Origin of the sequence: Streptomyces sp. NPDC048637 (assembly GCF_040650675.1) — a bacterium.
Taxonomy (GTDB): domain Bacteria; phylum Actinomycetota; class Actinomycetes; order Streptomycetales; family Streptomycetaceae; genus Streptomyces.
The window spans coordinates 57,128-114,798 of sequence record NZ_JBEZHQ010000013.1 but is presented as its reverse complement, the minus strand read 5'-3'; the positions used below and the strand labels follow the sequence as shown (position 1 = coordinate 114,798).

The 57,671-nt window shown below is 70.8% G+C and carries 45 protein-coding genes and 2 pseudogenes (2 of these 47 running past the window's edge); 15 read left to right on the top strand and 32 right to left on the bottom strand.

The genetic code is table 11. From position 1 onward, the window contains the following. Together AB0C46_RS18855 and AB0C46_RS18850 are read right to left on the bottom strand one after the other, a co-directional pair. A protein-coding gene (locus tag AB0C46_RS18855; protein WP_362828930.1) for a CobW family GTP-binding protein crosses the window boundary here: on the bottom strand, positions 1 to 72 show its beginning. The gene continues 1,053 nt to the left of window position 1, outside the view; only the first 72 of its 1,125 coding nucleotides appear in the window; it begins with the start codon at positions 70 to 72; the stop codon falls past the left edge of the window. 119 nt (positions 73 to 191) lie between these two features. Then, positions 192 to 1,361 (bottom strand): citrate synthase/methylcitrate synthase, encoded by a 1,170-nt coding sequence (locus AB0C46_RS18850; protein WP_362828929.1) that lies wholly within the window; start codon positions 1,359 to 1,361, stop codon positions 192 to 194. Between the two features lie 113 nt (positions 1,362 to 1,474). On the opposite strand from AB0C46_RS18850, the gene AB0C46_RS18845 reads away from it, so the two are divergent. The 5 genes and pseudogenes from AB0C46_RS18845 to AB0C46_RS18825 all read left to right on the top strand — a co-directional run bounded on the left by AB0C46_RS18845 (position 1,475) and on the right by AB0C46_RS18825 (position 7,857). Further along, positions 1,475 to 2,722, top strand: coding sequence for a citrate synthase (locus AB0C46_RS18845; protein WP_362828928.1), 1,248 nt, complete (start codon positions 1,475 to 1,477; stop codon positions 2,720 to 2,722). Positions 2,723 to 2,895: 173 nt separating this feature from the next. Further along, the gene (locus AB0C46_RS18840) at positions 2,896 to 3,894 is read left to right on the top strand and encodes a sucrase ferredoxin (protein WP_362828926.1); all 999 of its coding nucleotides are present in this window, start codon (positions 2,896 to 2,898) and stop codon (positions 3,892 to 3,894) included. Between the two features lie 1,138 nt (positions 3,895 to 5,032). Beyond that, positions 5,033 to 6,688, top strand: coding sequence for a sensor histidine kinase (locus AB0C46_RS18835; RefSeq protein WP_362828984.1), 1,656 nt, complete (start codon positions 5,033 to 5,035; stop codon positions 6,686 to 6,688). Continuing rightward, the gene (locus AB0C46_RS18830; protein ID WP_362828924.1) at positions 6,685 to 7,359 is read left to right on the top strand and encodes a response regulator; all 675 of its coding nucleotides are present in this window, start codon (positions 6,685 to 6,687) and stop codon (positions 7,357 to 7,359) included. Before AB0C46_RS18835 ends, AB0C46_RS18830 begins: the two co-directional genes overlap by 4 nt. Before the next feature lie 98 nt (positions 7,360 to 7,457). Then, positions 7,458 to 7,857: pseudogene (locus AB0C46_RS18825) on the top strand (hypothetical protein). A 377-nt stretch (positions 7,858 to 8,234) separates the two neighbouring features. Here AB0C46_RS18825 and AB0C46_RS18820 read toward each other — a convergent pair. The 6 genes and pseudogenes from AB0C46_RS18820 to AB0C46_RS18795 form a co-directional block, all read right to left on the bottom strand. Further along, the gene (locus AB0C46_RS18820; protein ID WP_362828923.1) at positions 8,235 to 9,839 is read right to left on the bottom strand and encodes a cation acetate symporter; all 1,605 of its coding nucleotides are present in this window, start codon (positions 9,837 to 9,839) and stop codon (positions 8,235 to 8,237) included. Beyond that, positions 9,836 to 10,333: a DUF485 domain-containing protein gene (locus AB0C46_RS18815; RefSeq protein ID WP_362828922.1), complete on the bottom strand. Its 498-nt coding sequence runs from the start codon at positions 10,331 to 10,333 to the stop codon at positions 9,836 to 9,838. Before AB0C46_RS18815 ends, AB0C46_RS18820 begins: the two co-directional genes overlap by 4 nt. Before the next feature lie 95 nt (positions 10,334 to 10,428). Further along, positions 10,429 to 11,115 (bottom strand): response regulator transcription factor, encoded by a 687-nt coding sequence (locus AB0C46_RS18810; RefSeq protein WP_362828921.1) that lies wholly within the window; start codon positions 11,113 to 11,115, stop codon positions 10,429 to 10,431. Continuing rightward, positions 11,112 to 12,299: pseudogene (locus AB0C46_RS18805) on the bottom strand (histidine kinase). The gene AB0C46_RS18810 and the pseudogene AB0C46_RS18805 overlap by 4 nt, the downstream one beginning before the upstream one ends. Before the next feature lie 30 nt (positions 12,300 to 12,329). Continuing rightward, positions 12,330 to 12,818: a DUF1453 domain-containing protein gene (locus tag AB0C46_RS18800; protein WP_362828920.1), complete on the bottom strand. Its 489-nt coding sequence runs from the start codon at positions 12,816 to 12,818 to the stop codon at positions 12,330 to 12,332. Between the two features lie 156 nt (positions 12,819 to 12,974). Beyond that, entirely contained in the window at positions 12,975 to 15,095 is a 2,121-nt protein-coding gene (locus AB0C46_RS18795; protein ID WP_362828918.1) for a DNA topoisomerase IV subunit B, read from the bottom strand. Positions 15,096 to 15,537: 442 nt separating this feature from the next. Between AB0C46_RS18795 and AB0C46_RS18790 the strand changes: the two genes are divergently transcribed. Continuing rightward, complete coding sequence (locus AB0C46_RS18790) at positions 15,538 to 15,768, top strand: hypothetical protein (RefSeq protein ID WP_006602664.1); 231 nt, start codon at positions 15,538 to 15,540, stop codon at positions 15,766 to 15,768. Between the two features lie 122 nt (positions 15,769 to 15,890). Here AB0C46_RS18790 and AB0C46_RS18785 read toward each other — a convergent pair whose 3' ends face one another. The 8 genes from AB0C46_RS18785 to AB0C46_RS18750 all read right to left on the bottom strand — a co-directional run bounded on the left by AB0C46_RS18785 (position 15,891) and on the right by AB0C46_RS18750 (position 25,317). Continuing rightward, positions 15,891 to 16,700, bottom strand: coding sequence for a serine protease (locus AB0C46_RS18785; protein WP_362828917.1), 810 nt, complete (start codon positions 16,698 to 16,700; stop codon positions 15,891 to 15,893). Positions 16,701 to 16,836: 136 nt separating this feature from the next. Further along, entirely contained in the window at positions 16,837 to 18,396 is a 1,560-nt protein-coding gene (locus AB0C46_RS18780; RefSeq protein WP_362828915.1) for an RNA polymerase sigma factor, read from the bottom strand. Between the two features lie 397 nt (positions 18,397 to 18,793). Further along, positions 18,794 to 19,795 carry a FadR/GntR family transcriptional regulator gene (locus AB0C46_RS18775; protein ID WP_362828914.1) on the bottom strand — a complete coding sequence of 334 codons (1,002 nt, stop codon included), beginning with the start codon at positions 19,793 to 19,795 and terminating at the stop codon, positions 18,794 to 18,796. A gap of 838 nt (positions 19,796 to 20,633) precedes the next feature. Beyond that, on the bottom strand, positions 20,634 to 21,398 hold the full coding sequence (locus tag AB0C46_RS18770) for an NUDIX domain-containing protein (RefSeq protein ID WP_362828913.1): 765 nt from the start codon (positions 21,396 to 21,398) through the stop codon (positions 20,634 to 20,636). 48 nt (positions 21,399 to 21,446) lie between these two features. After that, positions 21,447 to 21,740 (bottom strand): hypothetical protein, encoded by a 294-nt coding sequence (locus AB0C46_RS18765; RefSeq protein ID WP_362828912.1) that lies wholly within the window; start codon positions 21,738 to 21,740, stop codon positions 21,447 to 21,449. Positions 21,741 to 21,852: 112 nt separating this feature from the next. Further along, complete coding sequence (locus AB0C46_RS18760; protein ID WP_362828911.1) at positions 21,853 to 22,623, bottom strand: hypothetical protein; 771 nt, start codon at positions 22,621 to 22,623, stop codon at positions 21,853 to 21,855. 82 nt (positions 22,624 to 22,705) lie between these two features. Continuing rightward, complete coding sequence (locus AB0C46_RS18755) at positions 22,706 to 23,308, bottom strand: glycogen debranching N-terminal domain-containing protein (protein ID WP_362828909.1); 603 nt, start codon at positions 23,306 to 23,308, stop codon at positions 22,706 to 22,708. A 365-nt stretch (positions 23,309 to 23,673) separates the two neighbouring features. After that, a complete protein-coding gene (locus AB0C46_RS18750) occupies positions 23,674 to 25,317 on the bottom strand; it encodes a DUF4192 domain-containing protein (protein ID WP_362828908.1) in 1,644 nt (547 codons plus the stop codon). Between the two features lie 125 nt (positions 25,318 to 25,442). Here AB0C46_RS18750 and AB0C46_RS18745 point away from each other — a divergent pair, with 125 nt between their 5' ends. Both AB0C46_RS18745 and AB0C46_RS18740 read left to right on the top strand, forming a co-directional pair. After that, a complete protein-coding gene (locus AB0C46_RS18745) occupies positions 25,443 to 27,608 on the top strand; it encodes a RecQ family ATP-dependent DNA helicase (protein WP_362828906.1) in 2,166 nt (721 codons plus the stop codon). 217 nt (positions 27,609 to 27,825) lie between these two features. Continuing rightward, a complete protein-coding gene (locus tag AB0C46_RS18740; RefSeq protein WP_362828905.1) occupies positions 27,826 to 28,533 on the top strand; it encodes a hypothetical protein in 708 nt (235 codons plus the stop codon). Between the two features lie 160 nt (positions 28,534 to 28,693). Here AB0C46_RS18740 and AB0C46_RS18735 read toward each other — a convergent pair whose 3' ends face one another. From AB0C46_RS18735 to AB0C46_RS18715, 5 genes are all read right to left on the bottom strand, one after another. Then, positions 28,694 to 29,344, bottom strand: coding sequence for a hypothetical protein (locus tag AB0C46_RS18735; RefSeq protein ID WP_362828904.1), 651 nt, complete (start codon positions 29,342 to 29,344; stop codon positions 28,694 to 28,696). A gap of 66 nt (positions 29,345 to 29,410) precedes the next feature. Next, positions 29,411 to 30,112, bottom strand: a complete 702-nt coding sequence (locus AB0C46_RS18730) for a ribonuclease HII (protein WP_362828902.1) — start codon at positions 30,110 to 30,112, stop codon at positions 29,411 to 29,413. 309 nt (positions 30,113 to 30,421) lie between these two features. Next, positions 30,422 to 31,333: an ADP-ribosylglycohydrolase family protein gene (locus tag AB0C46_RS18725; RefSeq protein ID WP_362828901.1), complete on the bottom strand. Its 912-nt coding sequence runs from the start codon at positions 31,331 to 31,333 to the stop codon at positions 30,422 to 30,424. Between the two features lie 11 nt (positions 31,334 to 31,344). Continuing rightward, positions 31,345 to 32,004: a histidine phosphatase family protein gene (locus tag AB0C46_RS18720; protein ID WP_362828900.1), complete on the bottom strand. Its 660-nt coding sequence runs from the start codon at positions 32,002 to 32,004 to the stop codon at positions 31,345 to 31,347. A gap of 328 nt (positions 32,005 to 32,332) precedes the next feature. Continuing rightward, positions 32,333 to 33,952, bottom strand: coding sequence for an ABC-F family ATP-binding cassette domain-containing protein (locus AB0C46_RS18715; protein ID WP_362828899.1), 1,620 nt, complete (start codon positions 33,950 to 33,952; stop codon positions 32,333 to 32,335). A gap of 83 nt (positions 33,953 to 34,035) precedes the next feature. On the opposite strand from AB0C46_RS18715, the gene AB0C46_RS18710 reads away from it, so the two are divergent. Continuing rightward, positions 34,036 to 34,779: a TetR/AcrR family transcriptional regulator C-terminal ligand-binding domain-containing protein gene (locus AB0C46_RS18710; protein ID WP_362828898.1), complete on the top strand. Its 744-nt coding sequence runs from the start codon at positions 34,036 to 34,038 to the stop codon at positions 34,777 to 34,779. Between the two features lie 12 nt (positions 34,780 to 34,791). Here the strand turns inward: AB0C46_RS18710 and AB0C46_RS18705 are convergent, their stop codons facing one another. After that, on the bottom strand, positions 34,792 to 35,397 hold the full coding sequence (locus AB0C46_RS18705; RefSeq protein ID WP_362828897.1) for a YdbC family protein: 606 nt from the start codon (positions 35,395 to 35,397) through the stop codon (positions 34,792 to 34,794). 69 nt (positions 35,398 to 35,466) lie between these two features. After that, the gene (locus tag AB0C46_RS18700) at positions 35,467 to 36,879 is read right to left on the bottom strand and encodes an amidase (protein WP_362828896.1); all 1,413 of its coding nucleotides are present in this window, start codon (positions 36,877 to 36,879) and stop codon (positions 35,467 to 35,469) included. A gap of 138 nt (positions 36,880 to 37,017) precedes the next feature. Between AB0C46_RS18700 and AB0C46_RS18695 the strand changes: the two genes are divergently transcribed. Continuing rightward, positions 37,018 to 37,605, top strand: coding sequence for a TetR/AcrR family transcriptional regulator (locus AB0C46_RS18695; protein WP_362828895.1), 588 nt, complete (start codon positions 37,018 to 37,020; stop codon positions 37,603 to 37,605). A gap of 205 nt (positions 37,606 to 37,810) precedes the next feature. Further along, positions 37,811 to 38,332: a TerD family protein gene (locus AB0C46_RS18690; protein ID WP_362828894.1), complete on the top strand. Its 522-nt coding sequence runs from the start codon at positions 37,811 to 37,813 to the stop codon at positions 38,330 to 38,332. 92 nt (positions 38,333 to 38,424) lie between these two features. On the opposite strand, the gene AB0C46_RS18685 is transcribed toward AB0C46_RS18690, so the two are convergent. Beyond that, positions 38,425 to 38,994, bottom strand: coding sequence for a CGNR zinc finger domain-containing protein (locus AB0C46_RS18685; RefSeq protein WP_362828892.1), 570 nt, complete (start codon positions 38,992 to 38,994; stop codon positions 38,425 to 38,427). Between the two features lie 104 nt (positions 38,995 to 39,098). Here AB0C46_RS18685 and AB0C46_RS18680 point away from each other — a divergent pair, with 104 nt between their 5' ends. Then, positions 39,099 to 40,358, top strand: a complete 1,260-nt coding sequence (locus AB0C46_RS18680) for an MFS transporter (RefSeq protein ID WP_362828890.1) — start codon at positions 39,099 to 39,101, stop codon at positions 40,356 to 40,358. Between the two features lie 383 nt (positions 40,359 to 40,741). On the opposite strand, the gene AB0C46_RS18675 is transcribed toward AB0C46_RS18680, so the two are convergent. Both AB0C46_RS18675 and nrdR read right to left on the bottom strand, forming a co-directional pair. Beyond that, on the bottom strand, positions 40,742 to 43,618 hold the full coding sequence (locus tag AB0C46_RS18675) for a vitamin B12-dependent ribonucleotide reductase (RefSeq protein WP_362828889.1): 2,877 nt from the start codon (positions 43,616 to 43,618) through the stop codon (positions 40,742 to 40,744). A gap of 125 nt (positions 43,619 to 43,743) precedes the next feature. Then, positions 43,744 to 44,274, bottom strand: a complete 531-nt coding sequence (nrdR, locus tag AB0C46_RS18670; RefSeq protein WP_042159844.1) for a transcriptional regulator NrdR — start codon at positions 44,272 to 44,274, stop codon at positions 43,744 to 43,746. 549 nt (positions 44,275 to 44,823) lie between these two features. Between nrdR and lexA the strand changes: the two genes are divergently transcribed. Continuing rightward, complete coding sequence (gene lexA, locus AB0C46_RS18665) at positions 44,824 to 45,621, top strand: transcriptional repressor LexA (RefSeq protein ID WP_159743033.1); 798 nt, start codon at positions 44,824 to 44,826, stop codon at positions 45,619 to 45,621. Between the two features lie 90 nt (positions 45,622 to 45,711). On the opposite strand, the gene AB0C46_RS18660 is transcribed toward lexA, so the two are convergent. The 5 genes from AB0C46_RS18660 to AB0C46_RS18640 all read right to left on the bottom strand — a co-directional run bounded on the left by AB0C46_RS18660 (position 45,712) and on the right by AB0C46_RS18640 (position 53,809). Beyond that, the gene (locus AB0C46_RS18660; RefSeq protein WP_362828887.1) at positions 45,712 to 47,688 is read right to left on the bottom strand and encodes an ATP-dependent DNA helicase; all 1,977 of its coding nucleotides are present in this window, start codon (positions 47,686 to 47,688) and stop codon (positions 45,712 to 45,714) included. A gap of 41 nt (positions 47,689 to 47,729) precedes the next feature. Next, positions 47,730 to 49,496: an IucA/IucC family siderophore biosynthesis protein gene (locus tag AB0C46_RS18655; protein WP_362828886.1), complete on the bottom strand. Its 1,767-nt coding sequence runs from the start codon at positions 49,494 to 49,496 to the stop codon at positions 47,730 to 47,732. A 105-nt stretch (positions 49,497 to 49,601) separates the two neighbouring features. Then, positions 49,602 to 50,291, bottom strand: coding sequence for a GNAT family N-acetyltransferase (locus AB0C46_RS18650; protein WP_362828884.1), 690 nt, complete (start codon positions 50,289 to 50,291; stop codon positions 49,602 to 49,604). A 108-nt stretch (positions 50,292 to 50,399) separates the two neighbouring features. After that, positions 50,400 to 52,424: an IucA/IucC family protein gene (locus tag AB0C46_RS18645; RefSeq protein ID WP_362828883.1), complete on the bottom strand. Its 2,025-nt coding sequence runs from the start codon at positions 52,422 to 52,424 to the stop codon at positions 50,400 to 50,402. Further along, entirely contained in the window at positions 52,421 to 53,809 is a 1,389-nt protein-coding gene (locus tag AB0C46_RS18640; protein ID WP_362828881.1) for a diaminobutyrate--2-oxoglutarate transaminase family protein, read from the bottom strand. Before AB0C46_RS18640 ends, AB0C46_RS18645 begins: the two co-directional genes overlap by 4 nt. Before the next feature lie 282 nt (positions 53,810 to 54,091). Between AB0C46_RS18640 and AB0C46_RS18635 the strand changes: the two genes are divergently transcribed. Then, the gene (locus AB0C46_RS18635) at positions 54,092 to 55,279 is read left to right on the top strand and encodes a hypothetical protein (protein ID WP_362828880.1); all 1,188 of its coding nucleotides are present in this window, start codon (positions 54,092 to 54,094) and stop codon (positions 55,277 to 55,279) included. Positions 55,280 to 55,549: 270 nt separating this feature from the next. Then, positions 55,550 to 57,160, top strand: coding sequence for an IS1182 family transposase (locus AB0C46_RS18630; RefSeq protein WP_362828983.1), 1,611 nt, complete (start codon positions 55,550 to 55,552; stop codon positions 57,158 to 57,160). 79 nt (positions 57,161 to 57,239) lie between these two features. Here AB0C46_RS18630 and hflX read toward each other — a convergent pair whose 3' ends face one another. Further along, positions 57,240 to 57,671: the 3' portion of a GTPase HflX gene (gene hflX / locus AB0C46_RS18625; protein WP_362828879.1), read on the bottom strand. It continues 1,056 nt past the right edge of the window; only the last 432 of its 1,488 coding nucleotides appear in the window; its start codon lies off the right edge, out of view; its stop codon occupies positions 57,240 to 57,242.

Genomic DNA, 57,671 nt, shown 5'->3' with positions numbered 1-57,671 from the left:
GTTGAGGAGGGTGGTCTTGCCCGACCCGAGGAAGCCCGCGAGCACGACGACCGGGATCTGTTGCGTGGCCAAGGGGGGCGCCTCCATGGTGCGGGTGGCGGGCCGCGCGGACCGGCGGCGGACGAGCTGTCGATCGTAACGGACCGCCGGCGGCACGGGCCCGGCCCGCACCTCCCCTGCCGCCTTCCCCGCTAACGGGGTGCGACGACGGGGAGCGGCTGCGGCGGAGGCGGTCCGACATACCGGGCCGCAGGGCGAATGATCTTCGAATCCTCGGCCTGCTCCAGGATGTTGGCGCTCCAGCCGACCACCCTGGCGGCGCAGAAGGTGGGCGTGAACATCTCGCGCGGCAGTCCGCACAGCTCCATGACGACCCCCGCGTAGAGCTCCACATTGATGTGCAGCTCACGGCCGGGCTTGAGCTCGGCCAGCAGCTCTTCGACCCTCGCCTCCACTTGGACGGCGAATTCCACCAGCGGGCCACCGAACCGCTCGGCAATACCTCGCAGCATCCGGGAGCGCGGGTCCTCGGTGCGGTAGACGGAGTGACCGAACCCCATGATCCGGTCGCCGCGCAGCACACGGTCGCGGATCCAGGCGTCGATGCGGTCGGGGGTCCCGATGGCGTCGAGCATGTCCAGTGCGCGGCTGGGCGCACCGCCGTGCAGCGGCCCGGAGAGCGCGCCGACGGCGCCGACGAGGCAGGCCGCGAGGTCGGCGCCGGTGGAGGTGATGACGCGTGCGGTGAAGGTCGAGGCGTTGAAACCGTGGTCGATGGTGGAGATCAAATACGCCTCGATGGCCCGGACCTGGTCCGGCTCAGGCTCATCGCCGGTGAGCATGTAGAGGTAGTTGGCCGCGTGGCCGAGATCCGTGCGCGGCTCGATGGGCTGCAGGCCCTGGCCGAGCCGGTGCAACGCGGTGATCAGGGTCGGTACGGCGGCACAGGCAGCGAGCGCGTCGGCACGGCGGCGGCCGGCGTCAATGTCGTACAGCGGCCGGAAGCCCAGCGTTGCACCGAGCAGCGACAGCGCGGTGCGCAGCCCGGCGAGCGAACCGGAGAGCGAACCGGCACGGGCGAGGGCGGGCAACGCGTCACGTACGGCCGCGGGCAGTGTGCGCAGCGCGGCGGTCTCAGCCCTGAACGCCGCCAGCTGCGCGGCGTCCGGCAGCTCCCCGTGGAACATCAGGTACCAGACGTCCTCGAAGGTGCGGGCGGTGGCCAGCTCGACGGCGGAGTACTGGCGGTAGTGGTAGAAGCCCTCGGCACCCCGGACGTCGCCGAGTTGGGTCTCGGTGACGATGACGCCCGCAAGCCCCCGTGGAGCGACGATCGGTGCATTCACCTCGGCGGTCGGCATGGCTGATCTCCTTGCTCTTCCTCACCTCGAATATTGATCTGACTGTCTATGCTTGACTCAACAGTTGTCAACATTGATTGAATCAATATGGATGAGCTGGATACGGTGGCCCCATGGCGGATCGAGAAGCGGTGCAAGGTATGGGCGGCCAGCGGCTGAGCACCCGGGAGGCGGCCGACCGGCTCGGCGTGAAACCGGAGACGGTGTATGCCTACGTCAGCCGCGGCCAGCTCACCAGCCGCCGCGAGCCGGGCGGCCGCGGCAGCACCTTCGATGCGAAGGAGGTCGACGCACTCGCCCGCCGCGCCGGGCGCCGCGAACCTTCCACCTCCGGTGGCGAGTTGGCGGTCCGCACGGGCATCACACTGATCGACCGCGACCACTGCTACTTCCGCGGCGTCGACACGTCGGAACTTGCCGCCCACTACAGCTACGAGGAAGTTGCCGAGTGGCTGTGGACCGGCGAAATGCGGCCCGGCATCCACTTCGCAGCGCCGCAGGACGCCCTGTCCGCCGCCGGCCGAGCCGTACAGGCACTGCCAACCCACAGCGGACCGATGGACCGGCTACGGGTCGCCGTGATCGCCGCTGCGGCCACCGACCCGCTGCGCTTCGACCTGTCCGAGGACACCGTCGTCGAGACCGCACGCAGCCTCATTCCGACCCTTGTCGACGCCTTGCCGTCCCACGCCCCGAAGCAGCGCACTGCTGACCCACTCGCGCCACGCCTCTGGTCACGGCTGACCGCCGAACCGGCCGACGCCGCGGTACTCCGCGTCCTGGACGCCGCACTGGTCCTGCTCATCGACCACGACCTCGCCGCCTCGACATTCGCGGTCCGGGTCGCCGCCTCCGCCCGCGCCCATCCCTATGCGATCGTCTCGGCCGGCTTCGGGGCACTGGACGGCGTGCTGCACGGCGCGGCGAGCGGGCTCGCCCACCGAACGCTGCTGGAGGTGCTGGACCGGGGCAACGCAGCCGCCGTTGTCGCCGACCACCTGCGGGCCGGCCGCCGGGTACCGGGCCTCGGCCACCCCCTCTACCCGGGCGAGGACCCACGAGCCCGCACCCTCTTCCAGCTCCTGGAAGACGTACCGCGGGCCCGCCGCGCCCTGGAGGCCGCCCGCCAAGTGATCGCCACAACGGCCCGGCACACGGAACTGCACGCCAACGTCGACCTGGCCTTGGCCGTACTGACCGTCTCGACAGGCATGCCGACCGAGGCAGGCGAGACCGTCTTCGCCATCTCCCGCACGGCCGGCTGGATCGCCCACGCCCTGGAGGAGTACAACGAACGCCCTCTCCGTATGCGCCCCAACGGCCAGTACCACGGCCCCCGCCCGCCACAACCGTTGCCATGACAGTTGCCCGCGAGTACACGGAGAGGACGAGCCAGTCCTGACATCACCGGCATTGGCGTCACCGAACCTCACACGGAGCGGCATCCACTACGCCTCGGGGCAACCGCTTGTCATCGCCCCCTGGATGCACACCCAAAATTCGGCGCCGGACCGATGAGGTTAGGCTCACCTATGTGAGTACCTGCGCCACCGCTTCCCGTGAATCGGCCGAATCTCTCGCCGGAACCGCGGCACCTGCCCGGACCTGGCTGCTCATCGAGCAGACAGGGCCCTGGGGAGCCCACGCGCTGACAGAAAGTCACCTCGACCCTGACGTCGGCCGGGCACTGGAAGCCGCGGCAGAGGGAACGGGTGTACGCGTCGCCCTGATCCGACGGCCGGGACGCCACGCCGACTGCCACGGCACCTCCGGTCGGCGCCTGTTCCTCGCGCATACCGCCCCGGGCCGCTCCTGGATCCGCACGACCACCGTCACCGACCCGCGGACCGCCCTCGGCCTGGACTTCATGGCCCTGGGTGCGGGAGAGCATCACGGCCTCTGGGAGCCGTACATCGGTGAACCGATGGTCCTCGTCTGCACCAACGGCAAGCGGGACCGCTGCTGTGCCCTGCTCGGCCGCCCGCTCGCCGCCGAGCTCGCCGCCGGCGGATCCGAGGTCTGGGAAGTCACCCATATCGGCGGTCACCGCTTCTCCCCCACGCTTTTTGTCCTCCCGTACGGGTACGCCTACGGACGAGCTTCGGCCCCTTTGGTCAAGGAGGCCGTGGAGGCGGCGCGCGACGGACGGATCACGGGCGACCACTGCCGTGGGCGCTCGGCCTGGGACCGGCCGGGCCAGGCCGCCGACCTTGCCATCCGCGGGCTTATCGGAGAGGACCGCGCGGACGCACTCGACGTCGTACGGACCGACACGGTGTGGCCCGAACCAAGGTCGGCCGACAGCCGGACGCCCGGCATCTCGGCGGTTGCGGGCGCCTCCCCTGCCTGGGTCGTCACCATCGCGCACTCCGACGGGCGCACCTGGCGGGTCGCTGTCGAACAGCGGGCCGACGGTGCTGCGGCGCCCGCTAGCTGTGGGGCGCCGCTCGGTCCACCGGCGCGCATGGTGGTTGTCTCCGTCATTGCGGCGAACGGCATGCTTCACGAGACGAGCCTGGCTGCCAGTAGGTGATCTCGCCAGCTTCCCCACGGAGTCGCCGAGTGCTTCAGCAGCACCTGCTCCCACCACACACGGCCGCTGCGGGGCCTCGCGGTTGCCAGACCTATGGCCGTCTGGGAGCCGGTGGCCGTCCCGGGCCCCAGGCGCCCGGCCCCGCCCGCCTCTGCGGTCCGGTGGCGCGGAGCCGTCCCGGGACCAGGTGAGGCGGCAGTCCAAACGCACTGACCAACCACCGCGTCGAGCCCGTAAGGCCCCGCCTCGTCGGCCGATCAGTACCTCTCCCACCCCCTTGCACCGCTGACGCCACGTCCCGCAGCCATCCCCCGCCGAGCTCATTGACCGCTCCCTCCTACGCACCCACCACGCGCCTCACCCTCGCCTTGCGGCCCCTGACGCCGCACGCAAGGCCTGTCGGTTTCACCATGCGAGGCTAAGCGCGCACACTCCGCATCCAAAAGGCCTGTGGATAACTCCTCCCAGCTCTTCTCCGGGCCACTGACGAGCACCTGACCTGTACCTTCGCTGCGACAGGCAGTCGCCGGGCCAATCAGCGGACCGCTAACGATGCGGTCGCATCGGCATCCTCCTGCTCGGGGGATCACCAGGACGAACCGGGAACCGAGGGCCCCGAGCAGGACGAGCCGACCATGGCAGCTGTGCGTCGCACCATCGTCCTCGTGGCGGCTGCTGGCGTTGCGGCACGGACGATCATGATGGCGTGAGGATCTTGGTGAGCGCCTTGGGTTAGACACCAACGACAGCGGGGGGGCACACACTCGACTCCCGGACCCCGGGGCCCCGGGGCGGACAGAACCACATCCGGGTAGCCGCCCGGACACCCACCGAATTCCCCCCATCAAGGATTACCCCCCGGCCACCGCCGCGCTTACTGTTCGTTCGTATGGGCGAAAAGGAAGAGTCGGTTCCACGCCCGAGCGGCGCAGTGCCCTCGGGTTCCGCGCCGTTTACCGCCGACGCACCGGACTCGGACGCCACTGGCAAGCCGGGCAGCGCCTCGCACACGGCCGACAGCCGACCAGCCGTCGAGGCCACAGCCTCGGCCTCGGCCAACCAGGGACCGACCATCCCAAGGTTGCGCCGTACCCGTCCACGGCTGGGCTGGCCGCGGCGAGTGTTCTCCCAGGTACTGATGGTGCAGCTGGCCATCGCCACCGGGGTCACGGCGCTGGCGACCGGGCTGTTCCTCGCCCCGCTCAGTGCGCAGCTCGACGACCAGGCGATGCGCCGCGCTCTCGCCATCGCACAGACCACCGCGGCCGCGCCACGCCTCGACGACGCCCTGGAGTCCTCCCGTCCGACGCGTCATGGACCCGTGCAGAACGAGGCGGAGCGGATTCGCGCCGCCACCGGAGCCGAGTATGTGGTGATCATGGACAAGCGGGGGGTGCGCTGGTCCCACACCGACCCTGACGAGATTGGGCGCCACGTTTCGACGGACCCGAGCGCCGCGCTGTCCGGTCAGGAAGTCATGCAGATCGATGAGGGCACCCTCGGCCGTTCCGCGCGCGGCAAGGTCCCGCTCCGCGACGAGGACGGCACGGTCGTGGGCGCCGTCTCCGTCGGCATCGCGTACGAGAGCGTGCAGGAACGGCTGCTCTCCGCCGTCCCCCAGATACTCGCCTACGCGGGCGGGGCTCTTGCCGTGGGCGCTCTCGCCGCCTATCTCGTTTCCCGCCGCCTCCAGCGCCGCACCCACGATCTGGCCTTCTCCGACATCTCCGCGCTGCTCGCCGAGCGGGAGGCGATGCTGCACGGCATCCGCGAGGGGTTCCTCGCGCTCGACAAGCACGGCCGCATCCGTCTTATGAACGACGAGGCACAACGCCTCCTGGACCTCCGCACCGAGGACACCGGACGCTATCTGGAAGCAGCCCTGCCACCGGGCCGCACCACCGATGTTCTGGCCGGTCGTGTTTCGGGGCCTGACCTCCTGGCCGTCAGTGGCCAGCGGGTCCTGGTGGCGAACCGCATGCCGACCGATGACGGCGGTGCCGTGGTCACCCTGCGCGACCGTACCGAACTGGAGCGGCTGGGTCGCGAACTGGACGGCACCCGCGGCCTTATCGATGCCCTCCGTGCCCAGGACCACGAGCACGCCAACCGGCTACACACCCTGCTCGGCCTGCTCGAACTCGGGCTGCACGAGGAAGCCGTGGAGTTTGTGACACAGGCCGTGGGAGTGCATCGCGCGACCGCCGAGCAGGTCACCGAGCGCGTCAACGATCCGCTGCTGGCTGCCCTCCTGGTGGGCAAGGCCACCGTCGCCACCGAGCGCGGCGTCTCCTTGAGCATCTCCCCCGAGACGCACCTGCCCGACCGCCTCGTCGACCCGCCTAGCCTGGTCACCATCCTCGGGAACCTCGTCGACAACGCCCTGGATGCCACCTCGGGCGAGCGCGACGCCCAACTGGAGGCGGAGATCCGTGCTGACGGCCGGACAGCCGTCGTGCGCGTCAGCGACAACGGACCGGGCGTGCCCGAGGAACGTCGCGCGGAAATCTTCACCGAAGGATGGACGACCAAGGAGCCGCCCGCCCACGGACAGCGCGGCATCGGCCTGGCACTCGTACGCCGACTCGCCGAGCGTTACGGAGGCAACGCCGAGGTCTCCGAGCGCCCCGGTGGAGGTGCAGTATTCACCGTGACGGTCCCCGACGCACTCTCCGATGAGCTTCCCGAGCCCCGTCGAACAGCCACACAGACAGCGATCACGGACACCCGCACCACCAGGCGGCCCGCAGCGGCCACTCGCCGCCCCGAAGGTGCCACGGAGGTCGGCAGATGATCGATGTACTGGTCGTGGATGACGATGTGCACGTCGCGAAGATCAATGCGGCATACGTCGCCAAAATCGATGGATTCCGCGTCAGTTGCCTCGCGCACACCGCCGGAGAAGCCCTTACCGCCCTTGAAACGCACCCCGTCGACCTGATCCTCCTGGACCACTACCTGCCCGACAGAACAGGGCTCCAACTGGTCGGCGATCTTCGGCGTCGCGGTCTGCTCACCGACGTGATCATGGTGACTGCCGCCCGCGATATCGCGACCGTTCAGGCGGCGATGCGCCATGGTGCGCTGCAGTACCTGGTCAAGCCGTTCACCTTCGCGGGCCTGCGCTCCAAGTTGGAGGGTTACGCAGCGCTGCACCGCACGTTTGCGGGCGGCGGGCAGGCGGAGCAGTCGGAAGTGGACCGGATCTTCGGGGCGTTGGGCGCCGCGAACGCCGGATCCGCCGAGTTGCCGAAGGGACACTCCACCGCTACCGCCGACCGCGTGCGCTCGGTGCTGCGCTCCGCGGATGCCCCGCTGTCCGCACAGGACGTTGCCCTGCAGGCGGGGCTGAGCCGGCAGACCGCCCAGCGTTACCTCAAACTCTTGGAACGCACCGGCCGGGTACGTCTCACGCTCAGGTACGGCGAGACCGGCCGCCCCGAGCACCGCTACGAGTGGGTCTAGGTGCTGTCCGACGGGTCATGCGGCTCCCTTATCGGGCCGCTCCCTTGGCGCGGCGAGCAGACGGCCCGCCAACCGGCGGAGATCACCAGGGGTACAAAATGATCTATGTGCCGCTAATGAACATTCCGAAGATGGCAACAATCGCCGACGCTGAACTGGTCAGCCACACCTTGGCATGCGCCTTCGACGATGCCCCCATGATGCGCTGGTTCCTCCCGATGATTCCTCTCGCGAGGCGGGGCTGGTCCGTTACTTCATGACGCTCGTCACCCGGCAGTACGCCCACCACGGCGTGCGCGAGCGCACGATTGCAGGGGCCGCCTTCTGGGGGCCGCCAGACGGGCAGGCAAGGCCGTTCCTGACGCGGAGACCATCCAGGAGCTCCAGAACATCCTCGGCGACCGGGCTCTGCTATTCCGAGATGAGTTGCGACTGCCAGGAGGCGGGCCGGTGTTGTGGGCCATGCGGCGCGAGCCCCGCCCTCCGACTGGCGTCTAAAGAACGTCCGGCGGAGCATCAACAGCGCCACAGCCGAATGCTACGGCGAGGGCGACCGTGGCGTGGAAGACGTACGCTCTCTCGTCGACCTTGGTCGCCACGGCGCGGGCGTCCTCCACTTATGGACGGTTCTCTCACCTTCGTTCCTGCGGGCACAGTGTGTTCGGTCGGAGCAGCCCGGGCGGCCGACAGCCCGCAGGATCCGCTCCCACCGGCCGTCCGCCGCCCCACCGCCGGCGGCGGTCATGAACCGTCTTCCAGCGCGGTCGCCCGGGGGCCTGCCGACGGTCACGGGTGGGGCAAGAGCCATGCCCTGCCCCGCCCCATCTGCGCCTGCGGTCCCAGAGCATGTCCGTCCCTGCCCGATCGGGTACGCCCTAAGCCGCCCCCGCTCCCGTGAGCGCCCGTACCTCCGTCTCCGCATGCCGTGCCTCGTCGGCGGCCTCCGGGGAGAGCACTGTTCCCAGCCAGCCCATCAGGAAGCCCAGTGGGATCGATACGACACCGGGGTTGTCGAGCGGGAAGACGGCGAAGTCCAGTCCGGGGAAGAGTGACTCCGGACTCCCGGAGACCACCGGTGAGAGGACTACCAGGGTGATCGCAGGGATCAGGCCTCCGTATACGGACCACACCGCGCCGCGGGTCGTGAAGCGTCGCCAGAAGAGGGTGTACAGCAGGACCGGCAAATTGGCCGACGCGGCGACGGCGAACGCCAGCCCCACCAGGAAGGCCACGTTCAAGTCCTGGGCTAGAAGGGCGAGGCCGATGGCGACCGCGCCGACAGCCACCGCTGCGATGCGCGCCACGGCCACCTCGGCGCGCTGGGCGTCCTGTGCCGTGCCGCGCGGGCGTCGTAGGGAGGCATACAAATCGTGTGCCACGGAGGCCGACGAAGCGAGCGTGATGCCGGCGACCACGGCCAGGATGGTGGCGAACGCGACCGCGGCCACCACGGCGAAGAGCACCGTCCCTCCGGTCGAACCGGCACCGCCTCCCAGGTCGAGAGCGAGCAGCGGGACGGCGGTGTTGCCGGCCGTGTTGGACGCCCGGACGGCATCGCTGCCCAGTACGGCAGCGGCACCGAATCCCAGCACGATGGTCATCAGGTAGAAGCCACCGATCAGTCCGATGGACCAGACGACGGAACGACGGGCGGCGCGCGCCGTGGGGACGGTGTAGAAGCGGGAGAGGATGTGCGGCAGTCCGGCCGTTCCCAGGACGAGCGCAATGCCGAGGCTGATGAAGTCGAGCCGCGAGGTCCAGTCGCCGCCGTATTTGAGGCCGGGCGCGAGAAAGTCGCGGCCGTGACCGCTGCGTTCGGCAGCGGTGTTCAGAAGTTCGTTGATGTCGCCGTGGAAGCGGACCAGTACCAGGACAGTCAGAGCGACGGCACCACCCATGAGGAGTACGGCTTTGACGACCTGGATCCAGGTCGTGGCCCGCATGCCGCCGTAGGCGACGTAGACCACCATCAGGGCCCCGACCCCGATCACCATCCAGGTACGGGCCTGCTGGCTCGCGCTCCCCACAAGGAGAGCGACCAGGCTGCCGGCACCGACCATTTGCGCCACCAGGTAGAGCACGGACACGGTGACGGAGGCCGCGCCGGCGGCGATGCGGACGGGGCGCTCCCGCATCCGGGCAGCGACGACATCGGCGAGGGTGAACCGGCCGCAGTTGCGGACCAGTTCGGCGACCAGGAACAAGACGATGAGCCAGGCGACGAGGAAGCCGACCGAGTACAGCAGACCGTCGTATCCGAAGAGGGCGATCAGTCCGGAGATACCGAGGAAGGATGCGGCGGACATGTAGTCCCCCGCGATGGCGAATCCGTTCTCCATGGGCGAGAACAGTCTTCCGCCCGCGTAGAACTCCTCGGTGGAACCGCGCCTGCGGCGGCTCACCCAGGTGGTGATCGCCAGGGTGACGGCAATGAACACGCTGAACAGGAGCAGCGCGAGGGTCTGGTGGTCACCGGTCACCGGGTGTTCCCTCCGGTCAGTTCCTGGGTTTCCCAGCGGATGTCGAGCGCCGCGCTGTCCCTGCGCAGCCGGGCATGGCGCGCGTATGCCCAGGTGAGCAGGAAGGTGGTGGCGAACTGGCCGAGTCCGGCGAGCATCGCAACGTTCAGGGCGCCTGCGACGCGGTGGGCCATGAGGTCCGGCGCGGCAGTCGCCGCGATCACATAGGCGAGGTACCAACCCAGAAAGACCACCGTGCCAGGCAGGACGAACCGCCGGTAGCGACGGCGCACCTCCTGGAAGGCCGCACTTCGCTGCACCGCCAGATAGACCTCGTCATGCGGCGCGGACCGCGGTTCCGGTACCGACGGCGGTGGCTGCGTGCCACCCCACCCGTCCGTTGTCTCCCCTGCGTCGTCCAGTTCGCCCCACCCGGAGGCGAGATCGTCGTACCAGGGATCGTCGAGCCGTAGGGCCCCTGGCTCACCGACCGAACGGCCGTCCTGCTTGTCCACCGAACTCTCCTTGATGCACGGGTCTGTTGTCCGTGCGGCCCAAGGGTGGACAGAAAGGAAGATCCGGGACTCTTCATTGCGAATCCTTCACCCCATCAGGTGATGGGCCGCCCAGGCGGCAGTGCGAGGCCGTGGCGGTACGCGTAGTGGATCGCCTGGGTCCGGTCCCGTAGCCCCGCTTTGGCGAAGAGATTGTTGATGTGGGTCTTCACGGTCGCGGTGGAGACATGCAGCGTGCGCGCGATCTCCGGGTTGGACTGGCCCTCGGCGATCAGCCGCAGCACCTCCACCTCACGGGCGGTGAGCCCGTCGGGAGGCTCGTCCGCCGGCTGTGGCAGCGGGCTTGCGGGCTCCGTGAAGCGCTCCAGAAGCCTGCGCTGAATCCTGGGCGACAGACCGGCCTCACCCGAGAGCACATCGTCAATGGCGCGGACGATCTCGTCGCCGTCGGCGTCCTTGGTCAGGTATCCGCGTGCGCCGGCCCGGAGAGCGGGAAAGAGCGAGTCGTCGTCTGCATAGGTGGTGAGCACCACCACCTGCATACCGGGGTGCCCGACACGGATGCGACGGGTGGCCTCGACACCGTCACAGCGTGGCATCCGCAGATCCATCAGGACGACGTCGGGAGCGAGTTCCGCGACCAGACGGACCGCATCCTCGCCGTCCGCGGCCGATCCGACGACCTCGATACCCGGCAACAGCCCCAGCAGCATCACGATTCCTTCGCGCACCACCGTCTGGTCATCGGCGACCACGACCCGTGTCATCGTGCGCTCCGTCATGCGGGCACCCGCAACCTCACCACGAATCCCTTTCCATCCGGGCCGGACTCCAGCGTTCCGCCGAGAAGTTCCGCGCGCTCCCGCATCCCGGGCAGACCGTATCCGGATCCGCTCTTGGCCAGCTCGCCGGTCTTGCCACGGCCACCGAAGTCGCGCACCTCGAGCCCCACGTCGCCCGTCCCGTACTCCAGCCGCACGCTCACCCGGGCTCCCGGAGCATGCTTGCGCACGTTCGTCAGCGCCTCCTGGGCGACCCGGCGGACCGCAAGGCCCGCTTCGGCCGGCACGGTGCGGGCCTCACCCGTCACATCCAGCTGAGCGCCCTCAGCGGCGGCCAGACGGCGCAGAAAGTCCTCGACCGGGATCTCATCTCCCCGCGCAGCACGGAAAGCGCCTCACGGGTGCCTTCCAGCCCGTCTCGGGCCATCCCCCGGCACGCCGACACCCGCTCCAGGAGCTGGTCGCGGTCGGCCTCGAGGTCGGCGCTGCGCCGGATCAGCAGTCGCGCCGCCTCCAGGTGCACCAGCTGGGCGCTGAGGCTGTGGGCCAGCACGTCGTGGATCTCTCGTGCGATCCGTCCGCGTTCGGCGAGCGCCGCCGATTCGGCCCCTGCCTTGCGGGCCGCCCGTTCCTGGGCCAGCAGCCGCTGCGTGTTGCCGCGCGCCTCGGCGTCCAGCCGTACGACGTAGCCCGCCAGCGCCAGGCCCACGGTGGTGGTGGCGGTCGCCATCCAGTTGCCCGTGATCGCCATCACCGTCCACAACCTCCCCGGACAGAACACCTAGGGCGGCGGCGGAGCACGGTAGGGCGACGCTCAACGGCAGCCGCGCCATGGCGGTGATGGCACAGGCACACCACAGGACGGTCGCGGGCGCCCGCGCCCCACCGAGCGCGAAGCCCGAGGCCGCGGCCTCCAGAACGGCGAACAGCCCGATGGACGGCCACAGACGGCGTGCGAGGGTCGTGAGGTAGAAGGCGCGGAACGCCATGGCGGTGATGACCATGCCGGCGCCCGCCGCCACCAGGCCCCAGCCGGTGAAGGCCGGCCCAGCCAGGGTGGTCCACACCAGGGCCGCGACCATCACGAGACGCACCGCCCGGCGGATCCACAGCCGGGCCCCGCCGATGTCCTCACGGGCCAGCGACTCGCGCAGCGGCCAGCTCGTCCAGGAGTTCAGCGGCACGTACGGTCCTTTCGCGGCACGTTCACGGCCTCAGCCCGCGACAGGGACACCGTACGTGTGCTGCACCGCCCGGGCCCGCCAGGTGGTGGCCCCGGCGCGGGTCAGCAGCATTGCGGCTACGGAGAGCATGGTGGCCGCGCTGCCCTGATGGATGCCCATGGCCGCGGCGATACCCATGAGGCCGATGCGCAGCAGCAGGCCGCAGCCCCACACGCCGGCCGCCGCCCAGCCGCCCTTGGTCCACACCGTGCCGTCCGCGTCCGTCCAGATACGGGTCGTCCAGGCCCAGCCGGCGCCGCAGGCCAGCCCGATCAGGAGCTCCAGGCCGAGCAGGACGGCGGACGCCGTGTGGTGTGCGGGATCCAGGAGCCCGGGCTGCCGCACCGCCACGACCGTGAGGACGGCCGGTATCAACCACCACTTCTTGCCCTCCGAAGTGATGCGATGCGCCTTGAACTGCTGGACGAACACCAGCGCAACAGCCGCGGTGATCACAACGATGTTGAGCGAGCCGCTCATGACCTGGCCCTCCGGGGACGGTGAATTCGACCGTCCCGACGCTACGGAGCAATGCTGCCGCCCGGATCGGAGCCAGGGTGGGGCCCGGGTGGAAACGGCGACGGGCGCCTGTTCCACCCAGGGGTGGAGAGGCGCCCGTCGGGAGCTGCTGCCCCCTTACGTGTCGATGCGCGAACGGTCCAGAGTGGACGCGGAGTTGGTGATGAACTCCTTACGGGGGGCGACTTCGTTGCCCATGAGGAGGTCGAAGGCCTTCTCCGCCGCTTCGAGATCACTGATGTTGATGCGCCGCAGGGTGCGGTGGCGCGGGTCCATGGTCGTCTCGGCGAGCTGGTCGGCGTCCATCTCACCCAGCCCCTTGTAGCGCTGGATGCTGTCCTTGTAGCGGACCTTCTTCCGCTGGAGTTCGAGCAGGGTCTGGCGCAGTTCGTTGTCCGAGTACGTGTAGATGTACTTGTCCTGACCCTTTTTGGGGTTGATCAGTTCGACGCGATGCAGCGGCGGGACGGCGGAGAACACCCGGCCCTGTTCGACCATCGGGCGCATGTAGCGCTGGAAGAGGGTCAGCAGCAGGCAGCGGATGTGGGCACCGTCGACGTCCGCGTCTGCCAGGAAGATGACCTTGCCGTAGCGGGCGGTGTCGATGTCGAAGGTACGGCCGGATCCGGCCCCTATGACCTGGATGATGGCGCCGCACTCGGCGTTCTTGAGCATGTCCGAAACCGATGACTTCTGGACATTCAGAATCTTGCCACGGATCGGCAGCAGGGCCTGGAACTCCGAATTCCGCGCCAGCTTGGCGGTGCCCAGCGCCGAGTCTCCCTCGACGATGAACAGCTCACTGCGGTCGACATCGTCGCTGCGGCAGTCCGCGAGCTTGGCCGGCAGCGAGGAGGACTCCAGCGCCGTTTTCCGCCGCTGGGCCTCCTTGTGCTGACGGGCGGCGATGCGCGTCCGGGCCGCGGCGACGATCTTCTCCATGACGGAGCGCGCCTGCTGCTTGTCGTCCCGCTTGGTGGAGGTCAGGAACGACTTGAGTTCCTTGCTCACCACCTGGGCGACGATCCGCGAGGCGGCGGAGGTGCCGAGCACCTCCTTGGTCTGGCCCTCGAACTGCGGCTCCGCGAGCCGTACGGTCACGACGGCGGTGAGGCCCTCCATGGCGTCGTCCTTGACGACGTCGTCCTCGGCGACGCGCAGCAGCTTGCTCGACCGCAGCACCTCGTTGACCGTCTTGGCGACCGATCGCTCGAAGCCGGAGACGTGGGTGCCGCCCTTGGGCGTCGCGATGATGTTGACGAACGACTTGACCGTCACGTCGTAGCCGGTGCCCCAGCGCAGCGCGACATCGACGGCCAGTTCCCGGGTGACCTCGGTCGGTGTCATGTGACCGCGGTCGTCGAGGACCGGCACGGTCTCCTTGAAGCTGCCCTGGCCGCTCAGTCGGAGCACGTCGCAGACGGCCCTGTCCTGCGCGAGGTACTCGCAGAATTCGCTGATGCCGCCGTCGTAGCGGAACGTCTCTTCAGTCTTTCCGGCACCGTCGATGCCACGCTCGTCACGGACCACGAGGGTCAGGCCCGGCACGAGGAAGGCCGTCTGGCGGGCGCGGGCGTGCAGCGTCTCCAGGGAGAGCTTGGCGTCCTTGAGGAAGATCTGCCGGTCGGCCCAGTAGCGCACCCGGGTGCCGGTCTTCGTTTTGGCGATCCGCTTGCCCTTGAGCAGGCCGTTGCCCGGGTCGAAGGGGGCGTCGGGGCCCAATTCTGTGAAGATGCCGGGGACGCCGCGGCGGAAGCTGATCGAGTGCGTCTTGCTGTTGCGGACCACCTCGACATCCAGCCGGGCGGACAGGGCGTTGACGACCGAGGCGCCGACGCCGTGCAGACCGCCGGAGGCCGCGTACGAGCCGCCGCCGAACTTTCCGCCGGCGTGCAGCTTGGTCATCACGACCTCGACGCCGCTGAGACCGGTCTTCGGCTCGACATCGACGGGGATGCCGCGGCCGTTGTCCCTGACCTCCACCGACCCGTCGTCGTGGAGGATCACCTCGATGTGGTCGCAGTAGCCGCCCAGTGCCTCGTCGACGGAGTTGTCGATGATCTCCCAGAGGCAGTGCATCAGTCCCCGGCTGTCCGTCGAGCCGATATACATGCCGGGGCGTTTGCGGACGGCTTCGAGCCCCTCGAGGACGAGCAGATGCCGCGCGGTGTAGTTGGAACCGTCCCGGTCTGCCCCGGTCAGCACTGCGGTGGACGGCACGGACATCTCGGCGGTCACGCGGTTCGCTCCTCGCTGAATTTCTGGCAGTCCGCATTCCGCGGACTCGGTTGTGGCGGTGTCGCCGGTCAGAGGGTACCGAGGCCTGGTAGAGCCGATGTGACGCCACCCGTAAGCATGACCATGGTAGTAGAATTTCGCTCGTACGTTCGATCCCTCGTTGGGGTGACGTCCTAGTGACGTGCACATCACGTTCCCTTCGAGGCATGAACCATTTAGGCTCCGGGCACGTCCTCATCAACAACCGGCAAGCCAGCCGGGAGGACAGACCAACAACCAACGTGAATCAGACCACCACGCAATACGGCTCATTCGCCGCCACCCGGCAGCACCCGGCCCCCTCGAAGAATTTTTTCGAGGAAAAGGCACGAGCGGGAACGTTTTCGGCCTGGTTGGATGTTGACCCTGGTACGACAGCTCGTCGAGCTAGAGAAGAGGCGACGTGACTACTGTTCTGACACCCGCGAGCCCGCTGACGGCCGCTGACCGCTGCGACCGCTGCGGCGCCCAGGCATACCTGCGCGTCGTCCTGATGTCCGGCGGAGAACTGCTCTTCTGCGCCCACCACGGTCGCAAGTTCGAGCCAGAACTCAAGAAGATCGCCGCGGAAATACAGGACGAGACGGAGCGGCTGACCGCTTCTCCGGCGTCCGCGTCCGAAGAGGAACGCTGACACTTCGCATCCACGACGAGCGAGCAGCGGCCCAGCGCCGTATCGCGGGCGGTCCCCCGGCACCACCGGGGAGACCGCCCGCACTCGTACGCTCACACACGCCTGACAGCTCCCCGCGCCGCTCAGTCGGCCCCGTGTGCGGACACGGCCGGGAGGAGCGCTGAGGCGCGCGTATAGACCCCCGGACTGCCCGCCTGGCCGCAGCCGGTCCCCCACGACACCAGGCCCACCAGCCGCCCGCGGACGACCAGCGGCCCTCCGCTGTCCCCCTGACAGGCATCCCGGCCGCCGGCCGGCTCCCCTGCGCACAGCATCGATTGCGCCCTGTACCTGCCGTCGGCACTGCCTGGATAGGCCCGCGCACAGACCGCATCACGCAGCACGTTGACGTGCGCCGCCCGCAGTCGTGACGCATAGCTGCCCCCGCCTGTGGTGTCGCCCCAGCCGTAAACCGTGGCCGCATTGCCCGGCCGGTAGGCGCTGTCATGCCGTCCAGCCATCGGGATGGGCCGGTTCGGAAGCGGCTTGCCGAGCGTGAGAACAGCCATGTCGCCGTCGTTCGTCCAGCTGTTGTACCGCGGGTTGACCCAGATCTTCGCGGGCTTGAGCTCCTGCCCGCCGCCGCCGGCGAGGTTGTCGCGTCCGACGACGATCCTCAGGTCCCGTACCTGTCGCCAGGGGACGCCCAGCACCTCCTTGCTCAGGCAGTGCGCCGCCGTCACCACTGTCGAGTGCCCGACGAGCACGCCGCCGCAGAACTGTCCGGAGCGCTGAGCCCCGAAACGCTCATGGGAGGCCAGCGCCACCGCCCAGGGACTGTGCGCCAGCGGTGCGGGCTTTCCGCCGATCACCGACTCGTCCGCGGCCGCCGCCGTCGGCAGTGCGAGGGTCAGCGCGAGGGCCCCGAGAGCAGCGTGGACGAGCGGACGCATTCGGACTCCTAACTCTGAGACAGTTCGCGCATACCCAGAGTGACCCAATCGGCTGCCCCGCGCACCCGGACGGGCGCGAGCCCGGCCCCTCCGGCTAGGAGGGACCGGGCTCGTGATGCCGTCCGGACGGGTGGGACTAGTCGAGGTAGTCGCGCAGCACCTGGGAGCGCGACGGGTGACGCAGCTTCGACATCGTCTTCGACTCGATCTGGCGGATCCGCTCACGCGTGACGCCGTAGACCTTGCCGATCTCGTCCAGCGTCTTGGGCTGGCCGTCGGTGAGGCCGAAGCGCATGGACACGACGCCGGCCTCTCGCTCGGAGAGGGTGTCCAGCACCGAGTGCAGCTGCTCCTGCAGAAGCGTGAAGCTGACCGCGTCGGCCGGGACGACCGCTTCGGAGTCCTCGATGAGGTCACCGAATTCGCTGTCGCCGTCCTCGCCCAGCGGGGTGTGCAGCGAGATCGGCTCACGACCGTACTTCTGGACCTCGATGACCTTTTCAGGAGTCATGTCGAGCTCCTTGGCCAGCTCCTCCGGGGTGGGCTCACGGCCCAGGTCCTGGAGCATCTGGCGCTGGACGCGCGCGAGCTTGTTGATGACCTCGACCATGTGGACGGGGATACGGATCGTACGGGCCTGGTCGGCCATGGCGCGGGTGATGGCCTGGCGGATCCACCACGTCGCGTAGGTCGAGAACTTGTAGCCCTTGGTGTAGTCGAACTTCTCGACCGCACGGATCAGACCGAGGTTGCCCTCCTGGATCAGGTCCAGGAAGAGCATGCCGCGGCCCGTGTACCGCTTGGCCAGGGAGACGACCAGACGGAGGTTGGCCTCCAGGAGGTGGTTCTTCGCCCGGCGACCGTCCTCGGCGATGATCTCCAGCTCGCGCTTGAGCTTCGGGGCGAGCTTGTCGGAGTTCGCCAGCTTGTCCTCGGCGAACAGGCCCGCCTCGATGCGCTTGGCGAGCTCGACCTCCTGCTCGGCGTTGAGGAGCGGGACCTTGCCGATCTGCTTGAGGTAGTCCTTGACCGGGTCGGCGGTGGCGCCGGCCGCGGCGACCTGCTGGGCAGGGGCGTCGTCCTCATCGTCGTCGGAGAGGACGAAGCCGGCGTTCTCCGCGCCCTCGGCGGCCTCGGGAGCCTCGCCCTTACCGGGCGCGGGGGTCTCCTCGGTCACGTCGTCGTCGAGCAGTTCGTCGACGTCCTTCTTGGACGCGGCCTTCTTTGCAGTGGCCTTCTTGGCCGTGGTCTTCTTCGCGACCGTCTTCTTGGCGGTCGCCTTCTTCGCCGCGGCCTTCTTTGCAGGCGCGGACTCGGACTCACCGGCCGACGGGTCCGCCACGGGGGCGGTGGCCGCGGCTGCGGTGGTCTTCTTGACCGTGGCGGCCTTCGCCGCGACGGTCTTGGTGGCGGTGCGCTTCGCCGGACTCTTCGCTGCGACGCTCTTGCGGGTGCGCTTGGGCGCCTCTGCGGCACTGACCATCAGCGTCACACCCTCCTCGTCGAGGATTTGGTTGAGGCTGCGCAGAACGTTCTTCCACTGGGTTGGCGGAATCTGGTCAGCCTCGAAGGCCCGACGCACGTCATCGCCGGCGATCTGCCCATCTGCCTTTCCCCGCTCGATGAGCGCCATCACAGACTCGGACTCGGCGATCTCCGGCGGGAGCGTACGGGATGTGCTGGCCGACACGAACAACCTCTCGGAACGATGGAAACGGCTTCCGACCCCGTCCAGTGTGGATCGGAGCCGACGACCGCCGGTGGGGATGGACCGACGGCGCAGGGGCAACCGGGGAGTTGAACAGCGTCACGAACGCCGCTCGTATTCCCTCCTCGGCTATCACCTCTTAAGTCATCGCGCTTCCCTGAAGAGCGTTACGCCCAATCTGCGTGGCCCGAGTCACACCCCATAACGACCCATTCCCAGTCATATGACATGCAACCCTCCCAAGGTCTCTCGCCGGATCCGGTCGACGACCCGGATCCGGCGATCTCGTGCGCCATCGCCGCGTACGGCGTGCCCTGCCCGGAGGGGTGTGCAGGGCACGGGGGCCGCGCGGCGCCTACTGTCCGTACGCGGTCGGGTACGGGCCTCAGTGCTCGCGGGGCGCGGGGACGACGTGATCCACGGGCGTCCCGGAGCCCTGGCCGACGACCTCGCCATGGGCGGCGAGGAGCTGCCGCATCGCGGATTCGGCCGCCGTGGCGTCGCCGGACCCGATGGCGTCGACGACCCGCATGTGCTGGCCCACGGACGTCTCGACCGGTCGCTCACAGCCGCCGCTGGAGCCACCCGAGACATGCAGGGCGGATGAGACGATGCCCGAGAGGTGCTCGAGCATGCGGTTGCCGGCGAGCTGCAGCAGCAGCGAGTGGAACTCGGCGTCGGCGCGGGAGAAGGTCATGGTGTCGCCCTGGGCCGCGGAGTGGCCCATGATCTCGACCATGTCCGCCAGCCGCTGCTGGATGTCCTCACGGCCGTGGCCGGCCGCGAGCCGGGCGGCGAGGGGCTCGATCGTCCAGCGCAGCTCACACAGCTCACGGCGCTGGTCGTCGCGCTGTGGCCCGTAGGCCCGCCATTCGATGATGTCGGGGTCGAGGAGGTTCCAGTCGCTGACCGGGCGCACTCGGGTGCCCACGTTCGGGCGGGCGCTGACGAGGCCCTTGGCCTCGAGGACTCGCAGCGACTCGCGGACGACGGTGCGGGAGACCTCGAAGCGCTGGCCGATCTCCTCGGGGACGAGCGGGCGGTCGGCGCCGAGATCGCCGGAGACGATCATCTGGCCGAGCTGCTGGACGAGTTGGCCGTGCAGGCCGCGGCCGCGACTGCCGGCCGCGCGACGGCCGACCCGGCCGATGTCTGCTTCGGAACCGTCCCAGACCTGCGAAACCCGCTCGGCACGGTCCTGGCCGGCTGCGTTGTTGGCGTTCGCGGCGTTGGCCGCGTTGGCGTAGGGGTAGCGGTCAAGCTCGCCCGGGCCTGCGAGGCCGGTGTCGCCGGGGCGAGCCGCGGTCATCATGGTGTGCGCAAGGGTACTCACGCATCTTTTGTCGGCGACACCCTGAACACCCTTGAGGTCTTTGGTGAAAAGCACACGAAAGGGTGATCGCCCCCCATCCCCGAATTGACGCTTTATCGGAAAGAAATGCGCTCTCCCAGGCGGGTTGTGGACAGCAGCCACAACAACAGGACGCCAAAACATATGCATTACTCGATCAGCAGCTGAAGCCGCCCGGCAGCGTGGACACATCACCGCAGACCAGGCCGGTCGGCTACAACATCGTTGCCCCGCCTACGGGTTGGCGCGTGAGCCACATCACGAACAGATGCATCTTGGTCAATTCCGAACGGACTCTTGACGCGGCCCCTGGACGGCAGGACGGCCCCTGCTGAGGCGTTATGGCAGGCGTCGCAGACAATCCCTTTACAGGGGAACGGAATACGCCGATGACCCGCACTCACGCCCGGCCGTAGCCGGTCGGCAACGCGCCCAACTGATGCCGCGAAAAGGCCACTCGACGGCCCGGCGACGACGACCACCCGAGGGGCACGCCGGGTCGAGGACAGGGGAACCGGTAGCGCGGGCAAGCGGACAGACGGGCCGTCGGTCCGACGAGTCAGGGGCGTCGGCCACGGTTCGCGCGGGTCGGTCGCTAGCGAGGTGGCACCCCGGTCGAGCGGCACTGCACGACCGGGGGTGCCGGCGGCAGCCGGATGCAAGCCGCGGGAATCGCGGCGCGGCCCAGCAGTGCGAGGCGTCGCACCCCTCGCAGGGCGTGAGGCCGGTCGGGAGCTGCAGAAGGTACGAGAGGACTCACCCGGCCAAGGTATCGCGATATGTCCTATTTTCTCGAAATTGTTCCATCTTGGTGGTTCGCCGTGTCACCACGGGTGAACTTCGGCCCCACGGTGCCTGGGCTGCGCCCCGGGTCTCAGACCTCCGGACGCAGCATCGGCGGGTTGAGCAGCGTCGCACCACCGGCTCTGAACAGCTGTGCGGGGCGGCCACCCTGACGCGTCGTCGTGCCCCCTGTGGGCACCAGGAACCCGGGGGTACCGGTCACCTTGCGGTGGAAGTTGCGGGGGTCGAGCGCAACGCCCCAGACCGCCTCGTACACCCGGCGCAGCTCGCCGACGGTGAACTCGGGCGGGCAGAACGCCGTGGCGAGCGAGGAGTATTCGATCTTCGAGCGGGCGCGCTCCACGCCGTCGTCGAGGATCCGCGCGTGGTCGAAGGCGAGCGGGGCCGCCAGCTCGCCCTCCCGGGTGAGGGTGTCGTCCTGCTCCAGGAGGGTCTCGACCGGTGCCCAGCGTGCGCTGTGGGCGTCGCCGCCCGCCTTGGGAGCGGGCAGGTCGGGGGCGAGTACCAAGTGCGCGACGCTGACGACCCGCATCCGGGGGTCCCGCTTGGGGTCGCCGTACGTGGCGAGCTGCTCAAGGTGTGCGCCATAGACGGACGACGAGCCCGCCGGGGACTGGGCGTGCAGACCGGTCTCCTCGGCGAGCTCCCGGGCGGCCGCGTCCTCGAGGTCCTCGTCGGCCCGGACGAATCCACCGGGCAGGGCCCAGCGGCCCTGGAACGGCGGCTCACCGCGGCGCACGGCCAGTGCGCACAGGGCGTGGCGGCGCACGGTGAGCACGACCAGGTCGACGGTGACAGCGAAGGGCGGGAAGGCCGACGGGTCGTAGGGAGGCATGGGCGAGATCATAGTCGTCCGCCTGACGATAAACAGGCCCGAAGCACTTCACGAACCCAGCTGCAGACCGCCTGCCGCCGTCTCCACCACCCCCATGCCGAGACTGCTGATCCGCACGGCGAACGGTTGCTCCGCGACGCTCAGGCCGGTGAGCCGCAGTGCGCCGAGCGGGGCCGTACCGGGCGGCCGCACGAACACCGTCTTGGCCGGAACGACGGGGCGCAGGCCGGCAGGCGGGACCAGTATGTGCACCGCGCCGGCCGCCGCCACTGCAGCGGGGCGGCAGGCCGCCGGATGCGGCACGGGGGAGCCGTCGGCGGTGCGCTGCTCTCCCGCGTGCATCTCGGGGAGGCGGTACCCGAAGCTGTCCGCGACATCGAGAACCCCTTGGGTCAGGGCGCCGGCAGTTCGCTTATGGCCGGCCGCGGCCAACCCGGCGGCGGCGATCGCCGTTTCATGGACGCGGACGGCGCCGCTGCGCGGTGCCCGAACGGGTTGCAGCCGCTCTCCTGGGCACCCAGCCCCCGCGCAGGCCCCATCCGGAGTCCATGGCGGGGCGGCCCAGCAGCCGGGCCAGCTGGTCGGTCTGTGCCGCGTCCAGCAGGCCGGGGGCCGGAGCGCCGCCGCCGAGCAGGCCGGTATCGAGGAGTGAGGCGGCGGTGGTGGAGGCGAGGTGGGGAACAGGTCGTCCGCCGGCGGTGAGCAGGGCAGCGGGGCGGCCGCCTGCACCGTCCTCCAGCCAGAAGTCCGTACGGAACCGGGTACACAGATCATCGGCCCAGCCCCGTAGCGCCGCCGCGTCGGAGGATCCGAAGGCGTCGAGGAGATCGGCGCCCAGGAGGGCGGCGCGATGGGCATGAGTCTGGCTCCGGGTCTCGCAGCGGTACGGTCCGCCGGGAGCTGGGTTGGGTACGTAGCCCCCGGAGAAGCCCGGCGGGTCGGTGACGATCCTCAGCCAGCGCAGACAGCGCTCCGCGGCGGGGAGCAGCCGCTCCGCCTCCCATTCGGGCAGACCCCAGCGGCGGGCCTGCGCGAGAACAGCGGGGAACGGGAGGGTGGCCTCGATGCCGGTGCAGCTCAGTGGGGCGTGCGGCCCGGCATTCCTGAGAGGGCCAGGGATTCGGCCGAAATCCGCCCATGGTGCGGCTTGTTGACGTCGGCGAGCGCCTGCAATGTGCCCGTGGCGTGCCGGGTGCCCAGGGGAAACGCCATCCTGGCGGCCCACAGCGCCTCGACCGGCGCAGGGCCGCAACGCCAGGGGAATCGGCCGGCGACGTACAGGGGCGCAGTGGCCGCCCGGTCGCGCATCACCAAGCCGTGGAGATCGTCGAGACTGCCGGCATGAGTGCGTCGGCCCGATGGTCGTCGCACTCCAGCCGAGCTGCCGTGCAGGGACGCGGTGGCCAGTCACCGCGCGTCCGCAGGCCACCGGCCCGGTGCGCGGGCCGGGATGTGGGCGATACCGGGGCGCCGGTGGCCCCCCGGAGCACCGCCCGGTCCGCTCTTGTCGTGTTCCAGCCCGGCAGGCAGTTCGAGGGCGCGGCGGGCACCGGCGGCAGAGCCAGTTCCCAGCGCAGCAGGCCCGCCGATGCCAGCACGTCCACGGGGCCGGGCGTCGCCGACACCACCGCGTGCACACCGGGCCCGGACCAGCGGAGTCCGGAACCGTGGACCGCGGCCCGCAGGCCGGGGCACGGGAGGACGACGGCGACGGACCCGAGCTCTGCGAGATCCGTGCCCAGCCGGATCTCGACCGGAAGCCGGACGGGCCGGGTGGCACCGCCGCGGAACGTGATCTGCTCGGTGCCGTCGGCGGACCGCAGCCGCTCCATGTGGATCTCCGGATCCGGCCCGTGCTCGCCGACCCTGCGGATCGTCCCGATGAACCGGGCACGGTCGGCTCCGGTCAACCGCCCCTGGACGACGAGCGGTTCCTCCCCCGCGACCAGCGGTTCGCAGCGGACAGGACCCGCCGGCCATCGCGATAGAAGCCGTCACTGCCCTGGCCGGTCAGCTGCCCCGATTCCGGGGAGACTGCGAGGGACGGGAGAGCCGCACAGACGGGTGAGGAGTGGACGGGTTGCGGTTGTGGGGCCCGGGGCGGTGCCGTACGCCGCCCTCCGGGCAGCCGGTGGACCGGCTGAGCAGTGGGGACGATGCCTGGCACGCGCGCTGCGCTCCCTGGCGGTGAGGTCGGGGCTCCGTACGGAGTACGCCACTCAGGTGAACGCTCCGGCCGGCGCCCGGTCCACGCCGGGCCGCAGGAGCGGCCCGGTCACCGCCGGCTCCGGTCACCGTCCCGGCCGGCCCGGCGCCTGCTGCGCCCGTCGGTCGTACGGGTACCCGGGCCCGTGGCGCCGCGCGGTCCCCGGGGGCGGCCGGCGGGTCCGGGGCGGGTCGGCCCGGGGCGTTTCGTGGGCCGCGGTGTCTCCTTGGCGGCCGGAGCGGTGGACGACTCGGGTTCGGCGGCCACCGCCTCCCGGTGCTGCTCGCGCAGGCAGCGGCGCAGCGGCTCCGGATCGAGGCCTTCGTTGATGGCGCGGTGCAGCAGCTGGGCGAAGGTGTAGTCGGGGTCGATGGCCAAGGCGCAGCTGAGGGCGACGCGCGCCGAGGGTCCGTCCTCGGTGGACCAGCACACCCAGCCGGCGAGGGTGAGCGGTGCGACCGCGTGTTCGGCATAGCCGCCGGCGCAGCGGCGGGCGAGGGCACGCCAGAGCCGGAGGGTCGGCACTGCGGCGGAGCCGTCCATCCACTCCGCCGCCCGGTCACGGGTGACCCGGTCCTGGAGGCCGAGAATGAGATCCGCGGCCTCGGCATCGGTGATCAGTGCGTCGTCGCAGGCGTCCCTGGCCCGGTTGCTGCCCGAGGGGGTGTCCTGACGGAACCGGTGGATCATGGCGCCGGCCAGTTCCAGGGTGTCCCGGCGGACGGCCGCCGCACCGTCCCGCCGGAGCATGCGCGGCACCAGCGCACCGGCCGCGGTGTCCAGGGCCTTCTCCTGTTCGGCGGCCCGCGGGCCGGTGCGGGGCCTCAGCCTGGCCTCCATCTCCTTGAGGGAGCCCCGGACCTGCATTCCCGCGTATGCGGCCGCCGCAGCCATCACGGACGTGCCGGGCATGACCATGGGTGTGCCCTCGGCGGGGCAGCAGCGGAAGTCGGGGCAGCAGTAGGACCAGAAGCGGCCGTTGGAGAGGCAGAGGGCTTCCAGGACCGGTACGTCGAGCGCGCCGCAGGCGGTACGCAGCCGCTGGGCGAGCGGGCGGAGCCGGTCCTTGACGTCCTTCCCGCTCTCGCCCGCCGCAGGCTCCTGACAGAGGTAGACGATGATCGCCGCGGGCCGGTCGTCACGCTCCTGACCTGCCGAGATCAGACAATCGGCGAGCTGGTCGGCGACGTCCGGCCAGTGCGCGCTGTCGGTCGGGATGCCGAGCCTGACCCGGCCGCCGAAGCGTCCGCGCTCGCTGTGCAGAGCGACCATGACGACGCTGTCGTCCGGATAGAAGCCCAGAAGATACGGCAGGGCGTCGGCGAGCTCGGCCGGACTGCGCAGGGTGACCTGGGCATCGGCGGACGGTGTGGTGGCCGCATCGGCGGGAGCGGAGGAGTGGGAGGCGTCGGACGGGGTCGGGGAGCCGGCGATGTAGGCCGGGTTGGAGAGGACGGAAGGGTCGGTGACATGCGCGGGACCAGCCGGGCCGGCCGTTTCTGCGGTGCTGGTGGGGTCAGTGTCGCTGGTGGTGTCGGTGGGGCTGGTAGGTGCGATGTGACGAGAGGGCCTGGCGGCACTCGGCGGCTTGGCCGGGGCCGACGGCTTGGGCGGGCGGGGAGAGTTCGAGGGGGTCGGGGCGGACGAGTCGGAGGAGGTGGCGGCGGGCTTGCTGTCGCCGGTGCGCTTGCTCGGTTCGCTGTGCGGATTCATGGCTCGAAGATCCCGCAGCCGGCCGCTGCGCCGCGACCCCTGTGGATAACTCGCGGGCGACGAGGTTATCCACAGGTTCGGGCGGGGGTTCGCGCGATGTCAGTGGCATCGGGTTGCATGGGGGCATGAGCAACGAAGATCTGCGTGCCGCAGCCGATGCCGTCCTGACCCGCCTCGTCGGGGATCCTGGCGGCGAGGTCAGGCTGCGTGAGGATCAGTGGCGCGCGATCGAGGCCCTGGTCGCCGACCACCGCCGCGCACTGGTCGTGCAGCGCACGGGCTGGGGCAAGTCCGCGGTCTATTTCGTCGCCACGGCGCTGCTGCGCGAGCGCGGCAGCGGACCGACCGTGATCGTCTCCCCGCTGCTCGCGCTAATGCGTAATCAGGTCGAGGCGGCAGCGCGGGCCGGGATCCGCGCGCGCACGATCAACTCCGCCAACACCGAGGAGTGGGAAACCGTCCAGACCGAGGTGGCGGCCGGTGACGTGGACGTCCTGCTGGTGAGCCCCGAGCGGCTCAACAACCCCGATTTCCGCGATCAGGTGCTGCCCAAGCTCTCTGCGGCGACGGGTCTGCTGGTGGTCGACGAGGCGCACTGCATCTCCGACTGGGGCCATGATTTCCGTCCGGACTACCGACGGCTGCGCACGATGCTCGCCGACCTCCCGCCCGGTGTGCCGGTGCTCGCCACCACCGCGACGGCCAACGCGCGGGTGACCGCCGATGTCGCCGAACAGCTCGGGACGGGAGAGGGCTCCACCGAGGCGCTGGTGCTGCGCGGGCCGCTGGACCGGGAGAGTCTGAGCCTGGGCGTGCTGCCGCTGCCGGATGCCGCGCACCGGCTCGCCTGGCTCGCGGACCATCTGCACGAGCTGCCGGGTTCGGGGATCATCTACACGCTCACCGTCGCCGCCGCCGAGGAAGTCACGGCGTTCCTCCGTCATCGGGGCCACACGGTCTCCTCGTACACCGGCAAGACGGAGAACGCGGACCGTCAGCAGGCCGAGGACGATCTGCTCGCCAACCGTGTCAAGGCGCTGGTGGCGACCTCGGCGCTGGGCATGGGCTTCGACAAGCCCGACCTGGGGTTCGTGGTGCATCTGGGCTCGCCGTCGTCCCCCATCGCGTACTACCAGCAGGTGGGCCGGGCCGGCCGTGGGGTCAAGCACGCCGAGGTGCTGCTGCTGCCCGGGCGGGAGGACGAGGCGATCTGGAAGTACTTCGCTTCGCTGGCGTTCCCGCCCGAGGAGCAGGTGCGGCGGACCCTGGACGTCCTGGCGGCCGCCGGCCGGCCGGTGTCGCTGCCGGCCCTGGAGCCCCAGGTCGAACTGCGCCGCTCGCGCCTGGAGATCATGCTCAAGGTCCTCGATGTGGACGGCGCCGTGCAGCGCGTCAAGGGGGGCTGGACGTCCACCGGCCGGCCGTGGGCGTACGACGCCGAGCGCTATGCGTGGGTGTCACGTCAGCGCGAGGCCGAACAGCAGGCAATGCGCGAGTACGCCACCACGACGGGCTGCCGGATGGAGTTTCTGCGGCGGCAGTTGGACGACGAAGCGGCTGTGGCGTGTGGCCGCTGCGACAACTGTGCCGGGGCGCGGTTCACCACCGAGGTGTCCGCCGCATCGCTCGACGCGGCGCGCGGTGAGCTGGGGCGGCCGGGGGTGGAGGTCGAGCCGCGGCGGATGTGGCCGACGGGGCTGCCGGCCGTCGGTGTCGATCTCAAGGGGCGGATCCCGGCGGGCGAGCTGGCCGCGACCGGCCGCGCGCTGGGACGGCTCTCCGACATCGGGTGGGGCAACCGGCTGCGTCCGATGCTTGCGCCGCAGGCTCCCGACGGCCCGGTCCCGGACGATGTGGCGGCCGCGGTGGTCACGGTTCTCGCCGACTGGGCCAAGGGGCCCGGTGGTTGGGCCTCAGGGGCGGCGGATGCACCGGCCCGCCCGGTGGGCGTTGTCGCGCTTTCCTCCCGCAGCCGTCCGCAGCTGATCCGGTCGCTGGCAGAGCGGATCGCCGCGGTCGGCCGGATGCCGTTCCTGGGCACGGTGACCTCGTCGGACGACGGTGCCGACGGCAGGATTCCGCGCAGCAACAGCGCCCAGCGGCTGCGGGCCCTGCACGGATCGCTGGGCGTGCCGCCGGATCTGGCGCAGGCCCTGGCCGCGGCGGGTGGCCCGGTGCTGTTGGTGGACGACTACGCCGACACCGGCTGGACCCTGGCCGTGGCCGCTCGGCTGCTGCGCCGGGCCGGATCAGAGGGGGTGTTTCCGCTGGTCCTCGCCGTACAGGGCTGAGCGCGGTTCGTATCGCGTCGACGAGCAGGGATATTTGGGATACCTGCGGCGATTCCGGTCATGGGCGGAAATTGCTCGTTGCCGCATGCCTGTACGACCGCGAGAATTGGAGATGCTTCCCCTTACCGGCCGTCCGTGGTCAGGCAGGGCCATGTCGTGGCGCAAACCCGCGCCAGGCCACCGCCCGACGTGCGGACGCGTAGACGAAGGGAGGAACGTGACCTTCGGCTTCGCCTCGCTCCCGCATGTGTCCCCGCCCGCGTCCGCCGATTCCGCCCGACTGGGACGGATGCTGGAGCCCGCCGAATGGGCCTCGGCCGGCATCCCGTTGCTGCGCAACCCCCGTGAGGTCGTCGTCGGCCTGCACGATCGTCATCGTCCGGGGCCGTCAACGGCCATCGTCGCGGTGCTCGATCCGCAGGAGCGGGTGACGGCCAGCGCTTCGTTCACCGAGCTCGCGGCCGCTCCCGACGGCTGGGAGTTCCGCAATGTGCTGCTGGGGCATCTGCGCCGGGTCATCCCGCACGACCTGCGGCTGCGTGCCCCGGTGCGCACCGCCGTACTGCTCTACTGCCGTGAGGGCGAGCCCCGTTGGACGGAGACGGACGGGGCGTGGATGTGGGGGCTGCGCGACGCCTGCACCCTGCACGGGCTTCGCTGCGGGGCGTACATCACGCTGACCCCGGACCGCTGGCAGGTACTGGGAGAGGGGCGGGGCGGGCGCCGCCCCAGGCCTTCTTCGACGGACGAGCCGCTCGGAGAGCCGGGCCCCTCGGGGGCGCGGCGCAGAGAGATGCGACGCACTACGGCGGCCCGTCCGGAAGCACTGCGCACGGCCGTGAACTTTCCCGCGCAGCACCGGTCGGTGCCGCGGCACACCGGCGGCGGCGCCCCGGAAGCCCATCGGCACACGGCAGCACGCTGAGCGGACCGAGCGGGCGGGCGCCCCGGGTTCCCGCGTACGGCGGGAGAGCGGCCGCCCGCTCGGCACCGCCGTACAGTCCGGCGTCCGGGCATCGCCTGCCGGACGCGCAAGCGAGCCCGACGGCCTCCAGGGCCGACGGGCTGTTGCGAACCGGCAGCGGTCAGGCGTTGGCGCCGAGCACGGCGTTGATCCGCTGCGGGTCACCGCAGACGATCAGCAACGCTCCGGCACGGGCCATCGCCGCAGGCAGCGCCTGCGCGGTGACCTCGTCCGAACCGCCGTTGACGGCGACGACCACGACGGGCCGGCCGGTGGCGCGCTCGGCCGCGGCATCCGCGTAGAACACATCGTCCGCGGCGTTGTGCTGGGCCCAGTAGGACGCCTCGCCGAAGGACAGTTCATGCGTGGCCCACGGGTGGGTTTCGCCGGTGGTCAGCACCAGGATTTCGCCCGGCGCACGCCCGGAGTCCAGCAGTAGGTCGACGGCCTCGTCGGCAGCGTCGATGGCGCCGTCGGCGGGGGCCGGGATCAGCTGGAGCTGCGCTCCCGCGGCGTTGCCGGGCTCACCGGCAGGCGGCTGCGGGGAGTTGGTGCGCTGCGCCGGCGGAGCGGCGACAGGCCCACGCGGCGGGGCAGCAGGTCCGGGCTTGCCCGGACGGACACTGGACGCGGGGGCACCACGCGGAGGCGCGGGGCGGGGACCGGGGCCAGGAACGGGGCGGGGGGTCGACGCGGTACGGCCGGCGGCCGGAGTTGCGCGGGGACCCGGGACACTCTCGTGAATCTGAGGCTCCTCGGGGATGAGAGGCATAAAGGGATGTCTATCAAACGTAAGTGCGGAACACGTCATCGGGTACCGAATTCATGTCCGCACCGCTCAGAAGTCGAAGCCGAGTTGGCCACCGGCTTCCAGAGCGGCTGCTTCGGGGGTGATGCGCACCTTCTTCAGATGCCGCCACCGGGGCAGGGCGTCCATGTAGGACCATGACACTCGGTGGTGCGGCGTAGGACCGTACTCCTCCAGGGCGATGCGATGGGTCGGAGAGGGGTAGCCGGCGTTGGCCGCAAAGTCGAAGTCGGCGTGTGCCAGGCCCAGTTCGGCCATCATCGCGTCGCGTCGCACCTTGGCGATCACGGACGCGGCGGCAACCGCGATACAGGACTGGTCGCCCTTGATGACCGTGCGGACCCGCCACGGCGCGCCCAGGTAGTCGTGCTTGCCGTCGAGGATGATCGCGTCCGGCCGGACCGGCAGCGCCTCCAGGGCGCGTACGGCCGCGAGCCGCAGGGCAGCGGTCATGCCCAGCTCGTCGATCTCCTCGGGTGAGGAGTGCCCCAGGGCATACGACGTGACCCATTCACCGAGCACGTCGCACAGTTCGTTGCGGCGCTTGACGGTCAGCAGCTTGGAATCGGTGAGTCCGTCGGGCGGCCGGCGCAGACCGGTGATGGCTGCGCAGACGCTGACCGGACCGGCCCACGCTCCGCGTCCGACCTCGTCGATACCTGCAACGATCTTGGCGCCCGTCGTGGCGCGCAATGATCGCTCGACGGAATGTGTGGGGGGCTCGTACGGCATGGCGCCAGCAAGGTTACGCCTATTCGGCCCAGCCGTCCGCACCGGATCCGAACCTGGCGGCAAACGGTGCCCGCGACCGTGTGAGCGGGATGGGCCGGCGACCCTACCGACGGGTACGCCGAAGCGGGCGCAGGTGCGCCGGGGCCGGTACCGGACTCCGCTGTTCCGTTGCTTCGCGCGCACCCTTACGGAGTCGAAGTCGCCGTTCGGCGCTGCCTGTTGGAGGGCGCCGGAGGGCACGGAAGCGGACGCGGACCATCGGCTCGCGAGCGGTGAGGAGAGCAAAGCGACGAGACCGTACGGCGGTGTTCAGTCGGCCAGGGCCGGGGACCATGACGGGAGAGGCTCGGCTCCGTCCAGCCACGCCTCGGGCGGGGCGCCGGCCCGTCCGGCGGCGGCGACGATGCCACCGACGATGGCGCAGGTGGTGTCGACGTCACCACCCGCCTGAACCGTGGTCCAGAACGCCCGCTCGTAGTTGCCGAGATGCTGGGCGGCGGCCCACAGAGCGAAGGGCACGGTGTCGTGGGCGCTGGTGCGGCGTCCGCAGCCCAGGACGGCGGCGACGGTGCCGGAGTCTGCGTAGTCGAGCATGTCGCGGGCCCGGCGCAGCCCGGCCTGTACGGCGCTGCGCGGGATCAGCTCCAGCACCCCGTCGAGCAGCTGCTCGGGGCCGGTGTCGCGGGTCGGGTCGGCCACCAGGGCAGCCGCGGCGGCGACCGCCATGGCGCCGACGACGGCCTCGCGGTGCTGGTGGGTGGTGTAGGCAGAGATCTCCGCCTGGTGGGTGGCCTGCTCGGGGTCGCCGGCATACCAGGCACCGAGGGGAGCGATGCGCATCGCGGCTCCGTTGCCCCACGAGCCCTGACCGTTGAAGAGCCCGGACGCCAGCTCACGCCAGTCACCGCCCTCGCGGATCAGCCGCAGCATGCGGTTGACGGCCGGCCCGTAGCCACGGTCGAAGTCATGGTGGTCGGCGAAGGAGCGGGCCAGGGCGTCCTGGTCGATCCGCCCGTGGGCGGTGAGGACGGCCAGGACCGAGCAGGCCATCTCGGTGTCGTCGGTCCACTGCCAGGGGGCGGGAGGCAGTTCACGGCGCTTGAGGAAAGGGTAGTTCGCAGGGACGAAGAACTGAGATCCGAGGGCATCACCCACGGACAGTCCGCGCAGGCTCGCCAGAGCCCGCTCACAGCGGTCTGCGTCACGGTGGTCGAGGGTCATCGGTGTGCACTCTAACCGGTGGCCCCATAAGGCACGGGTTCACACCAGCGCTCGAAGGGCCGGTCGAGGGTGTAGCGGCCGTCCGGGCCGAGCAGCAGGGTGCGCCATTCCGCGTTGCCGGGGTTGGACAGCGACTCGAAGTCGGCCACCGTCCAGTGGAACCAGCGCATACAGAACAGCCGCATGGTGAGCCCGTGCGTGACGATCAGGACGTTCGGCGGGTGGTGGGGGTCCTCGAAACTGCGCCACAGGCTCTCCAGGAACGCCCCGACCCGGTCGTAGACGTCCGCTCCGGACTCCCCCTGGGCGAAGCGGTAGAAGAAGTGGCCGTAGGCGTCCCGATAGGCCTTCTGCCGTCGTACGTCCTCGCGGTCCTGCCAGTTGCCCCAGTCCTGCTCGCGCAGCCGCGGTTCCTCCCGCACCCGGACCCTGGCCGGATCGAGGCGGAGTTCGCGGAACGTCTGGTGGGTGCGGCGGTACGGCGAGACGTAGGCGGAGACCCGCTCGTCGCCGAACATCTCGCGCACCGCGCCGCCGGCCTCCGCCGCCTGCCGCAGCCCGGCCCTGGTCAGAGCGAGCGCATGATCGGGCTCGCGCTCGTACACGGTGTCGTCGACATTCCCCTCCGACTCTCCATGGCGGATGAGAACGATGCGTCGGGGCCGAGCCATGCCGCCAGCCTAAATCGGGTGCCTTGCACATGTCGCACGCTGCCGTGTTCCGCAGCGCTGTCGCACCTCCGTCCGTCGCCTTGCCGTCTCCTTTGCCGTCGCCTTTGCCGTCTCCTTTGCCGTCTCCTTTGCCGTCGCCTTTGCCGTCTCCTTTCTTCGCGTCTCTGCGCGATGGTGCGGTCCGGGTGCTGGGAGGCGTGGCCGTGGGTGGCCGTCGCTGTCGGGTGCCGGTCGCCGGCCGGTGCCGGCAGTGGCCTCGGCGTCCGGGGGAGGCGGCCGGGTGGATGCCCTGCCGGGCCGTTGGGGCATACCAGCCGGTGGGCGCCGGTCAGTGTGCGGACAGGGCCGGGCGGCCGTCGCGTATCTCGTAGGAACGGCCGCCGAAGCGTCGCCGCAGCAGACGGTCGTGGGAGGCGACGACCAGGGCGCCGGGCCAGGCCGAGAGCGCGGTTTCGAGCTCTTCGACGAGGCCGAGCGCCAGATGGTTGGTCGGTTCGTCGAGCAGGAGCAGGTCCGCCGGGCGGGCCAGCAGCCGGGCCAGCGCGAGCCGGCGCCGCTGACCGGCGGAGAGCGCCCCGACGGGCACCTGAAGGTCGCGTTCGCGGAACAGGCCGAACGACAGCAGCAGGGCGGCGAGCTCCTCCACGTCCCCGGCCAGCCCGCGACGGAACGCCGAGAGCAGCGGTTCGGTGGGGCGGGAGAGCGGTATTTCCTGGGCGAGGAAACCGATCCGGCCTCGGCGCAGCACCGTGCCGCTGTCCGGTGTGCTGACCCCCGCCAGGACCCGGAGCAGTGTGGTCTTGCCGGCGCCGTTTGCGCCGTGGATCAGCAGGCGTTCACCGGCGGCGACGGTGAGGGAGTCCACCGCGAGCCGCTCCCCCACCCGCACGCCGTCGAGCCGGACGAGGGTGCCCTCGGCCTCGCCGACGTCCGGCGCGGTACGGAACCGGAGCGGATCGGGCGGTCGGGGAACGGGCTTCTCCCGGAGCCTGCGCAGCCGCTCCTGGGCGTTGCGCACTCTGCTGGACACGGATGCCTGGACGCGGCCCTTGTCCCGGTCGTACGCCATCTTGTTGCCGTCCTTCATGGCCCGGCCCTGGGCGACGCTCCGCGCCGCGCCCCCGGCGAAATCGGTGAGTTGCGTGATCTGTTCGCACCACTGGGCATGGTCCTGCTCCCAGCGCCGGCGGGCAGCGTCCTTGGCCGCGAGGAACGTGCCGTAGCCGCCGCCGTAGCGGACCAGACCCCGGCGGTCGGCGTCGACCTCGACGAGCGCGGTGGCGATGCGCTGGAGGAAGAGCCGGTCGTGCGAGACGGTGAGGACCGTGCCCCGGTGGGCGAGCAGGGCGCCTTCCAGCCAGTCGAGGGCGGTGGCGTCGAGGTGGTTGGTGGGCTCGTCGAGGAGCATGACCTCGGGTGCCGCGGCGATCAGGCAGGCGATCCCCAGCCGGGCCTGCTCGCCTCCGGAGAGGCTGCCCAGCCGTCGGTCGTGCCCCAACTCTGCCAGGCCCAGGGCGTGCAGTGCCCGGTCGACGCGGGCGTCGGCTTCATAGCCGCCGCGCAGCTCGAAGAGGGTGAGCAGATCGCCGTACTCCTCCAGACCGGCGGGCGTGGCCCGGTCGAGCCCGCTCTCCAGCGACCGGAGCCGGCGCTCCATCTCTCTGAGGTCCGCCAGAGCGGCGTCGATCGCGTCCTGGACGGTGCGGTCCGGCGGCAGCTCAGGGGTCTGGCCGAGGTAGCCGATGCCGCCGTCCGCCCGGAGCACCACATGGCCTTCGTCGGGCCGCTCGGCGCCTGCGACGATGCGCAGCAGCGTCGACTTCCCGGCGCCGTTCTCCCCCACGATCCCGACGCGCTCGCCGGGGCGTACCGACAGGGAGACGCCGTCGAGCAGCAGGCGGTCGCCGTAGGACTTGGTGATGTCGTGCAAGGAAATTTGAGTGGTCACTCATCCCCCCGGAGTAAACGCAACCCTCGTCGCATTACGATGATGATGACAGAGGGAACCCACTAACGCAACTGGAGTCGCAATTGCCTGATCAGACGGTGCACGGCAGCGGCCGCGAGAGCGGCGGCCCCGCACCCACCCCCGGCACCCGGCGCCCCGGCGGCCGCACCGCCCGCACCCGCGCCGCCGTCCGCGACGCCGTCCTGGCCGGCCTCACCGAGCACGGCTATCCCGGCCTGACCGTCGAATACGTCGCCGCCCACTCCGGCGTGCACAAGACGACGCTCTACCGACGCTGGAAGGACGTCGAGGGCCTGGTGGCGGACGCCCTGGATCTTGCGGGCGAGGACAGCTGGCTGCCGCCCGATACCGGATCCCTGGAGGGCGATCTGCGCGCCCTGGCCCGGGAGGTCGTCGCTTCGTTCACCGACCCGGCAGTGGCGGCGTCGGGCTCTGCGATGATCGCCGCCGCCTTCCAGTCGGAGCGGGCGGCCGAAGCCCTGCGCGACTACTACACCGAGCGGTTCGCGCGCTGCGAGGCCATCGTCGAACGGGCCATCCGGCGGGGGGAGTTGCCGGCAGCCCCGGACGCCGGCACGGATGTCCCGGGGGGCACCGCCTCCGACGCCGCTGCGCACCGCGGCACCGACGCCGGAGCGCTCGTCCGCTCCGTCTCCGCGCCGCTGTTCTTCCGCCTGTTCATCACCCGGGAGCCGGTCGACGACGCCATCGCCGAACAGGCCGTGGCGGCAACGCTGGCCGCCGCTCGCGCCGGGGCGTTCACCGCCGCCGGCAAGGCGGACGCCTCCCCCGGAGCGGCCCCCTGACCACGCCGTCCCTCACACCGTCCAGGACGGTTCGAGCTGCACCACGTCGCCCGCGATCGCCCGGACATCCGCGGCTATCTGGGCGCGCAGCGCCAGCCGCTCCACCCGCTCGGGCCGGTACTTCCCCCGCTCGGCCGCCGACTGCCACATCGACAGCACCAGGAACTCCTCGCCCGGAGCCCGCCCCAGCATCCCTCGCAGCATGCCCGGCGAACCCGCCATCGCCGGGTTCCAGACCTTTTCCTGCATCAGCATGAAGTGCTCCACCCGGTCCTGGCGCACCTGGCAGTGCGCCAGCCGCAGGACATCCACATCGCCGAACGACGGGCGGAAGCCCACCTTCACATCAAACTCGTGCTCGAACAGCCGGACCTGGGCGTCTTTGTACGTGCCGGCCTGAGCGGCCGCCAGCCGGTCGTGCGAGCGCGCCATGAAGGAGTCGTAGAACGCCCGGCTCTCCCAGAAGGCGACCAGGTGCGCGACGCCCGGCCGGCCCCGGCTCCAGCCCCCGCCCTGCCCTCGGAACCCGGGCTCACCCAGCAGCCCCGCCCATTTCCGCTGCCCCCGCTCGAACCCTCGACGGTCCACAACGGTGAGGCGAATCCACTTGACCAGCACCGCGCCATCGTACGGCCCGGGGACGGACCGGGATCACTGCGCGTCACAATCCCACCACCCCGAACTTCCTTACGGGCGCGGATCGATGGGCGTGCGGACACCGAGCCGCCGCTCCACCGCCTCGGCCGCCTCCAGACACAGGTCCTCCCGGTAGGAGCGCCCGATCAGCTGCACTCCGTACGGGAGCCCGTCCACCACCCCGGTCGGTACGGCCACCGCGGGCACCCCGACGAAACTGGTGGCGGTGCACAGCCGCATCGCACGCTGCACCCGCTGGTAGCTCTCCTCGTCCCGCACCTCCTCCCCCGGCGCGAACGGCGGATCGGTGAACACCGGCGCCAGGACCAGCGGGTACTCGTCCAGAAAGGCCGCCCAGTCCCGCTGGATCCCCATCCGCACCCCGGTCAGCCGCAGATATTCCGGCAGCTCCACTGGGGCCGACCTCGCCATCCCCCACTCGACATAGCGATGGCCGCCCTCCCCGAGCAACGGCTTGACGACCGGCCAGGTGGTGGCGAACTCCGTGAGTGTCATCCGGGCGTAGACGTCGAGGGCATCGTCCAGCCGTGGTACGTCCGCCACTTCGTCCACCTCGTACCCCGCGTCCCGCAGCGCGTCCGCCGCACCCTCCACGGCCCGGCGCACCACGGGGTGCACGCCGTGGCCTCCGGGGTCCGTCACCATGGCCACCTTGAGGGGACGCCCCAACTGCGTACCGTAGGGCGGCACCGGCACGGCCCGCGGATCGCGCGGATCGGCCCCGGCCAGCACCTCGTACGCGAGCCGCAGATCACCGACCGTACGGGCCAACGGACCGTCGACCACGAGGAACTGGGCGGCGAGGGACGGGTCGTCCGGGCCGATGCGGTGATCGGCGGCGAACCGCCCGTAGGTCGGCTTCAGACCCGCGACGCCACAGAAGGACGCGGGAATGCGCACCGAACCTCCGGAGTCGTTGCCGAGTCCGAGCGGAGCCATGCCGCTCGCCACGGCCGCTCCGTCGCCGCCGCTGCTGCCGCCCGGCGTCACCGCAGCGCTCCAGGGGTTCACGGTGTCCCCGAACAGCTCGCTACGGGTGTGGATGCCGGCCAGGATGAGCGTCGGCATATTGCTGTGCCCGACGGGGATACCGTCCGCCGCGCGCAGACGCGCCACCGGGGGCGCATCGGAGCGCGCGAAAAAGTCACGGAAGCGCTCCGCGCCGTAGGTCGTGGGCACCCCTTCGATGGCCGTGGTCTCCTTGACGGTGAACGGCACACCGGCCAGCGGCCCCAGTTCCGCACCCGCCGCACGCCTGCGGTCGACCTCCGCCGCCGCACTCCGTGCCCGTTCGGCGAGCACCTGGGTGACGGCGTTGACGGCCGGGTTGACCTCGGCGATCCGCTCCAGATGCGCCTCGACCAGCTCCCCCGCCGACACCTCGCCGGTGCGTACCGCCGCCGCCTGGGCGCGGGCCGTCATCCTCCACAGCGCGTTGCGCATGTCCTCCCCTTTTCGCAGCTCGGCCGGCCCGTTCCCGGGCCGCTCGGCCGTCCTCCGACCGTTCCGATGCATCTGCATCGCTTCGACATCGTAACCTTGTCACCGATACACACGCATCGAATAACCGGAGTGCGGAGCATGCCCAAGCAGGTCGACCACGAGGGCCGGCGCCGGCAGATCGCCGGGGCGGTGTGCCAACTCGCCGACGAGAGCGGCCTGGAGGGCGTCACGCTCCGCGACGTGGCAGCCCGCGCGAAGGTGTCCATGGGCGCCGTCCAGCGCTGCTTCGGCACCAAGGAGGAGATGCTGGTCTTCGCGCTCGGCCACATCGGCGAACGGGTCACCGCGCGAGTGTCGGCCCGGCTCACCGCATCGCCCGCCCAGTCGGCCCGTACGGCACTGGGACACGCCGCGGCCGAGGTGTCGCTGCTCCAGGAGGAACATCGCGCCGAGGCACGGGTCTGGCTGGCCTTTGTGGCCCAGGCCGCCGTCAGCCCACCCCTGGCCGGAATTCTGCGCACCAACTACGCCGGCCTGCAGACGGTGTTCGCGCGACTGATCGCCGAGGCCTCCGACACCGCCGACCCGGACCGCGCGGCCCGCACCCTCCTCGCCCTGGCCGACGGCCTCACCACCCATATCCTGATCGGACACCTCTCCCCCGCCGATGCGCTGGACGTACTGGACGGCCAGCTCAACCGCCTCTGGGACGAGCGGACGAGCTGAGCCGGGAAGCAGGCGCCCCCGCTTCCCGGACGGCACTTTCCAGCCACCCAAGCCGGATACAAACCGCGTGTGACCAGGGGCAGTTCACGCCGCCCACGGGCCGTTGGGCGTGGCACGATGGTCAGCCAACGGGAAGTCCTGGGGAGTTGTCCGCGTGGCCGCGCAGGCCGCGCCACGCCCCGGGAGATGACGGGAGGGAAGTCCGGTGAGCACGCTCAGCAAAGGGATCGAGAAGGTCGAGGTAACGCTCAAGTGGGACCCGAGCCCCGCCGGGACGCCGGACAATGACCTCGACATCGTCGCGGCGACCTATACGGCCGACGCGCCACACGGCGAACCGGCCTATCTGGTGCACTTCGACAGCCGGTCGCCCGACGGGACCATCACCCTCAACCGGGACAGCAGGACCGGCCAGGGGTTCGGCTTCGACGAGATCATGACGCTGGAGCTGGACCGGCTGGCCGAGACCTACACCCGGGTGATCGTGGGGGTGGCCATCCAGCAGGGCGAGGGCCGCAAGGTCTTCGGCGAAATCGCGAACACCGCCGTACGGATCCGCGAGGGGTACACCGATCTGACGGAGCACGACTTCACCGAGGTCCCGGGGGCGACCGCCGCGACGGTCGCCGAATTCACCCGGGACGAGGCGGGACAGTGGCGCTTCCGCCCGGCGCTCCGGGGATTCGACACCGACCCGAACGCGTTCACCTCGGAAATGGGGCGCTGACGGCAACAGCGCGAAGGCGGCAGTACGCCTGAGGGCAGCAGCGAGGGGGAGGCGGCCGTCTGCCGCCTCCCCCTCGCTGCTGCCCTGCAGCGTCAGCCGGCCGCCCGTTTGCGGCGGCGGTGCGCCGCGACCCGCTCCCGTGCCGCGCAGGCCGTCGAGCAGTAACGGCGGGCGCTCCCGGGACCGGTGCCCAGATAGAGCGTGCCGCACCGGGCGGCCGCGCACTGTCCCCACGGGACGCGGCCGTACTCGCTGAGAATCTGGGCCAGCGCCAGGGCACCGGACGCCAGGAACCAGTCCGCCCAGCCGGCGTCATCGCCGCGGTCGACATGGAGATGCCAGGCGCGCCCGCCATGCCGTGAGAGGTGCGGACGGGCGCCGCATTCCGCCAGCAGCGCATTGAGGGCATGGGCGGCCAGATCGGTGTCGGACTCGGTCAGGAGCGCGGCCAGCCGGGCGGCGGCCGCCCGCAGGCGCACGGCGTCGGCCTGCGAAAAGGCCTGCTCGGTGAGGTCGTCCGGGCTCTCGCCGTGGCGCGCGAGCAGCTCGGCCAGCGCTCCCCGCGGAAGCTCGGGGTCCGCACAGACCGCATTCGCGAGATCGATCAGCCGCTCGGCGGACCGAAAACCGCGCCGCGGCAGCGCCTCATCCTTCACGACCATCCCCTCTTCGCACTCCCTGTACCCCATGGGCCCCTCGCCCCATCCAGCGTAACGTCTTATCTTAACAAGCCGTTACAGCTCCGCCCGTCCTCCTGGAGATGCGTATGCCGCGACGCCCAGCCATATCGAGAGCGCGCTCAGGTTTACTGCTCTACCTGGCCACCGCCTTCTTCGCCCGCCTGGCAGAGGAGGGCATGGCCGTGGCGGTGGTGCTGCTGGCGCTGCAGCACTCCGGGAGCGCGGGACAGGGCGCGTTCGTCCTCACCGCCTGGATGGCGCCGCATGTGATCGCCGCACCCCTGGTCGGCGCCCTCGTCTCCCGTATGCGGCGTCCCCGGCTGTGCTACCTCGGTGCCCTGGGCGGATTCGCCGCCGCCATCGCGGTGTTGGCGTTGAGTGTGGGGCGTGCCCCCGCACCGGTGACCCTCGCCGTCGCCCTGGCCGGCGGGAGTTTCGGGCCGGTGGTCTCCGGGGGACTGTCCAGCCTGCTCACCGGGTTGCTGCCGGCGGGCGGACCGCGTGATCGTGCCTACGCGCTGGACGCGGCGGTCTACAACGCGGCGTCGGTGGTGGGTCCCGCCGTGGCCGGCCTCACGGCCGCAGTGGCGTCGCCCGGCGCGGCGATGCTGCTGCTCGCCGGAGCGGCGGCCACCGCGGCGGCGCTGGTCGCCGGACTGCCGTACGGACGCGCGCACCCGGCACCGGCGGGCCGCGCACCGGCCACCACGCTGCGCGCCGAACTGGCCGCGGGCCTGATGGCCGTCTGGCGCATCCGCGCCTTGCGCGCGCTCACCGCGGGCACCTGTCTGGCCTTCGTCGGCGTGGGTGGCCTGACCACCACCACGGTGCTGCTCGCCGGCCACCGGGGTGATCCCGGAGCGGGCGGCATCCTGATGACCGCATTCGCGCTCGGCGCGCTCGCCGGTTCGCTGGCCGTGGCCGGATGGCAGCCGCCACTGTCCGATCCGCGCCTCGCCACCCTCGCCCTGTGCGGCACCGGTCTCGCGCTCGCCGCCGCCGCGCTCACGGTGTCGCCGGCAGCCGCCACGGCACTGTTCGTCCTCGCCGGGCTGTGCGACGGTCCGCTGCTGACCGCGACCCTGCGCATCCGGGCCGCGCACGCCCCGCCGCCGGTCCGTGCGCAGGTTTTCACCCTGGGAGCCGGTCTCAAGATCACTGCGGCGGCCTGCGGAGCCACCCTCATCGGTGTGGCCGCCGCACTGCCGCCGCCCCTGTTGCTGCTCGGGATCGCCGCTGTCCACCTTGCCGCCGCGCTCCTCTACACCCTGGTCCGCCCACGAACGGGCCCCAGCGGCACACCACACCCGCCGGCCCTGCTGCCGGACACCCGGTCCCTCCCGTGAGCAGCACACCCCCGCCCAGATCACCGCGGGCCCGGCCCCCACCCGGTCCCCTGATCCACCGGGCGGTCCACCCGCGAGCGGCCGCGTCATCGAGGCGGACCGGCCCGGTCAGGCCGCGCCCTCCCCGCGCCGGAACGACGGGCGGCGACGCGGCCCTTGGCATCGGGCTCCCACGGTGGCGCAGGTCGACGACCGTGCCGATGCCCAGCTCCAGGAAGCGCCCCGGCCCTCGCCCCGGCGCGACTGCGGTGCCGCGGCGTCCCGTGTCCCCGCAGCTGGGAGAGGCAGAAGAGGGTGCCGACCCGTGGTCGGCACCCTCTCTCACGTGCGGCTCAGCGCCCTCGGCAGATACTCAGAGGTGCGTCGGACGCTTCCGCTCGTTGTCAGCTGCAGCCGCTGGTCGACCCGCAGCCCTCGCACAGGTAGCAGCTGCCGGCCCGCTGCATCTTCGTCCCGCAGGAGAAGCACAGGGGGGCGTCGGCGTTGATGCCCAGCTGCATCTCGACGAGTTCGGCGTTGGTGTGCGCCTGCTTGGGGGCCAGGGTGGCGGCCTCCTCGACGATCTTCACCGCCGGGGTGGACTCCTGCACCGACTCCGTCTGGCGGGGCGCCGACTGGGCCAGGCCCTCGACGTCGACCTCGTCGTCCGACGGCTCGTACGAACCGGTCTCCAGGTGGCGCTGACGCTCCTCGACGGAGTGGATGCCGAGCGCCGAACGGGTCTCGAACGGCAGGAAGTCCAGCGCCAGACGGCGGAAGATGTAGTCGACGATCGACTGCGCCATCCGCACGTCCGGGTCGTCCGTCATGCCGGCCGGCTCGAAGCGCATGTTGGTGAACTTCGAGACGTAGGTCTCCAGCGGCACGCCGTACTGGAGGCCCACCGACACCGCGATGGAGAAGGCGTCCATCATGCCCGCGAGGGTCGAGCCCTGCTTGGACATCTTCAGGAAGACCTCACCGAGACCGTCGTCCGGGTAGGAGTTGGCGGTCATGTAGCCCTCGGCGCCGCCGACCGTGAAGGAGGTGGTGATGCCGGGACGTCCCTTGGGGAGGCGCTTGCGGACCGGGCGGTACTCGACGACCTTCTTCTCGGCGACCGGCTCGGCCTTCTTCTCCTCCTCCTTCTTCTTGGCGGAGAGCGGCTGGCCGACCTTGCAGTTGTCGCGGTAGATCGCCAGTGCCTTCAGGCCGAGCTTCCAGCCCTCGAAGTAGACCTCCTCGATCTCCTCGACGGTGGCCGTCTCCGGGACGTTGACCGTCTTGGAGATCGCACCGGAGAGGAAGGGCTGCGCGGCGGCCATCATGCGCACATGGCCCATGGCGGAGATCGAGCGCACGCCCATGGCGCAGTCGAAGACCTCGTAGTGCTCCGGCTTGAGGGCCGGGGCGTCGACGACATTGCCGTGGTCGGCGATGTGGGCGACGATCGCCTCGACCTGCTCGGGCAGGTAGCCGAGCCGCTTGAGCGCCTTGGGGACCGTGTTGTTCACGATCTGCATGGAGCCGCCGCCGACCAGCTTCTTGAACTTGACCAGCGCCAGGTCCGGCTCGACGCCCGTGGTGTCGCAGTCCATCATCAGGCCGATGGTGCCGGTCGGGGCCAGCACGGAGGCCTGGGCGTTGCGGAAGCCGTTCTTCTCGCCGAGGCGCAGGACGTCCTGCCAGGCCTCGGTGGCGGCCGCCCACACCGGGTTGTCCAGGTCGTCCATGCGCACCGCGGCACCGTTGGCGTCGGAGTGCTGCTTCATGACGCGCTTGTGGGCGTCGGCGTTACGGGCGTAGCCGTCGTACGGGCCGACGACCGCGGCGAGTTCGGCGGAGCGCTTGTAGGAGGTGCCAGTCATCAGGGAGGTGATGGCACCGGCCAGCGCGCGGCCGCCGTCGGAGTCGTAGGCGTGGCCGGTGGCCATCAGCAGGGCGCCGAGGTTGGCGTAGCCGATGCCCAGCTGGCGGTAGGCGCGGGTGGTCTCGCCGATCTTCTGGGTGGGGAAGTCGGCGAAGCAGATGGAGATGTCCATCGCGGTGATGACCAGCTCGACGACCTTGGCGAAGCGCTCGGCGTCGAAGGACTGGTTGCCCAGGTCGTCGTCGCGCAGGAACTTCAGGAGGTTGAGCGAGGCGAGGTTGCACGAGGAGTTGTCCAGGTGCATGTACTCGCTGCAGGGGTTGGACGCGGTGATCCGGCCCGACTCCGGCGAGGTGTGCCAGTGGTTGATGGTGTCGTCGTACTGGATGCCGGGGTCGGCACACGCCCAGGCCGCATCCGCCATCTTGCGGAAGAGCCCCTTGGCGTCGACCTCCTCGATGACCTCACCGGTCATCCGGCCGCGCAGCCCGAACTTCGAGCCGGTCTCGACGGCCTTCATGAACTCGTCGTTCACGCGGACCGAGTTGTTGGCGTTCTGGTACTGGACGGACGTGATGTCGTCGCCGCCCAGGTCCATGTCGAAGCCCGCGTCACGCAGCGCGCGGACCTTCTCCTCCTCCTTCACCTTGGTCTCGATGAAGGCCTCGACGTCCGGGTGGTCGACGTCCAGGACGACCATCTTGGCCGCACGGCGGGTGGCGCCGCCCGACTTGATCGTTCCGGCGGACGCATCGGCGCCGCGCATGAAGGAGACCGGGCCGGAGGCGTTGCCGCCGGAGGAGAGCAGCTCCTTGGAGGAGCGGATACGGGAGAGGTTCAGGCCGGCGCCGGAGCCGCCCTTGAAGATCATCCCCTCTTCCTTGTACCAGTCGAGGATCGACTCCATGGAGTCGTCGACCGAGAGGATGAAGCAGGCGCTGACCTGCTGCGGCTGCGCGGTGCCGACGTTGAACCACACCGGCGAGTTGAAGCTGAAGACCTGGTGGAGCAGCGCGTACGCCAGCTCGTGCTCAAAGATCTCGGCGTCCGCCGGGGAGGCGAAGTAACCGTTCTCCTCGCCGCCCTTGCGGTACGTCTTGACCACACGGTCGATGAGCTGCTTGAGGCTGGACTCACGGGTCGGGGACCCCACCGCGCCACGGAAGTACTTGCTCGTGACGATGTTGACCGCGTTCACCGACCAGAAGTCGGGGAACTCGACGCCACGCTGCTCGAAGTTGACCGAGCCGTCGCGCCAGTTGGTCATGACGACGTCGCGAGACGCCCACTCCACCTCGTCGTACGGATGCACGCCGGGTGTGGTGTGAATGCGCTCGATACGCAGACCCTTGCTCGCCTTGCTGCCCTTGGCGCGGGAGCCTCGTGCCGGGCCGCTCGTCGTCTCTGTCATGCCGCCTCCCTGTATACGGGCAAACGCCCATATGTGCGCACTCATTCCGTGGCACGGTGTATGTCTTTCTGAATACCGGGACGCCCTGCTCTCGCCCCGGTACAGGTCCTGGATGCGCGCCGAACTCAGTCGGCGGCGGTGGCGGGGACGGGGACGGCCGGGCCGCCGGCCTCCCCCTCGGTCCCGCATTCCTGCCCGGGCGGCCCCTGCTCGCGCTGCTCCCGCAGCTCGGCGATGGCCGCCTCGAAGTCCTCAAGCGAATCGAAGGCCCGGTAAACGGACGCGAAGCGCAGGTACGCGACCAGGTCGAGTTCCTGCAGCGGCCCCAGTATGGCGAGCCCGACGTCATGGGTGGACAGCTCGGCACTGCCGGTGGCGCGCACCGCCTCCTCGACCCGCTGGCCGAGCTTGGCGAGGGCGTCCTCGGTGACCGGGCGCCCCTGGCACGCCTTGCGCACTCCCGCGATGACCTTGTTGCGGCTGAAGGGTTCGGTGACCCCGCTCCGCTTGATCACCATCAGCGACGCCGTCTCGATGGTCGTGAAACGGCGGGAGCAGTCCGGGCACTGGCGGCGCCGGCGGATCGCCGTCCCGTCATCGGTGGTGCGGCTGTCGACGACCCGGCTGTCCGGGTGCCTGCAGAAGGGGCAGTGCATGGCTCTCCACCCTCCTCACCCTGTGATATACGGACGTACGTACGCCAACGAACCCGGCGCACGGCGACAGACCCCGGCCGGTCCGTACGGGCCCTTCGGAGTAGCCACCAGCATAGGCGATTCCCGACCCCCTGAGGGACCAGGCACCACAACTTCTGGGTGACCGAACGCATCCCACCACTAGATGTGGTGTCGGGCCGCTTACATCTGCCTACCGCGTGTCGCGGCGGAGGCGGGCCGGGCGGTCGCCCATGAGAGTACGGGAAGCCACCCGGCCGGCGGTGCGGTGGGGCCGGGATGACAGAATCGACCGGGTCGGGACGGCCGGCCACCGAGGCCTCCGTACGACGACGGCCCGGTCCGCCGTCCGGCCGGGGAAACCGGGCGAACGCGCCCGCCCCAGGGCCCGAAATGCCGCTCGGCCATACACCCAGCCACTTGATCCGGGTAGCCAATCAGCGAATATTTCACTCGAACGTGTGTTTGGCGCAACCTTTCGAAAGCAACTACCGTTGGCTAACTAGGGAGAACATTTCGAGAGGGGCCGACGTGACCACCACCGCAGACAGCGCGACCATCACTGCACAGAGCCACTCCCAGAGCCGGTTCGAGCACCCGCAGAAGGCACAGCGGCCGATGGACGACGCCACGTTGGACTCCGAAGAGCAGAAGCCCGCCCGCGCACTGCCCGGCCGGCCTCCAGGGATCCGGGCCGACAGTTCCGGACTCACCGACCGCCAGCGCAGGGTGATCGAGGTGATCCGGGATTCCGTGCAGCGGCGCGGCTACCCGCCGTCCATGCGCGAGATCGGCCAGGCCGTCGGACTGTCCAGCACCTCGTCCGTCGCCCACCAGCTCATGGCGCTCGAGCGCAAGGGCTTCCTGCGGCGCGACCCGCACCGCCCCCGGGCGTACGAGGTCCGCGGCTCGGACCAGACCAGCACCGCCGCGACGGAGACCGCGGGCAAGCCCGCCGCGTCCTATGTCCCGCTGGTCGGCCGGATCGCCGCCGGCGGTCCGATCCTCGCGGAGGAGTCGGTCGAGGACGTCTTCCCGCTCCCCCGCCAGCTCGTCGGCGACGGCGAACTGTTCGTGCTGAAGGTCGTCGGCGACTCCATGATCGAAGCCGCCATCTGCGACGGCGACTGGGTCACGGTCCGCCGCCAGCCGGTCGCCGAGAACGGTGACATCGTCGCCGCCATGCTGGACGGCGAGGCCACCGTCAAGCGCTTCAAGCGCGAGGACGGCCATGTGTGGCTGCTGCCGCACAACTCCGCGTACCAGCCGATCCCCGGCGACGAGGCGACCATCCTCGGCAAGGTGGTGGCGGTACTCCGCCGCGTCTGACCCACCCCTCACGGCCGAGCCCCGGAACCACTGCGCCGGTTCCGGGGCTCTGTGTTGCCGCTGCACCGCGGCCTCTTGGAGGAGCGGTGGTTATTCGTTCGGCTGTGGTGCCTTTGCCGCCGCGTCGATGGCGGCCAGGGAGCGGCGGACCTGGTTGCGGTCGGTGGTGTACCAGAATTCGGGCATCGACTTGCGGAGGAAAGAGCCGTAGCGGGCCCGCTCCACCCGGGGGTCGAGGACGGCGACCACACCGCGGTCGCCGGTGGCGCGGACCAGACGGCCGGCACCCTGGGCCATCAGCAGAGCCGCATGGGTCGCCGCAACGGCCATGAAGCCATTGCCGCCGGCCTCCTCCACGGCCTTCTGCCGGGCACTCATCAACGGGTCGTCCGGACGCGGGAACGGCACCCGGTCCATCACCACCAGCTGGCAGTTCGCACCCGGCACATCGACGCCCTGCCAGAGGGACAGGGTGCCGAACAGGCAGGTACGGGCATCCTCGGCGAAGGTGCGGATCAGCTCGCCGAGGGTCTCCTCGCCCTGGAGGAGGATCGGCAGGTCCAGCCGGCCGCGCAGCTCCTCCGCGGCGGCCTGGGCGGCACGCATGGAGGAGAAGAGGCCGAGGGTACGGCCGCCCGCCGCCTCGATCAGCTCGGTGAGTTCATCGAGCATGTCCGTACGGCTGCCCTCCCGGCCCGGCTGGGCCAGATGCTTGGCGACATACAGGATGCCCTGCTTCGAGTAGTCGAAGGGGGAGCCGACATCCAGGCCCTTCCACGGCGGGACGTCCTCGCCCTCCGTGCCCTCGGGGGCCAGCCCCAGGGAGGCGGCGACCCCGTTGAAGTCGCCGCCCAGTTTGAGGGTGGCGGAGGTGAGGGTCACCGAGCGGTCGTCGAAGAGCTTCTCGCGCAGCAGGCCCGAGACGGACAGCGGGGCCACCCGGAGCGACGCGCCGAAACGGTCGTGGCGCTCGTACCAGACGACGTCGTACTCGGAGCCGTTCGCGATGCGCTCGGCGACGGCATGGACGTTCTCCACCGCGGCGAGGGCCTGCTTGCGGACGGCGTCCTCGTCCTGGACGGACTTGTCGCGAGTCGAGCCGAGCGCCGAGATGACCGTACGGGCCGCGTCCCGCAGCGCCATCAGGCAGTAGCCGAGGTCCTCGGGGATCTCTTCGAGACGGCCGGGCAGGGCCAGCTCCATGAGGCGCTCGAAGGTCTCCGACGCGGTCTGGAGCTGGTCGGCGGCCTTTTCGTTGACGAGCTTGGCGGCCCGGCGGACGGCGCGGTTGACCTGGCCGGGCGTGAGCTCGCCGGTGGCGACGCCGGTGACCCGGGAGACCAGCTCATGGGCCTCGTCGATGATCAGGACCTCGTGCTGCGGGAGGACCGGCGCGCCCTCGATCGCGTCGATGGCGAGCAGCGCGTGGTTGGTGACGACGACGTCGGCGAGCTTGGCGCGCTCCCGGGCGGCCTCGGCGAAGCACTCCGCCCCGTAGGCACACTTCGAGGCGCCCAGGCACTCCCGGGAGGAGACCGAGACCTGGCCCCAGGCACGGTCCGAGACCCCGGGGGTCAGCGCGTCGCGGTCGCCGGTCTCGGTCTCGTCCGCCCAGTCGCGCAGCCGCAGCAGGTCCTTGCCCAGCTTGCTGGTCGGCGTCGCCTGCTCGAACACGTCGAAGAGGCCGTCCTCCTCTTCCTGGGGGACACCCTCGTGGAGGCGGTGCAGACACAGGTAATTGGAGCGGCCCTTGAGCATGGCGAATTCCGGGCGGCGGCGCAGCAGCGGGTGCAGCGCCTCGACCGTCCGCGGCAGATCGCGCTCCACGAGCTGGCGCTGGAGCGCCAGGGTGGCCGTGGCGACCACCACTCTCTCGCCGTGAGCGAGCGCCGGCACCAGATAGCCGAGGGACTTCCCGGTGCCGGTGCCGGCCTGCACCAGCAGATGGGCCTGTTCGTCCACGGCCCCGGCGACGGCCTCGGCCATCGCCACCTGGCCGGGGCGCTCGGTGCCGCCGACGGCGGTGACGGCGGCGTGGAGCAGATCGGGGAGGGAGGGCTTTGTCATAGCGCTGCAAGCCTACGCGGGACCACTGACAGCCGGGTCCGTCACGGCATGTGGAGCGGATTGGGGGCGGTGCCGTGCACGACCGCGTGCGGGCGGTCGGTCCGGTCCCGGTAGCCGTCCACATGCAGACGGTTGCGGTTCAGACACAGCCGCTCGATCCGCGGGGTGAGCAGGTCGAAGGTCTCGTGCCGCTCCTTGAGAGCGGGGAAACGTTCGTGGTGGCGCAGAATCTCCGCCCGTACGAGTGACCAGAACTCGCCCTCGGGTACGCCCAGTTGGTCCGCGCACAGGGGTGCGAGGTAACGGAAGACACCGACGAACAGGCCGGAGTGGATGAACTGGGTGAGGAAGGCGGGCGGTTCGGTCAGCAGCACCGCGCGTACGTCGTCCGGCATGGAGTCGTGCTCCGGGAGCGGCCGGGAGCTGGTGTTGACGTCGTCGACGAAGTCCTTGACCGCGAGGCGGGTGGGGACGTCGTGCTCGTCGAAGACGACGATGGCGTTCTCTCCGTGCGGGGAGAAGACCGTGCCGTACCGGTAGAGGAAGTGCAGCAGCGGCGGCAGCAGCGCGGCGAACAGCCGGGCCAGCCAGGCGCGCGGGGCCAGCCCCGAGCGGCGCACCAGCTCCGCGGTCAGGGCGCGGCCCCGGGGATCGGTCTGCAGCAGCGCGGCCAGGGTGCGGGCGCGTTCGCCGGGGTCCAGCTGCCCGCTGACCGGCTCGCGCCAGATACAGCCGAGCAGCTCCTTGAACTGGTACGGGACTCCGGGAAGCCGGTCGTAGAGGGGGTGCTCGACGGTGACGGACGCGGTCTCGCCGAGCAGGATCACCCGGGTCTCGTCCCGCAGATAGGGGTCGGCGTCACGCAGGCCGTGGACCCAGCGGGTGACGGCGGGCGCGGCGAGGGTGCGCTCGGTGGGCAGGCCGCGCCAGACGAGGGTGTTGAGGATGGACAGCGGCAGCTTGACCGTCCGGGCCTCGGGCCGGCTGAGGTTGAGGAAGGTGCGGATGGACTGCTGCGGCAGGCGGAGGTCGTTGTCAGTGGGCAGCGCGATGATGGATCTGTCCGCGAGCTGTGGGGCGAAGAGCGGGGCGATGGTCTCGTCCCATTGCCAGGGGTGCACGGGGAGATAGAGGTAGTCGGCGGGGTCGAGGCCCTGGTCGCTGATGGTGCGGGCGAAGGTGTGCCGGGTGGCGGGGGCGAGTTCCTCGCCGTAGAGACGATCGGGGGTGGCGAGGGTGGGGATACCGCGGTAGTGGGCGATGCTGTGGTGCGCGGCGAGCCAGGGCAGGCGCCGGGCGGTGCGGGCCTCGGGGGCCCAGGCCGCCGCGTCGGTGGCGGAGAAACCGAGCCGGCCCTTGTTCGCGACGAGCCAGGGGTGGCCGGTCTGGTGGCCTTCGAGGGAGGCGTAGTCCAGGTCGGCGAGCTCGGCGGCGCTGAGCGCTGTGGCGTCGAGGCGGGTATCGGCGGCGAGGGTGGCGGTCAGCTCGCGGATGAGGTGGCCGGTGGTGTCGCCGGACAGGCCCAGCACGGTGTCGTGGGCATGCGTGAGGAAGTGGAAGGGGTCCGTGTCCGGGGTGATCGAATCGGGGTCGACGCGCCAGTGGCCGTAGGCGCCGCGGCGGGCACGGAAGCGGTAGACCAGTGTGTCGGTGACCGGCAGTCGGTACTGCGGGGTGCCGTCGGGGGCGGTGCCGTCGGGCTCGGGGGTGAGGACTTCCTCGTAGGCGAACTCCGCCAGGGTCTTGGCGAACAGTCGGCGCGCGGCGTGCTGCCAGGCGCGGTGCGAAGGCTGGGGCTCAGGAGACAAGGCGGGACTCCTCGAAGCGGGACCGCCCCGGCTCGTACGGGGGACAACCGGGGCAGCGCGGTGGACGGCGGACCGGAGCGGGACCGTCGACGGACGGCCCCGGCGTCAGAGCAGGTGGCGGAGGGCGCGGTCGCGGACCATCAACGCCGCGCGTTTCGCGGGCAGTTCGATCTCGTCGGCGTAGCGGAACCCCGCGCTCAGGAAGGCCGCGACGGAGGCGGTGTTGCGCAGATCGGGCTCGGCGATGACCCGCGCGCACTGCGGGCGGTGGTCGAGGACCAGATCGGCGGTGGCGCGCAGCAGTGTGCCGCCCAGCCCGCGTCCCCGGTCGCCGGCCCCGCCGATGAGCAGATGGACACCGGTGTCCTGGGGCCGGGCGGGGTAGTGGCGGGCGAGAGGGTCGAGGTCGGCGCGGTAGACCTCCCAGTAGCTCATCGGGACACCGGCCAGCACCCCCAGGCAGGGCACGCTGCGGCCGTCGCCGTCGAGCTGGCCGCGCAGATGGGCCGCGGTGATCTCCGGCGGGCCCGCCAGCTCCCAGAAGGCCGCGACGGCCGGATCGTTCATCCAGCCCGTGATCCGGCCGAGATCGCGCTCCGGCCGGACGGGCACCAGCGCGAACGGCCCGGCGGGGGTGTCGGCCGCTCCCCAGCCCGCCGGGTTCCCGAGCAGCGGGCCGGCGGCCGGGGCCGGCGGCCGCTGACCGTCGTCGGACAACGCGCTGCCGTCCGGCGGGAGCTGCCGGGCAAGGGTGTCGTCGGAGCCGAAGCTGAGGACGGGGTCGGTGGGTGGCACGGCGACGCTCTCCTCTCGTGGCCGCGTGCCGCGTGGCCGTATGGGTCGCGGGGCGCCGGCGCCGGGGACTGGATGCGGGGGCCTGCTGTCGGGGGTCGCGGTGGGCGGCTACGGGGCGAGGGGGTTGGGGAGGGTGACGTAGACGGACTGGGTTTCGACCGGGCCGACGAGTTCGTCCAGGCCGTGCAGCCGGGTCGCCAGGTTGGCCTTGCAGCGCAGGGTGCGGGCGGCCAGCAGCTGCTCGGGGAGCGGCGAGCGGTGCGCCTGCGGAGCCGCGGCGGCATCGGCGAGGAACCGGCGGAAGGCGGCGAGCAGGATCTCCTCGCGGACCAGGCGCTGGGAGCCGAAGGCCCCGATGAGGCCGAGGACGTTGTTGATGCCGAGGTAGTAGGCGAAGCGTTCGTCGGTGACGTCGTCGGCGACGAAGGTGTCGCTGGCCGCGCCGATGCCGGGCAGCCGTCGTTCCAGTTCGGCGCGGCGCGAGGTGCGGAAGTAGTAGCCCTGGTTGTCGCGGTAGCGGCCGCCGACCGGCCAGCCGTCGGGGTCAAGCAGCACCACGGTGTTCTGCTGGTGGGCCTCCAGCACGATGCCGGCCGTGCCGTCGAGCCACAGCACGGGCCGTACGACCGCTTCGAGGTAGCGCAGGAACCACTCGGTGGCCACCGCGCCCAGGGGGCGGCCGGTGCGGGCGCTGAGCGTGCCGACGAGATCTTCGAGCCGGGAGCGCACGCCCGAGCGGCCGGGCCAGGGCCGGGGGGAGGTGAGGCCGGCGAGGCAGACGGCGTCGTCGGTGGTGCTGAAGGGGTTGTGGCGGATGACGACATCGAGGCCCTGGACGGGTTCGCCGTCGAAGCCGTCGACGGCGAGATAGGCCGGGTCGCGGACGATGTCGAAGCCGGGGTGGACGGTCTGCCACTGCTTGGCGAGGCCGGTGCGCAGCAGCCGGTGGACCTCGACACCGCGGGCCAGTTCCTTACGGAGGTTCTCCCGGCGGGAGTTGGTGATGCGCAGCCCGAGGGAGAGCTTGAGCATGGCGTCCGCGCCGGGGCGGTAGACCGTGCGGACGGAGGAGGTGGGGTGCCAGAGCGGGCCGTGGGCGCCGAGGTCGCACAGCAGACCGGCCGCGCGGAGGGCGGTGACGTCGGGGCGGTCGGCGAGTTCCCTGGCCTGCCAGGGGTGCAGCGGCAACGGCACGGTGTCGTCGGGGAGTTGGCATCCGCTCCCCGCGATTTCCCTGGTGAGCTGATCGGCCGGTACGGGCTTGCCGCGTTCCGTCCAGGCGGAGTCGGCGGCCAGGACGGAGCGGTGCACGGCCATCCAGTGCAGGGGGAAGGCGCCGCGCAGTTCGGGCGAATAGGCGCGGGTCTCGGCCTCGGAGAGACCTTCGCGGCTCTTGGGTGTGGGGTGCAGCGGGTGGCCGAGGAGGAGGGACTGTTCGGCTTCGAGGAAGAGGGCGCCGTGGTCGTCGGCGGGCCGGGCGCGCCGGTCGGTGAGGAAGACGGCGACATTGCGGACGGAGTTGGCGACCCGGCCGACGAGTTCGGCGCCGTCGCCGTCCGGTGCCTGCTGCGGTGTGCCGGCCGGCTCGGGCCGCTCCGCGCCGTCCGGCACCCGGTGCTCGCCGCCGTCAAAGGCCCGCCGGTCGCCGTGTGCGGCCTCCCGGCGCAGCAGCGCGGCGAGGGTGACGGCGTCCAGCGGAGCGGCGCCGACCGGGGCGCTTTCGAGGGTGGGGGCGCCCAGGCGGTGCCAGCCGGTGGGTGACCAGTAGCGGACGGGGATGATCAGGGCGCTCGCGGCGGCCCGCAGCGGGAGGCGCAGCCGGCCTTCGGCGGGGTGGTGGGTGCCGCTCTCCCGGAGCCAGCAGCGCAGGAGGTGCTCGATGCCCGCGGCGTCGGCGGCGACCGCCGGGTCCGGGTGGTCGAGCGGGTCGTGGTCGCCGGTGCGGGCGCGGTCGTGCGGGCCGGGGGCGCCCTTGGGGACGGCCCGGTCCGGGAGCTCGTGGGGCTGCTGGTGGCAGGCCTCGTCCGGGGCGCGCCGCTGCTGGCGCGGTACCGACTCGATGGTGCCCGCGCCCTGGTGGGCGGGGACGCGCTCGGCGGGCTGACCGCCGTCGGGGCCGGGGCGTTCGTTCATGGGGTGGTGCCTCGCATTGTCGTGGGGGACGAGCCCGTCGGCCCGGGGGTGGTGCGGACCGCCGCCGCGATGGTGTCGGCGAGGCGGTCGAGGATCGCGTCCGCCTGTTCGTCGGTGATGGTCAGGGGTGGCAGCAGCCGGACGACGGCGGAGTGCCGGCCGCCCAGTTCGACGATCAGGCCGCGGTCCAGGCAGGCGTCCCGGACGGCGACGGCGAGCCCGGGGTCGGCGGGGCGGGCGCCCGTGGCGTCGGCGGCGGCCTCGCGGTCGACGAGTTCGACGCCGAGCATCAGGCCGCGGCCGCGGACCTCGCCGATGCAGTCATGGGCGGCGGCGAGGGAGCTGAGCCGGGCGAGCATCCGGGCTCCGAGCTCCCCGGCACGCCGGTCGAGGCCGTTCGTGCGGACATAGGCCAGGGTGGCGGCACCGGCCGCCATGGCGAGCTGGTTGCCACGGAAGGTGCCGGCGTGGGCGCCGGGCTGCCAGGCGTCCAGTTCCTCGCGGTAGACGATCACGGCGAGCGGCAGGCTGCCGCCGATCGCCTTCGACAGCACGATCACGTCGGGCACGATGCCGCTGTGGTCCACCGCCCAGAAGGCGCCGGTGCGGCCGACACCGGTCTGCACCTCGTCCACGATCAGCGGGATCTGCCGGGCGGCGGTGATCTCCCGCATCCGCCGCAGCCAGCTATCCGGTGCGGGAATCACCCCGCCCTCCCCCTGGACGGGTTCCAGGATCATCCCGGCCGGGCGGGGCACCCCGCTCTTGTGGTCGTCGAGCAGGCTCTGGGTCCAGCGCGCGGCGAGTTCGGCGCCGCGCTCGCCGCCGGTGCCGAAGGGGCAGCGGTAGTCGTACGGATAGGGGAGCCGGACCACGCTGGTGTGCTGCGCTCCCCCGGAGGCGGCGAGCGCCTCCGCGGTCATGCCGTGGTAGGCACCGGAGAAGGCCATCAGACCGTCCCGCCCGGTCGCGGTGCGGACGAGTGTGAAGGCAGCCTCGACAGCGTCCGTGCCGGCCGGGCCGCAGAACTGGATGCGGGCCTTTTCGGCCAACTCTCCGGGCAATGTGGCGAAGAGCTCCGTGGTGAAGGCGTCCTTGACGGGCGTGGCCAGGTCGAGGACGTGCAGTGGCGCGCCGGAGTCGAGGACCGTGCGGATCGCTTCGAGCACCACCGGGTGGTTGTGGCCGAGCGCCAGGGTGCCGGCGCCGGAGAGACAGTCGAGATAGCGCCTGCCGTCGGCGCCCTCGATGGTGAGCCCGCGGGCGCGCACCGGGACGATGGGCAGCGAGCGCGCATAGGTGCGGGCAGCGGACTCGCGCAGGGACTGCCGGCGCAGGATCCCCTCGTGGGCCGGTGCCGCCGGCACGGTTTCGGTCAACGCCACGGCAGTTGTGTCCTCCTGCTGGTGAGCTGCTGAAGGCCGCGGGCCCTGCGGGCGGCCCGGCCGTCCCCCGTCCGTACCAACGACGGTGGCGACGCGGGATCACGGTTGTCGCCAAGATCCTTGGCGGCCTGGAACCGGGGACCCGAGTACCGCCGTCCCCATCGTCACCGGCATAGTGGGGTGTTGCGCCGGGATCTTGAGGTTCATGACAAAGAACGACCCCGGCACACCATCAGCTCACGTCACACCGGCTCAGTCCGATTCACCAGGGGGAACTCACCCATGCGATCCATACGTCGGCCAGTCCTGGCCGCCGCCGCTCTCACCGCCGTCATGGCGCTGACCGCCACCGGCTGCGGGCCGGAGGGCGGCAACGCGGACGCCAAGCCCACCCAGGGCGCCGGCCAGGAAGCGGGCGGGGGTGACTTCAAGATCCCTCAGGACATCCAGGACAAGCTCAAGGAACACGGCGTCGACCTGGACAAGTGGAAGAACGGCGAGTGGAAGAACTGGGACCGGGACAAGTGGCTCCGGGAGGCCGGGGAGTTCATCAACCCGATCATCAAGGACTTCTGGGACAAGGACAAGATCGACAAGGTCAAGCCGCCCCAGGACCCCAGCAAGCCTGAGGACATCTCCGAGGACCAGGGCAAGACCGACCCCGAGCCGGCCGCCGTCCCGGCTCAGCCCGTCAAGACCCCGTACACCTCCACCGCCCCCGGCGTGGGCCTGCTGCTGTTCAGCACCCCGCAGGGCGAGTCGCGTTGCTCCGCCACCGTCGTCAAGGACCCGGCGCACCCCGGTAAGTCCAACCTCGTGTGGACCGCGGCCCACTGTGTGCACGCCGGCAAGAGCGGCGGCTGGTACCGCAACATGATGTTCGTGCCGAACTTCAACAAGACCGGCGGTTCCGAGGGCCAGTTGAAGAACAAGCCCTTCGAGGACCGGGTCCCGTCGGGCAAGTGGTGGGCCGACGACATGGCGACGTCCCAGCAGTGGATCAAGGCCGGCGGCGCCGTTCCGGGTGTCCCGATGGCTCCGTACGACTACGCGCTGATGCATGTGAAGCCGGAGCAGAACACCGGCGGCAAGTCGCTGGAGGAGATGGCCGGCGGCGCCTACAAGGTCGACTTCAACGCCCCGGCGATGGCCAAGATCCCGAGCCTGACCGCGCAGGGCTACCCGGCCGAGCCGCCCTTCGACGGTGCGGCCCAGCAGCAGTGCACCGACAAGCCGACCCGCCTGTCGATGGACGCCAAGAAGCCGACCATGTACCGGATCGGCTGCACCATGACCGGTGGCTCCTCCGGTGGCCCCTGGTTCGTCAAGGGCGCGGACGGCAAGCCGACCCTGATCTCCAACATGTCGATGGGGCCGCGTCCGGCCCGCTGGTCGGCCGGCCCGCACCTGGGCCCCGAGGCCAAGGGCCTGTTCGACAACATGAGCAAGAAGTGGGCGAGCAAGCAGTAGTCGCGTGAGGTGGGTGGTGCCGGACTGCACCACTCACACCCGCCCATGGGCAGGACGAAGGCCCGCCCCCGGTCTCCCGGGACCCTGACTCTGTCGGGGATCTTGAGGATCCCCGGCGGGGCAGCATGATCAACAGGCATGCTCGGCTCTGTTCATGGACCGATGCAGTTGTCGAGGTGCCCGTTGTCGCTCCACGCCCGTTCTGGTGAGCAAGTCCCTTCTCTGACTGTGCAGATGGCGCGAGCGAGCAACCCGGGCGGGACAACGGCGATGTGGGTGAGAGACCACCTGGGCGGGCTGTGGCGTGACGAGGACTTCGCCGACTGGTACCCGCGCGACGGCCGCCCGGGGCTCTCGCCCGCCCAACTGGCCACCGTCTGCGTGCTGCAGTTCCTGCTCGGTCTGTCGGACCGGCAGGCGGCCGAGGCGGTTCGCTGCCGCATCGATTTCAAGTACGCGCTGGCCATGGAACTGGACGATCCCGGCTTCCACCACAGCGTGCTGGCCGACTTCCGCGAGCGTCTGGCCGAGGAGGGCCGGGCCGACCGTCTCCTCGACCTCGCGCTCGCGCGCCTGAAGGACGCCGGTCTCGTCCGCGAGCGCACCACCCAGCGCACGGACTCCACCCACGTCCTGGCCGCGGTGCGTGACCTGACCCGGCTGGAACTGGTCACCGAGGCCGTCCGCGCCGCGCTGGAAGAGCTGGCCGGCACAGCTCCGCACCTGCTGGCCGGCTTGGTGGACGAGGAGTGGGGGCGCCGCTACGGCCGCCCGGTCCGTCTGGGCAAGAACCCCACTCGTCCCAAGACCAGGGTCCTCGCCACAGGCCGCGACGCCGTCCGGCTGATCGAGCACCTCGGGCAGCACGGGGCGGATCGCCTGTCCGGTCCCCGGCTCCAGGCCCTGCGGCACATCATGGTGCAGAACTACTACCGCGACGGGGCCGGCCGCCTGCGCTGGCGCACCGCCGAGGACGGCGGGCTGCCGCCCTCGTCCATCGCGGTCGTCTCGCCCTACGACCCCACGGCCCGCTACGCGCGCCGCGGTCACGTCACCCGGTGGAAGGGGTTCGTCGCGCACCTCACCGAGACCTGCACTCCCGACGGCGTCAACGTGATCACGGACGTGGCCACCACCCACGCCACCAGCTACGACGCGAAGGCTCTGCCCGGCATCCACACCCGGCTCAAGCGCCGCGGGCTGCTGCCCGCCGAGCATCTGGTCGACGGCGGCTACACCTCCCTGGTCCATCTGGAGCAGGCAGCCCGCGAACACCAGGTCACGGTCACCGGGCCACTGCCGGTCAACACCACCCGCCAGGACCGCAAGAACAACGGCTTCGGCCGCGACGACTTCCGCATCGACTTCGACCGCCAGCAGGTCACCTGCCCCCAAGGCGAGATCAGCCGGGGATGGCACGGCCCCTACCCGACCTCCTCGCCCACTGCGGCGCCTTTGATCGTGGCACGGTTCACCAAGAGCCAGTGCCGTCCCTGCCCAGTCCGCACCCGCTGCACGACCACCACCGACAGCGCCCGAACCGTGGGCTTTCCCCCGCGAGAACTCCGTGACCTGCAACTCCGAGTCCGCGCCGAGCAACAGACACCCGAATGGCAAGCCCGCTATGCGGTTCGCTCCGGAGTGGAAGGCACCATCAACGAGCTCGCTCACGGACACGGCATGCGCCGCTGCCGCTACCGGGGACAGCACAAAGCCCATCTGCAGCACGTGTTCACAGCCATCGCCGCAAACATCGAGCGCCTCAGCCGACGGCCGCCGACCGGACAAGCACCCCCGTCACGACCGCCGACCGCCTTCCAGAACTTCCTGGACCAGCACGGAATCCCCTGGCCGAGGTCTTGGCGGTCCGCCAGAGACTGAGCGGACCGCCAAGATCCCCGACAGAGTCAGGGTCCCGGTCTCCCGGGGGCGGGCCTTTTGCCGCTGTACTACCGGGCCGTCAGGCAGCCGGCACGAACGGCTGGAACTCGGCGGCCAGCTCCTCGTGCACCCGTGCCTTGAGGACCGTGCCGTCCGCGGTGTGCTCCTCGGAGATGACCTCGCCCTCGGCGTGTGCCCGCGAGACCAGGGCGCCCTGGGTGTAGGGCACCAGTACCTCGATCTCGACCTGCGGCCGGGGAAGTTCCTCGTCGAGCAGGGTCAGCAGCTCCGCCATGCCCTGGCCCGTACGGGCCGAGACGGCGAGCGCGTGCTTCTCCTGGCGCAGCAGTCGCTGCAGCACCAGCGGATCGGCCGCGTCGGCCTTGTTGACCACCACGATCTCGGGCACGTCCGTCGCGCCCACCTCGCGGATCACCTCGCGTACCGCGGCCAGCTGCTCCTCCGGCACCGGGTGCGAGCCGTCGACCACATGCAGGATGAGATCGGACTC

Coding starts and splice junctions, on each gene's coding strand:
- AB0C46_RS18720 (WP_362828900.1), bottom strand. CDS start 32,004: ATGGCTCGGCCCCGACGCATCGTTCTCATCCGCCATGGAGAGTCGGAG.
- AB0C46_RS18700 (WP_362828896.1), bottom strand. CDS start 36,879: ATGCGCAACGCGCTGTGGAGGATGACGGCCCGCGCCCAGGCGGCGGCG.
- AB0C46_RS18725 (WP_362828901.1), bottom strand. CDS start 31,333: ATGACCCTCGACCACCGTGACGCAGACCGCTGTGAGCGGGCTCTGGCG.
- AB0C46_RS18635 (WP_362828880.1), top strand. CDS start 54,092: ATGCGATCCATACGTCGGCCAGTCCTGGCCGCCGCCGCTCTCACCGCC.
- AB0C46_RS18750 (WP_362828908.1), bottom strand. CDS start 25,317: ATGAATCCGCACAGCGAACCGAGCAAGCGCACCGGCGACAGCAAGCCC.
- AB0C46_RS18645 (WP_362828883.1), bottom strand. CDS start 52,424: ATGAACGAACGCCCCGGCCCCGACGGCGGTCAGCCCGCCGAGCGCGTC.
- AB0C46_RS18850 (WP_362828929.1), bottom strand. CDS start 1,361: ATGCCGACCGCCGAGGTGAATGCACCGATCGTCGCTCCACGGGGGCTT.
- AB0C46_RS18845 (WP_362828928.1), top strand. CDS start 1,475: ATGGCGGATCGAGAAGCGGTGCAAGGTATGGGCGGCCAGCGGCTGAGC.
- AB0C46_RS18695 (WP_362828895.1), top strand. CDS start 37,018: ATGCCCAAGCAGGTCGACCACGAGGGCCGGCGCCGGCAGATCGCCGGG.
- AB0C46_RS18835 (WP_362828984.1), top strand. CDS start 5,033: ATGGTGCAGCTGGCCATCGCCACCGGGGTCACGGCGCTGGCGACCGGG.
- AB0C46_RS18785 (WP_362828917.1), bottom strand. CDS start 16,700: ATGCGTCCGCTCGTCCACGCTGCTCTCGGGGCCCTCGCGCTGACCCTC.
- AB0C46_RS18770 (WP_362828913.1), bottom strand. CDS start 21,398: ATGCCTCCCTACGACCCGTCGGCCTTCCCGCCCTTCGCTGTCACCGTC.
- AB0C46_RS18730 (WP_362828902.1), bottom strand. CDS start 30,112: ATGCCGTACGAGCCCCCCACACATTCCGTCGAGCGATCATTGCGCGCC.
- AB0C46_RS18745 (WP_362828906.1), top strand. CDS start 25,443: ATGAGCAACGAAGATCTGCGTGCCGCAGCCGATGCCGTCCTGACCCGC.
- AB0C46_RS18630 (WP_362828983.1), top strand. CDS start 55,550: ATGTGGGTGAGAGACCACCTGGGCGGGCTGTGGCGTGACGAGGACTTC.
- nrdR (WP_042159844.1), bottom strand. CDS start 44,274: ATGCACTGCCCCTTCTGCAGGCACCCGGACAGCCGGGTCGTCGACAGC.
- AB0C46_RS18675 (WP_362828889.1), bottom strand. CDS start 43,618: ATGACAGAGACGACGAGCGGCCCGGCACGAGGCTCCCGCGCCAAGGGC.
- AB0C46_RS18660 (WP_362828887.1), bottom strand. CDS start 47,688: ATGACAAAGCCCTCCCTCCCCGATCTGCTCCACGCCGCCGTCACCGCC.
- AB0C46_RS18830 (WP_362828924.1), top strand. CDS start 6,685: ATGATCGATGTACTGGTCGTGGATGACGATGTGCACGTCGCGAAGATC.
- AB0C46_RS18680 (WP_362828890.1), top strand. CDS start 39,099: ATGCCGCGACGCCCAGCCATATCGAGAGCGCGCTCAGGTTTACTGCTC.
- AB0C46_RS18765 (WP_362828912.1), bottom strand. CDS start 21,740: ATGCACGCGGGAGAGCAGCGCACCGCCGACGGCTCCCCCGTGCCGCAT.
- AB0C46_RS18685 (WP_362828892.1), bottom strand. CDS start 38,994: ATGGTCGTGAAGGATGAGGCGCTGCCGCGGCGCGGTTTTCGGTCCGCC.
- AB0C46_RS18800 (WP_362828920.1), bottom strand. CDS start 12,818: ATGAGCGGCTCGCTCAACATCGTTGTGATCACCGCGGCTGTTGCGCTG.
- AB0C46_RS18735 (WP_362828904.1), bottom strand. CDS start 29,344: ATGCCTCTCATCCCCGAGGAGCCTCAGATTCACGAGAGTGTCCCGGGT.
- AB0C46_RS18810 (WP_362828921.1), bottom strand. CDS start 11,115: ATGACGGAGCGCACGATGACACGGGTCGTGGTCGCCGATGACCAGACG.